General features: G+C 70.3%; 50 protein-coding genes (2 of these 50 running past the window's edge). 30 read left to right on the top strand and 20 right to left on the bottom strand.

The window, feature by feature from the left end:
* The 6 genes from FB561_RS28880 to FB561_RS28855 form a co-directional block, all read right to left on the bottom strand.
* On the bottom strand, positions 1-477 hold the 5' end (the start) of the coding sequence (locus FB561_RS28880; protein WP_145812153.1) for a family 78 glycoside hydrolase catalytic domain. It extends 2,619 nt beyond the left edge of the window; 477 of the gene's 3,096 nt are visible here — the first part of the coding sequence; its start codon is at positions 475-477; its stop codon lies off the left edge, out of view.
* Between the two features lie 67 nt (positions 478-544).
* Complete coding sequence (locus tag FB561_RS28875) at positions 545-3,514, bottom strand: DUF5722 domain-containing protein (protein ID WP_145812151.1); 2,970 nt, start codon at positions 3,512-3,514, stop codon at positions 545-547.
* 28 nt (positions 3,515-3,542) lie between these two features.
* The gene (locus tag FB561_RS28870; protein ID WP_145812149.1) at positions 3,543-5,006 is read right to left on the bottom strand and encodes an ABC transporter substrate-binding protein; all 1,464 of its coding nucleotides are present in this window, start codon (positions 5,004-5,006) and stop codon (positions 3,543-3,545) included.
* A 42-nt stretch (positions 5,007-5,048) separates the two neighbouring features.
* Complete coding sequence (locus FB561_RS28865) at positions 5,049-5,921, bottom strand: carbohydrate ABC transporter permease (protein WP_145812147.1); 873 nt, start codon at positions 5,919-5,921, stop codon at positions 5,049-5,051.
* Positions 5,922-5,923: 2 nt separating this feature from the next.
* Positions 5,924-6,853, bottom strand: coding sequence for a carbohydrate ABC transporter permease (locus tag FB561_RS28860; protein WP_145812146.1), 930 nt, complete (start codon positions 6,851-6,853; stop codon positions 5,924-5,926).
* Between the two features lie 121 nt (positions 6,854-6,974).
* On the bottom strand, positions 6,975-7,982 hold the full coding sequence (locus FB561_RS28855; RefSeq protein WP_145812144.1) for a LacI family DNA-binding transcriptional regulator: 1,008 nt from the start codon (positions 7,980-7,982) through the stop codon (positions 6,975-6,977).
* Positions 7,983-8,116: 134 nt separating this feature from the next.
* Between FB561_RS28855 and FB561_RS28850 the strand changes: the two genes are divergently transcribed.
* Together FB561_RS28850 and FB561_RS28845 are read left to right on the top strand one after the other, a co-directional pair.
* Complete coding sequence (locus tag FB561_RS28850) at positions 8,117-8,329, top strand: three-helix bundle dimerization domain-containing protein (protein WP_145812142.1); 213 nt, start codon at positions 8,117-8,119, stop codon at positions 8,327-8,329.
* A 124-nt stretch (positions 8,330-8,453) separates the two neighbouring features.
* Entirely contained in the window at positions 8,454-8,846 is a 393-nt protein-coding gene (locus FB561_RS28845; protein WP_145812140.1) for a hypothetical protein, read from the top strand.
* Between the two features lie 12 nt (positions 8,847-8,858).
* Here the strand turns inward: FB561_RS28845 and FB561_RS28840 are convergent, their stop codons facing one another.
* A complete protein-coding gene (locus FB561_RS28840; protein WP_145812138.1) occupies positions 8,859-9,602 on the bottom strand; it encodes a FadR/GntR family transcriptional regulator in 744 nt (247 codons plus the stop codon).
* A gap of 125 nt (positions 9,603-9,727) precedes the next feature.
* Between FB561_RS28840 and FB561_RS38835 the strand changes: the two genes are divergently transcribed.
* From FB561_RS38835 to FB561_RS28805, 7 genes are read left to right on the top strand one after another with little or no spacing between them, the layout of a single operon-like run.
* Positions 9,728-11,869: an ABC transporter ATP-binding protein gene (locus FB561_RS38835; protein WP_238335110.1), complete on the top strand. Its 2,142-nt coding sequence runs from the start codon at positions 9,728-9,730 to the stop codon at positions 11,867-11,869.
* Positions 11,866-12,759 carry an ABC transporter permease gene (locus FB561_RS28830; protein WP_145812136.1) on the top strand — a complete coding sequence of 298 codons (894 nt, stop codon included), beginning with the start codon at positions 11,866-11,868 and terminating at the stop codon, positions 12,757-12,759. The genes FB561_RS38835 and FB561_RS28830 overlap by 4 nt, the downstream gene beginning before the upstream one ends.
* Positions 12,760-13,707: an ABC transporter permease gene (locus FB561_RS28825; protein ID WP_145812134.1), complete on the top strand. Its 948-nt coding sequence runs from the start codon at positions 12,760-12,762 to the stop codon at positions 13,705-13,707.
* A gap of 36 nt (positions 13,708-13,743) precedes the next feature.
* Positions 13,744-15,297, top strand: coding sequence for an ABC transporter substrate-binding protein (locus tag FB561_RS28820; RefSeq protein ID WP_145812132.1), 1,554 nt, complete (start codon positions 13,744-13,746; stop codon positions 15,295-15,297).
* 12 nt (positions 15,298-15,309) lie between these two features.
* Positions 15,310-16,242, top strand: coding sequence for a dihydrodipicolinate synthase family protein (locus tag FB561_RS28815; RefSeq protein WP_145812129.1), 933 nt, complete (start codon positions 15,310-15,312; stop codon positions 16,240-16,242).
* Positions 16,242-17,687 (top strand): sulfatase-like hydrolase/transferase, encoded by a 1,446-nt coding sequence (locus FB561_RS28810; RefSeq protein WP_145812127.1) that lies wholly within the window; start codon positions 16,242-16,244, stop codon positions 17,685-17,687. The genes FB561_RS28815 and FB561_RS28810 overlap by 1 nt, the downstream gene beginning before the upstream one ends.
* A 34-nt stretch (positions 17,688-17,721) precedes the next feature.
* A complete protein-coding gene (locus FB561_RS28805) occupies positions 17,722-19,698 on the top strand; it encodes a sialidase family protein (protein WP_145812124.1) in 1,977 nt (658 codons plus the stop codon).
* A 29-nt stretch (positions 19,699-19,727) separates the two neighbouring features.
* On the opposite strand, the gene FB561_RS28800 is transcribed toward FB561_RS28805, so the two are convergent.
* Entirely contained in the window at positions 19,728-21,326 is a 1,599-nt protein-coding gene (locus tag FB561_RS28800) for a DHA2 family efflux MFS transporter permease subunit (protein WP_145812122.1), read from the bottom strand.
* A gap of 164 nt (positions 21,327-21,490) precedes the next feature.
* Here FB561_RS28800 and FB561_RS28795 point away from each other — a divergent pair, with 164 nt between their 5' ends.
* Positions 21,491-22,324 (top strand): metallophosphoesterase, encoded by an 834-nt coding sequence (locus FB561_RS28795; RefSeq protein WP_337692322.1) that lies wholly within the window; start codon positions 21,491-21,493, stop codon positions 22,322-22,324.
* A 3-nt stretch (positions 22,325-22,327) separates the two neighbouring features.
* Positions 22,328-23,281: an ArsR/SmtB family transcription factor gene (locus FB561_RS28790; RefSeq protein ID WP_145812120.1), complete on the top strand. Its 954-nt coding sequence runs from the start codon at positions 22,328-22,330 to the stop codon at positions 23,279-23,281.
* Positions 23,282-23,283: 2 nt separating this feature from the next.
* Here the strand turns inward: FB561_RS28790 and FB561_RS28785 are convergent, their stop codons facing one another.
* The 3 genes from FB561_RS28785 to FB561_RS28775 all read right to left on the bottom strand — a co-directional run bounded on the left by FB561_RS28785 (position 23,284) and on the right by FB561_RS28775 (position 26,391).
* The gene (locus FB561_RS28785; RefSeq protein ID WP_145812118.1) at positions 23,284-23,961 is read right to left on the bottom strand and encodes a response regulator transcription factor; all 678 of its coding nucleotides are present in this window, start codon (positions 23,959-23,961) and stop codon (positions 23,284-23,286) included.
* A 103-nt stretch (positions 23,962-24,064) separates the two neighbouring features.
* A complete protein-coding gene (locus FB561_RS28780; protein ID WP_170284796.1) occupies positions 24,065-25,459 on the bottom strand; it encodes a sensor histidine kinase in 1,395 nt (464 codons plus the stop codon).
* Between the two features lie 125 nt (positions 25,460-25,584).
* Positions 25,585-26,391 (bottom strand): PIG-L deacetylase family protein, encoded by an 807-nt coding sequence (locus tag FB561_RS28775; RefSeq protein WP_202880764.1) that lies wholly within the window; start codon positions 26,389-26,391, stop codon positions 25,585-25,587.
* 81 nt (positions 26,392-26,472) lie between these two features.
* Here FB561_RS28775 and FB561_RS28770 point away from each other — a divergent pair, with 81 nt between their 5' ends.
* From FB561_RS28770 to FB561_RS28745, 6 genes are read left to right on the top strand one after another with little or no spacing between them, the layout of a single operon-like run.
* Positions 26,473-27,498, top strand: a complete 1,026-nt coding sequence (locus FB561_RS28770; protein WP_170284795.1) for a lysylphosphatidylglycerol synthase transmembrane domain-containing protein — start codon at positions 26,473-26,475, stop codon at positions 27,496-27,498.
* A complete protein-coding gene (locus FB561_RS28765) occupies positions 27,495-28,574 on the top strand; it encodes a glycosyltransferase family 4 protein (protein WP_145812109.1) in 1,080 nt (359 codons plus the stop codon). The genes FB561_RS28770 and FB561_RS28765 overlap by 4 nt, the downstream gene beginning before the upstream one ends.
* A complete protein-coding gene (locus tag FB561_RS28760) occupies positions 28,571-29,944 on the top strand; it encodes an FAD-binding oxidoreductase (RefSeq protein WP_145812107.1) in 1,374 nt (457 codons plus the stop codon). The genes FB561_RS28765 and FB561_RS28760 overlap by 4 nt, the downstream gene beginning before the upstream one ends.
* Positions 29,941-30,648: an SDR family NAD(P)-dependent oxidoreductase gene (locus tag FB561_RS28755; protein WP_145812105.1), complete on the top strand. Its 708-nt coding sequence runs from the start codon at positions 29,941-29,943 to the stop codon at positions 30,646-30,648. Before FB561_RS28760 ends, FB561_RS28755 begins: the two co-directional genes overlap by 4 nt.
* Positions 30,645-31,763, top strand: coding sequence for a hypothetical protein (locus FB561_RS28750; protein ID WP_145812103.1), 1,119 nt, complete (start codon positions 30,645-30,647; stop codon positions 31,761-31,763). Before FB561_RS28755 ends, FB561_RS28750 begins: the two co-directional genes overlap by 4 nt.
* Positions 31,760-32,665 (top strand): decaprenyl-phosphate phosphoribosyltransferase, encoded by a 906-nt coding sequence (locus tag FB561_RS28745; protein ID WP_145812101.1) that lies wholly within the window; start codon positions 31,760-31,762, stop codon positions 32,663-32,665. The genes FB561_RS28750 and FB561_RS28745 overlap by 4 nt, the downstream gene beginning before the upstream one ends.
* Before the next feature lie 9 nt (positions 32,666-32,674).
* On the opposite strand, the gene FB561_RS28740 is transcribed toward FB561_RS28745, so the two are convergent.
* On the bottom strand, positions 32,675-33,727 hold the full coding sequence (locus tag FB561_RS28740) for a lysylphosphatidylglycerol synthase transmembrane domain-containing protein (protein WP_145812099.1): 1,053 nt from the start codon (positions 33,725-33,727) through the stop codon (positions 32,675-32,677).
* A 204-nt stretch (positions 33,728-33,931) separates the two neighbouring features.
* Between FB561_RS28740 and FB561_RS38350 the strand changes: the two genes are divergently transcribed.
* The 8 genes from FB561_RS38350 (at position 33,932) to FB561_RS28700 (ending at position 41,750) form a co-directional block, all read left to right on the top strand.
* Positions 33,932-34,894, top strand: a complete 963-nt coding sequence (locus FB561_RS38350; RefSeq protein WP_202880763.1) for a PEP/pyruvate-binding domain-containing protein — start codon at positions 33,932-33,934, stop codon at positions 34,892-34,894.
* Between the two features lie 5 nt (positions 34,895-34,899).
* Entirely contained in the window at positions 34,900-35,355 is a 456-nt protein-coding gene (locus FB561_RS38345) for a universal stress protein (RefSeq protein ID WP_202880762.1), read from the top strand.
* Positions 35,352-38,174, top strand: a complete 2,823-nt coding sequence (locus FB561_RS28725) for a cation-translocating P-type ATPase (protein WP_202880761.1) — start codon at positions 35,352-35,354, stop codon at positions 38,172-38,174. Before FB561_RS38345 ends, FB561_RS28725 begins: the two co-directional genes overlap by 4 nt.
* Positions 38,171-38,593, top strand: coding sequence for an Hsp20/alpha crystallin family protein (locus tag FB561_RS28720; RefSeq protein WP_145812093.1), 423 nt, complete (start codon positions 38,171-38,173; stop codon positions 38,591-38,593). The genes FB561_RS28725 and FB561_RS28720 overlap by 4 nt, the downstream gene beginning before the upstream one ends.
* Positions 38,594-38,653: 60 nt before the next feature.
* Positions 38,654-39,271, top strand: a complete 618-nt coding sequence (locus FB561_RS28715; protein WP_145812091.1) for a DedA family protein — start codon at positions 38,654-38,656, stop codon at positions 39,269-39,271.
* Positions 39,272-39,290: 19 nt separating this feature from the next.
* Positions 39,291-39,959, top strand: a complete 669-nt coding sequence (locus FB561_RS28710) for a response regulator transcription factor (protein WP_145812089.1) — start codon at positions 39,291-39,293, stop codon at positions 39,957-39,959.
* On the top strand, positions 39,956-41,188 hold the full coding sequence (locus tag FB561_RS28705) for a sensor histidine kinase (protein WP_145812087.1): 1,233 nt from the start codon (positions 39,956-39,958) through the stop codon (positions 41,186-41,188). Before FB561_RS28710 ends, FB561_RS28705 begins: the two co-directional genes overlap by 4 nt.
* Positions 41,189-41,261: 73 nt before the next feature.
* Entirely contained in the window at positions 41,262-41,750 is a 489-nt protein-coding gene (locus FB561_RS28700) for a DUF2231 domain-containing protein (protein WP_145812086.1), read from the top strand.
* Positions 41,751-41,756: 6 nt separating this feature from the next.
* Here FB561_RS28700 and FB561_RS28695 read toward each other — a convergent pair whose 3' ends face one another.
* From FB561_RS28695 to FB561_RS28675, 5 genes are all read right to left on the bottom strand, one after another.
* Entirely contained in the window at positions 41,757-42,422 is a 666-nt protein-coding gene (locus FB561_RS28695) for a helix-turn-helix domain-containing protein (protein WP_145812084.1), read from the bottom strand.
* Between the two features lie 13 nt (positions 42,423-42,435).
* Positions 42,436-42,945 carry a flavodoxin domain-containing protein gene (locus FB561_RS28690; RefSeq protein ID WP_145812081.1) on the bottom strand — a complete coding sequence of 170 codons (510 nt, stop codon included), beginning with the start codon at positions 42,943-42,945 and terminating at the stop codon, positions 42,436-42,438.
* A gap of 116 nt (positions 42,946-43,061) precedes the next feature.
* Entirely contained in the window at positions 43,062-45,734 is a 2,673-nt protein-coding gene (fdhF, locus tag FB561_RS28685) for a formate dehydrogenase subunit alpha (RefSeq protein WP_145812079.1), read from the bottom strand.
* Positions 45,731-47,386 carry an NAD(P)H-dependent oxidoreductase subunit E gene (locus FB561_RS28680; protein ID WP_145812077.1) on the bottom strand — a complete coding sequence of 552 codons (1,656 nt, stop codon included), beginning with the start codon at positions 47,384-47,386 and terminating at the stop codon, positions 45,731-45,733. Before FB561_RS28680 ends, fdhF begins: the two co-directional genes overlap by 4 nt.
* 115 nt (positions 47,387-47,501) lie before the next feature.
* On the bottom strand, positions 47,502-48,872 hold the full coding sequence (locus FB561_RS28675) for an HAD family hydrolase (RefSeq protein ID WP_170284794.1): 1,371 nt from the start codon (positions 48,870-48,872) through the stop codon (positions 47,502-47,504).
* 237 nt (positions 48,873-49,109) lie between these two features.
* On the opposite strand from FB561_RS28675, the gene FB561_RS28670 reads away from it, so the two are divergent.
* Positions 49,110-49,481, top strand: coding sequence for a hypothetical protein (locus tag FB561_RS28670; RefSeq protein WP_145812073.1), 372 nt, complete (start codon positions 49,110-49,112; stop codon positions 49,479-49,481).
* Here FB561_RS28670 and FB561_RS28665 read toward each other — a convergent pair.
* The 3 genes from FB561_RS28665 to FB561_RS28655 are packed head-to-tail and all read right to left on the bottom strand — an operon-like array spanning position 49,476 to position 53,826.
* On the bottom strand, positions 49,476-52,082 hold the full coding sequence (locus FB561_RS28665) for a cation-translocating P-type ATPase (protein ID WP_145812071.1): 2,607 nt from the start codon (positions 52,080-52,082) through the stop codon (positions 49,476-49,478). The two genes, FB561_RS28670 and FB561_RS28665, sit on opposite strands and share 6 nt — an antisense overlap.
* 52 nt (positions 52,083-52,134) lie before the next feature.
* Positions 52,135-53,010 (bottom strand): universal stress protein, encoded by an 876-nt coding sequence (locus FB561_RS28660; RefSeq protein WP_145812070.1) that lies wholly within the window; start codon positions 53,008-53,010, stop codon positions 52,135-52,137.
* Positions 53,011-53,028: 18 nt separating this feature from the next.
* Entirely contained in the window at positions 53,029-53,826 is a 798-nt protein-coding gene (locus tag FB561_RS28655) for a nitroreductase family protein (RefSeq protein WP_145812068.1), read from the bottom strand.
* A 402-nt stretch (positions 53,827-54,228) separates the two neighbouring features.
* Between FB561_RS28655 and FB561_RS28650 the strand changes: the two genes are divergently transcribed.
* The 4 genes from FB561_RS28650 to ppsA all read left to right on the top strand — a co-directional run.
* Positions 54,229-55,137 carry a universal stress protein gene (locus FB561_RS28650; protein ID WP_145812066.1) on the top strand — a complete coding sequence of 303 codons (909 nt, stop codon included), beginning with the start codon at positions 54,229-54,231 and terminating at the stop codon, positions 55,135-55,137.
* Positions 55,138-55,197: 60 nt separating this feature from the next.
* A complete protein-coding gene (locus FB561_RS28645; protein ID WP_238335108.1) occupies positions 55,198-55,758 on the top strand; it encodes a hypothetical protein in 561 nt (186 codons plus the stop codon).
* Positions 55,759-55,819: 61 nt separating this feature from the next.
* Entirely contained in the window at positions 55,820-56,830 is a 1,011-nt protein-coding gene (gene gap, locus FB561_RS28640; protein WP_145812064.1) for a type I glyceraldehyde-3-phosphate dehydrogenase, read from the top strand.
* A 12-nt stretch (positions 56,831-56,842) separates the two neighbouring features.
* Positions 56,843-57,671, top strand: partial view of a phosphoenolpyruvate synthase gene (ppsA, locus tag FB561_RS28635; RefSeq protein ID WP_145812061.1) — the start only. 1,598 nt of this gene lie beyond the right edge of the window; the window shows 829 of its 2,427 coding nt (coding positions 1-829); its start codon is at positions 56,843-56,845; its stop codon lies beyond the right edge, outside the window.

The raw sequence follows: 57,671 nt of genomic DNA, 5'->3' as shown, positions 1-57,671 counted from the left end.
GCGGACCAGGCCCTGCGCGGTGAGGTGGAGCCGGGCACGCTCGACGTCGCCCGTGCTGCGGAACCCCTGACGGAGCCGCGTCCCAGTCGGCACGCCGATCCACCGCGCGGCGGTACTCGTGGGCCCGGTCTCGAAGGACGCCTCCGCCCACTCGGACCACACCTCACCGGTGCGTACACGCACCCGCCACCGGTAGACGGCATGCGCCACGAGTTCGGTGCCGACGGCAACGAAGAACTCCACGGAGTCACGAGGACCGGAGCTCCAGACCGACCGGCCGTCCTCGGCGAGAACCACGACCTCGTACCCCTCGCGGTCGGCCGCGTCGGTACGCCACGACAGACGGGGCCGGGGACGGAAGGCAGGATTCACCGCGCGCGAACCCTCCTCGCGCGACGGCCGGCCGTCGATCCGCAGGTCGTACGGTGTGGCCCGCCGGATCTGTTCGTCCCGGCCGGTCTGCTGCTCGAGTGTCATCGTGCTCCTCTTGGTACGGCCGGCCGCGGGTGCACCGGAGTGAACCCGCGGCCGGCCGCCGTGATCGTCAGACGGTGTCGAACCAGCCGAGCGAGTCGACCTGGAAATGGGCGCCCCAGCTGGGGAAGTCGCCACCGACCGCGTGCATGGTCACTTCCACGTGATCGATCGCCGACCGCCCCGCCCAGTTCGTGACGTCGAGGCTGACCTCGTTCCACTGGTCGGGTTTGTACGCCTGGGTGATCTTCTGCTCCGACGTCCCCGATCGCAGGGTGAGCGTGACCTCGTAGCCGGTCGCGTTCGGGGCGCCGCCGTACGAGTTCACCCACACCACAACGCGTTTCGCCGCGGAGAGGTCGAGTGGCTGGGACGGGTCGACGAACATCGTCTTGGGTTGCAGGGACGACGACACCGTCGAGGCACCGTCCAGCAGGTACCGGCCGGCCTGCGGTATGCCGGGACCGTTGGCGATACCCGAGACCGCGGACACCGACGCCATCCCCGGTCCGGCCTGCCAGCCCTGCACGGTGCCGTCGTCGAAGTCGAACACCGGCTTCGCCACGGGCACCGGCTTCGGCGGCACGGTCACCGCGACCCGGTAGTCGAACCCGGCCAGCCTGAAGCACAGGCTCGGGTGGTACGGATCCGCCGGCGCCGACCTCGCCACGGTGGCGTCGAACGTCGCCGTCGTCCCCGGCGCGGTGCCCGTGCTCGGGAACTTCGCCGGGTCGAGGGTCACACCGTCGCAGGCCTTCACCTCCAACGGGTCGCTGACCGGCCGCAGATCGTCGTTGCGGACACTTACCCGTACCGGCTTGCCGGCCCCGATTCCCTCTGGCGCGTCCGCGGAGATCGCCACGTTGCCGGTCCGCTCGGCGCCAGCGAGTACGCCGGCCAACTGGATGTCGTCGAGGTCGAAGTGACCGCTCCACGTGGCCTGCGTGCTGCCGCGGACCCAAACCTTGATCCTGCTCAGCTTGCCGGTCCATCCCGACAGGTCGATGCTGGCCTGCTGCCAGTCACCACCGTCGCCGAGCCGGGTGGCGCCCTCGAACACCCGGCCGTCCGTGCCGTACGCCTTGAGCTTGACGAACCGCGTGCCCGCCGCGGCATTCGCCGGAACCCTGACCTTGAGGCTCAAACCCTGTGCCCCGCCGGTGTCGACCGGGGCCGGGAGTACGACGTCGGTCCCACGCCACAGCTGGGCGAGTTGGGCCGCGTACCCGGGCTCCCAGGTGAAGTCGGTCCGGAGTACGCCGCCCGTCGCGGTCACCCGATCGGTACCGTCGGACACCCGCCATCCCTGGACGCCGTCGGCGAAGTCCATCAACGTCCTGGCCTGCCGTGGCATCGCGGTCCGGCTCGCGCCCACCGTGGTCGGTGGCTCGCGGACCGCCAGCTTCGACGGGTCCCAGTTCGGAACCAGCTCGGACCAGTCGTCGATCCCGATCACGTCGAGCGCGAACTGCGTGGTCTCCAGCGACTTCCTGGTGTCGATGTCGCGGAACACGTCGTACACCAGCTTGCGCGTCTTCGGAGCGGCCGGGGCGTCGACGGTGTCGTCCCACCACCACAAGCCGAGCCGGAGTCCACCTTCCTGCCGATGGTCGACGTGCCGGTGCAGGATGAACGAGTCGATCCCGGGCAGGAACGCGACCTTGTAGTACGCGAGGGCGTAACAGGCAGCCTGGTCGCGTTCGGCCTCGGGCGTCGCGGCCGGGGTGTTGCAGCCTTGTTCGGACAGGATGACCCGGCGCTGCTCACCTTCGTATGTCTGCTCGGGCCGGGCCAGGTACTGCGGCAGCAGCTCGATGTTGCGCAAGGTGATCTTCGGGGTGGTGTCCGGGTCGTCGGTGGTGTTGCCGTCCCGCCAGAACCGGGGGTCGGGCAGGTTGTCCGGGTAGGGGTGATAGGCAACGTTCCACGGGTAGTCGCCGTGCGTCTTGGTGAGCGCGTTCAGCTTGTCGACGACGTCCTTGGCCGGGTAGTACTGGTTCGGGTTGTCGCCGACCGGTTTGGCCCACGAGTGCGTCAGCGAGACGTAGGTCCGGGCCTCGCTGTACGCCGCGCGGGTGGCCAGGAAGGTCAGCCGGAGCGCGCGTTCGTAGTACCGGAGGAACTCGTCGATCGGCTTCTCGCCCATGTTCTGCCAGATCCAGGGCGCGTCCACCTCGTTGCCGACGATGAACCCGGTCGCCCGGCCGAAGCGCTGGTCCGCCCGGGTGTACCGCTGGGCCAGGAACTCGACGGCGGCCGTGTAGTACGCGATGCCCTCCGCGGTCTTGGTATTGAACGCGAACACCGGGCCGCCGCGCAGGTCGGCATCCGGGTGCTTCAGCACCGACCAGCTCGAGTTCGGCCGGTCGTCGCGGTAGAGCAGCAGGATCAGGTTGACCACCGATCGGTTGTCCGACAGCGGTTTGATCTGCCGGTCGAGCCCGCCGACCTCGGTCGCGTCGAAGTAGAACGTCCGGCCCTGCGAGACGAACGGGATGGACTTCCCGGCGCCCGCGTCGGAGACCTGCATCAGTGTGTTGAACGGGACGTTGATCGCGGCATGGCCGACACCGAGGTCCTCGGCGTCCGCGGTCATCTGGACCTGCAGCCCCTTCTTCGTCGGGCTGGCCGGATGCGGGTAGGCGTTGGCCGGCGTGATCTGCAGGTCGTCGACCTGGTGCTCGGTCCCGACGAGCGCGCCGTCCGCGACCGCGACGTACTTGTCGTAGTAGAGCCGCCCGTTGTCGCCCTCGCGGGAGACCGTTGCGTCGAAGGCGCCGGTGGCGTCGGAGCGGACGGTGGCCACCGGCGTACTGCCGGACCAGGCGGACTCGTCCTGCTCCGGCCCGAGCGCGTACACGGACACCTCGGTCCCTGGTTCGGCGGTGCCCTGGACCTGGATCGCCTGGTCGGTGGCACGAACTCCCGTGATCCCCGAGGATGGTGCCGCGGCTGCGGTCGTCACCAGGCTCCCGGCGGCGAGCGCGGTGAGTACCGCCCCCGCCAGCAAGGTCCTGAGCGAGCCGATCGATCTGATCATCGCTACTCCTCGAACTCGGTGAATGCCGTCACTTGGTCTGCGCCCAGCTCTCGGTCCAGCCCGCGTCCTTCGCCGCCTCCTTGGCCGCGGTCGTCCAGTTCTCCTTCAGCTTCCGCAGCGTCTCGTCCTCGTTCTTGGTGCCGAGCAGATAGCCGTCGTAGGACGGTTTGCCGGCCCGCGCCTTCGGCTGGAGATCGAGGCCGGTGACCTGCGGCGGGTGCTTGAACCACTCACCGCTCATCAGCCCCTGCAGCCCTGGCGCGGCCTTGCCGTCCGTGGTCGCCGGGATCCCGCCGGACTTGTCCAGCCACGCCTGCCCGCCCTGGGTGCTGCTGGCGAACTGCAGGAACTTCACCGCGGCGTCGAGCTTCTCGTCCGTCGTCGTCGACGGGATCATGTAAGACGTGCCGCCGGTCTCCGCGCCGAACCGCGCGGGCGTCCCGTCGGACAACGGGCTGTCCGCCTCGGCGATCGTCGGGAACGGCATCGTGCTGTGCTTCCAGGACACCGCGTCCAGGCTGGTCTCGGCGAAGTTCGTGCCCCACGCCATCGCCGCCTTGCCACCGACGAAGTCGTTGCCGCCGACGAACGAGGCCCCGCCGGAGATGCCGGACCAGTTCGGCGTGGCGCAGGCGTCGAACAGCGCCTTGATCAACCGCAGTCCCTCGGCCACCTCCGGGATCTTGGCCGGGTCGAGATCACCGGTGAGCACGGCCTTGGCGACCGACTTGGCGGTCAGCTGGGCCGCCTTGCCCTCCTTGCCGTCGGCATCGAACTGGTTCCACCGGTCGAAGTACTTGTCCATCAACATGCCCATCACGACGGTGTAGGTCCAGCCCTGACCGAGCCAGCCGTTGTCCATCGCGAGCGGCGCGTACCCGGCGGCCTTGAGCTTCGGGCAGGCCGCGACGAAGTCGCCGTACGTCGTCAGCGGGGCCTGCACGCCGGCCTTCGCGAACGCGTCCGCGTTGTAGTAGAGGCCGATCGTCACCAGGTTGAACGGCACCCACTCGTAGTGCCCGGCGGTGTTACGCACCTTGCCGGACTTCGGCCCGAACTGGTCGGGGTTGAAGATCTCGATCCAGCGCTGGTTGCCCGGGACGTACGGGTTCGGCTGGTTCAGGTACTCGTCCAGCTCGACCACCTGGTCCGGCTGGTGCGGGGCCTGGTTGAAGACGAGCTCGGGCGCGGTGCCGGCGGTGAGCTGGGTGGACAGGGTCTGGATGAAGTCGGGGATCGGCAACACGGTGGTCTCGACCTTGATGCCCGGTTCGGCTTCCTCGAACCGCTTGACCAGGTCGTCCCAGGCCGGCCCGAAGCTCTTCGGATCGGAGTTCCACTGGTTCGGGCCCGCGATCGTGATGGTGACCTGGTCACCCTCGCCGGCCCCGGAGCCGTTGCACGCCGCGGTCAGCGACAGCACCCCGGCCAGTATGGCGCAGGACAGGACGCGGGCGACGCCAGGGCGCCGTGGACCTTGCAGTCTCGCCATCGAGTTTTCCCTTCTGGAGATGGGCTCTGGGCCCGGGGAGTTTCAGTGACTGCCGGGCAAGCCGCCCTGGACCCCGGCCAGGAAGTGCTTGGACAGCAGGACGAACAGGACCAGCAACGGCAGGCTCGCCAGCGTGTACCCGGCGAACATCGGGCCGTAGTCCGTGCCGGACTGGCCGTGGAAGAAGAGCAGGCCGACCGACACCGTGCGGTACTCGTCCTTGGTGATCGTCAGCAGCGGCCAGAAGAAGTCGTTCCAGACCCCGTTGACGGTGACCAGCGCGACCGTGCCGATCACCGGCATCGACAGCGGCAGCATGATCGAGGTGAACATCCGGACCCCGCCCGCCCCGTCGGTCCGGGCCGCGTCGAACAAGGCCTGCGGGATGCCCTCGACGAAGGTCTTCATCAGGATCGTGCCGAGCACGACGCCGCCAGCGACGTGCGGGATGATCAGCACCGCGTACGTGTTCAGCAGGCCCAGGTTGCGCATCATCACGAACAGCGGGATCAGGCTGGAGATGCTCGGCACCATCATCAGCGCCGCGATCATCGCGAACAGGAACCGCCGGCCGGGGAAGGAGTACCGGGCCAGGACGAATCCGGCCACCGCCGACAGCAGCAGGATGCCGACGATCGCCGCGGCCGCGACCAGCAGCGAGGTGAGCAGGTACGGGCTGATCTGCCGCCAGGCGGTCGCGTAGTTGCCGAGGTGCAGGGGCCAGGTCGGCAACCAGTAGCTGGTCGCGAACTGCAGGTTGTCCTTGACGGACGTGCCCAGCATGAAGACGTACGGACCGAGACTGAGCAGGACCAGGATCGTCAGGCCGATGACGATCCCGACCTGACCGCGCCGGCGATAGCGTCGCCGCGTACTGGGGGTGGTCCGGCGCCGGCCTTTGCGAGTGTCGAGCATGCTCACATCCCCTTCGCGTCGGCCGCGCTGTTCGAGCGGCGGACGAACACGACCACGCAGGACAGCGCCAGGGTGATCACGAACAACGTGGTGGACAGCGCCGCGGCGTATCCCCAGTCGCCGCCCTGATAGGCGACGTCGAGCATCCGCAGCACCGGGACCGAGGTCGCGCCGTCCGGACCGCCGGACGTGACGATGTAGGCCAGGAACCCGTACTGCAGGGTGGCGACGACGGCCAGGAAGAACAGCACCTTGATCTGCGCGGCCAGCAGCGGCAGGTCGATCGTCCAGACCCGCCGGAGCCGGCCCACTCCGTCGATCTCGGCGGCCTCGAAGATCTCCGCCGGGATGTTGCGCAGGCTGGAGTAGATGATCAGGAACGGCAGTCCGGCGACGAACGGGAACCCGATGAACAGCAGGCTGATCAGCGCCAGATCCGGATCACCGACCCAGTTCTGCCGCAGGCCGGGCAGGCCGATCGCGCTCAGTGCCTGATTGATGATGCCCTGGTTCGGGTGGTACATGAACGACCAGACCAGCGCGGTCACGACCCCGGGGAACGCCATCGGCACGATCAGCAGGGTCCGGAACAGGAACTGCAGCCGGAGGTGCCGCAGCGAGATGAGCAACTCCGCGGCGAGCAGCGGGATCGCCCACATCACCACGCCGAACACGAAGATGACGCCGAGATTGCGGAACGAGCTCCACCACAGGTCGTCGCCGAGCATCGTCCGGTAGTTGTCCAGTCCCACGAACGTCGATCGGCCGACCGGCTTCCAGTCGAAGAACGAGTGCCAGATGCCGCTCACGGCCGGGTAGTACTGGAACGCCACCAGCGTCGCCAGCACCGGCGCGAGCGTCACGTACACCGCGAGCCGCCGGCGGCGTGGTCGCCGCGGTGCGGCTGGCACCACCGTCGAGGACACCGCCATGGAGGGCTCCCTTCGTTCACCGAAACGTTTCAGCGAACTGTCTCGGAGCCCCCTGAGCGTGTCAAGGGCGAGCGGGTGCGGTGTCCGGGATCGGACTGGCGGCCGAGGTATTGAGATCGTTTCAGCGACGGCGCGAACTCGTCCGGACGATCAGCTCCGGCTGGATCTCGACGTGCCGGGGTGGTGCCGGCGTCTTGGTCCCGGCGAGCTCGCGGACGAAGTCGACCGCCACCCGGCCGAACACGTCGCGCGGGCGCCGGACCGTCGAGAGCGGCACGATCGTGGACGAGGCGAAGTCGATGTCGTCATACCCGACCAGCGCGACCTGCTCCGGGATCCGCCAGCCGCGGGAGATCACCAGCGAGTCCACCAGACCGATCGCGACCAGGTCGTTGATCGCGAAGATCCCGTCGGGCCGTTGCCTGGCCGGCCGTTGCGCCAGCTCCTCGCCGGCCGCTCGCCCCGCTTCCACGGTGCGTTCCTTCGTGGGGACGACTTCCAGGCGTACACCACGGTGGGCGGCGGCCTGCTGGGCGCCGAGGACGCGCTCCTGGATCTGCGGCAGTACCGGCTCGCCGCCGACCACGGCGATCCGGCGGCAGCCCTGCTCGATCAGGTGTTCCACGGCGCGTCGTGCGCCGGTGACGTCGTCGATGGCGACCGACGCGAACCCGTCGCGATCGGCGTGCGCGTCCATCAGCACGGTCGGTACCCGGTGCCGGGCGAGCAGGTCGAGCACGTCCGGCGTCGCGCTGCCGGACGCCAGGATCATCCCGTACACCTGCTTCTGCACCGCGAGATCGACGTACTCACGGTCGCGGTCGACGTCGCCGTGGCCGTACAGCAGCATCATGAACAGGCCGAAGTCGGCGGCGCGCTTCTCGATCACCTCGGCGACCGCGCCGAAGAACGGGTTCTGCAACTCCATGCTGAGCATCGCGAGCATCCGGCTGTGCCCCGCGCGCAACTGCCGGGCCGCCTCGTTGCGGACGTAGCCGAGGTCGTCGATCGCCTTCCGGATCCGCCGGGCGGTCTGCGGACCGACGCGCTCGGGGTTGTTCAGGTACGTCGACGCGGTGCCGAGTGAGACGCCGGCTTCGCGCGCGACGTCCTTGATGCTGACAGGCACTGCCGACCTCCTCGGACGCGTCGCGGAGACCACATCGTACGTTCGGCGACCCCGCGGTGACGGCAGGACGCCCCCGCTGCGCTGCTCGCGGAGGGGCGTTGTCCGGTGCGATCGGATTGGTGATCCTGAGGGCTATGGACAGGTCAGAGGAGAACCGCGCGATCGACGAGGTCGTCGAGCGGCTGGCCCAGCAGTTTCCCGAACTGCCGGCCGCCGACATCGCCAGTACCGTCGCGCAGACGCGTCCCGAGTTCGAAGAAGCACCGATCCGCGACTTCGTACCGCTGTTCGTCGAACGATCAGCCAAGAACCGGCTCCGCGACCGCCGGGAGACCGCCTCGTCCTGAGTACCCGCACACCCCGGTCCTGGTAGGTCCACCGGCCTTCGGAAGATGGCTGGTCGCACCCATACGTTCCAGAGCCTCCGCCCGGCAGAGTTGATGGTACGAACGCTGCGAGGTGGAGGCGAGGATGAGGACGTACCGGGTTGCCTGGTGGGGGTTCAGCGGTGTCGTCGGCACGGCCGGCGCGATGGCCGCGCTGACACTGCCGCGACCGACGGTTCTCGTCCTCTTCGGCCTCGCCGCGGTGACCGGCGGCGTCCTGGCCCTGATCGTGCTGACCCCGGGGGACAACCGGCCGATCCGCCGGGACCAGTGGCCCGCGGTCTTCCTGAGCGCGGGTCTGGCCGGCGGGGGAGCGGTCGCCTTCGTCGGACTGGGAACGTTGCTCGGGGCCCCGATCGCGCTGTTGCTCCTGGCCGGGGCCGTCGGCGGCTCCCCGTACCTCGCCCGTCACTGGTTGCGGATCCTCGGTGGCCGGCGGCAACTGCCGAGGTCCGGAGCGCGGCGCCTCGCCGACTGACGGCGCGGTCGGTCAGTCGGTCTCGGCGGGATCGGCCGGGGCTTCGGCGAGCTTGGACTCGATCCCGATGTAGTGATCCCGGATCGCGGCCCTGGCCTGGTCCGGGTCACCGGTGAGAATCGCGTCCAACACGGTCGCATGACCGTGGTACGCATCCATCGGTGTGCGTCCGCGTGCGGGTGGGACGGCGGCGTGGAAAGCCAGCCAGAACAGGTCGAACAGCCGCAGCAGCATCGTGTTGCCGAGGTCGCGGAACAGCAACTGATGGAACATCCGGTCCTGCTCGGCGAAGCCCTCGCCCTGCTCCGCCAGCGCCCGCATCTCCTCCAGGGTCTCGCGGAGCGCGCTGACACTGGCTGGCGTCATCGCGTCCATCGCGTCCGTGATGAGCGCGGTCTCCAGCGTCTTGCGCAGCGCGGCCAGCTCGCGTAAAGCCTGCTTGCCCTGCATCAGGCCGTACGGCAGGTGGTCGAGCAACGGGTCGAAGGAGAAGTCGCGGACGTAGACGCCACTGCCTCGCCGCGTCTCGAGCACGCCGGTGGACTCCAGCGCCTTGACCGCCTCGCGGACCGAGTTGCGGCTGACACCGAAGAGGCGGGCCAGTTCGGCCTCCGACTTGAGCGGGTCGCCGGGGCGGAGCCGCTCCTTGATGATGAAGTTCCTGATCTCGTGCTGCACGACCTGGTGCAGCGGAGCCCTGGCGTCGAGCCGCCGGAACTCCTGGTCCTGCTGGTGAGTGGCCACCTTGTCGATCATCCTCCCGCTCGGCGCTGATTTGTAGGATATCTGATGGATCTTGACACTCTCGTGCCGGGGACATTACGTTCGCAACCTGTAGGACATCTTGCAGAAATCATGCATCGTTCCCCGGGAGGTCGTCGGTGTTTGGAGCCCTCAACGGCGTGACCGAGGACGGGATCGCCGATCGCGGCGCCCCGTCCGCCGGTCCAGAACGCACGGGGGACGGGTCCGTGTTCAGCCTGCGCGACCTGGTGGTCGAGTTCGCGACGCCCGCGGGCCTGGTCCGCGCGGTGAACGGGATGAGCTACGACGTCGCCGGCGGCGAGACGTTCGGCGTGCTGGGGGAGACCGGCTCGGGCAAGAGCGTGTCGGTACTCGCCGCGCTGGGACTGCTCAGCGCGCCGAACCTGCGAAAGGTGTCGGGACAGGCCGTGCTCGGTGACGTCGACCTCCTCGCGCTGCCCGAGGCGGAGCTGCGGCGCCGGCTCGGCAAGGACGTGGCGATGGTCTTCCAGGACGCGATCTCGGCGCTGAACCCGGTGCAACGGGTCGGCGACCAGATCGCGGAGACGCTCCGGGTGCACGACCGCGCCCTGTCCGCCGCCGGGGCGCGAGCGAGATGTGTCGAGTTGCTCGGCATGGTCGGCGTTCCGCATCCGGCGACCCGCTACGACCAGTACCCGCATCAGTTCTCGGGCGGCATGTGCCAGCGGGTGATGATCGCGATGGCGATCGCCAACCGGCCGAAGGTACTGATCGCGGACGAGCCGACCACCGCGCTGGACGTCAGCGTGCAGGCGCAGATCCTGGACCTGCTGCGGGTGGCGCGGGAGGAGACCGGTGCCGGCGTCGTCCTGATCACGCACGACCTCGGGGTGGTCGCGGAGACCGCGGACCGGGTCGGCGTGACGTACGGCGGCCGGATCGTGGAGTCCGGCGACGTCACCCAGATCTTCACCCGGCCACGACACCCGTACACCGCGGCGTTGCTCGGCGCGCTGCCTCGACTCGACGCGGCCGCGGACCGCCTGCGCCCGATCCCGGGCCAGCCGCCGGATCCGAGCGAACTGCCGGCCGGCTGCGCCTTCGCGCCGCGCTGCCCGATCTCCCGCGGTCGCTCGGTGTGTACCGAGGTGCGTCCGGAGCCAGTCCCCGAGGCCGAGGAGCTCGGCGGCGGACTGAGTGCCTGCCACTTCCCCGACGAGGCGGCGAGCCTGCTCACCATCGAACCCGCCGACGACCAGCCCGCGCCCGCCAGTCGAACGGACGGCGCAGAGGAGTCGGGTGGGGCGGTGCTCGAAGTGCAGGAGGCCGTTGCGCGGTTCCCCGTACGCTCTGGGCTGTTCGCCCGGGCTTCGGCCTGGGTGCATGCGGTCGACGGCGTCTCCCTGCAGGTGCCGGCCGGCCGGACGCTGGGACTGGTCGGCGAATCGGGGTGTGGCAAGACCACGCTCGCGCGGCTCGTCCTCCGCCTGGTCGAACCGACCGACGGCCGGATCCTCGTCGAGGGCGACGACGTCCGTACCGCGGGCCGCTCGCAGCTGCGGAAGATCCGGCGGCGTGCGCAGATGGTCTTCCAGGATCCGTATGCCTCACTGAATCCGCGGCTGAGCGTCGGCGACAACGTCGCGGAACCGCTACGCCTGCAGGGCTTGTCGTACGGCCAGCGCCGGCGCGAGGTGGCCGACCTGTTCAGCCGGGTGGGCCTGCGCAGCGAGCACATCGATCGGCTGCCGTCGGAGTTCTCCGGTGGGCAGCGGCAACGGGTCGCGATCGCGCGGGCGCTGGCGTCGAAGCCCGGGCTGCTGATCCTCGACGAACCGGTGTCCGCGCTCGACGTCTCGGTCCAGGCCCAGGTCCTGAACCTGCTCGCCGACCTCCAGCGCGAGTCCGGGATGGGGTATCTGTTCGTGAGCCACGATCTCGCCGTCGTCCGGCAGGTCGCGGACGAGGTCGCGGTGATGTACCTCGGCCGGATCGTCGAGTCCGGGCCGGCCCAGCGGGTCTACGACGATCCGCGGCATCCGTACACGCGGGCGTTGCTGGCCTCGGTGCCGGTCCCCGATCCCGTCGGCCGGGCGGACCGGCGACGCGTACCGCTCGGTGGTGACGTTCCCAGTCCGGTGGACCCGCCGTCCGGCTGCCGGTTCCGGACCCGGTGCCCGATCGCGGCCGACGTCTGTGCGGAGAAGGAACCACCGTTGCGGCCGATCGCCGGCGGCCATACGGCCTGCCATTTCGCCGACCAACCCGTCGGCCCGGCAGTGGGGGTGCGCGGATGAGCAACACCTCTGGTTCTCAGGCCCATCGACGACTGGAGCCGTTGCGCCGGTTCGCGCAGTCCAAGTCGGCCGTCGTCGGTGCGACCGGACTGCTGATCCTCATCGTGGTCGCGGTGTTCGCCCCGCTGATCGCGCCGTTCGACCCGAACGCGCAGAGCGGCGGGTCCCTGCTCGGCCCGTCCGGCGGACATCTGCTCGGTACCGATCAGCTCGGTCGCGACATCCTGTCCCGGATGATCCACGGCGCCCGCGCGTCCCTGATCGCGGCCGCCGGTGCGGTCGTCGTCGGCGCCGGCATCGGGGTACCCCTCGGGCTGCTCGCGGGGTACCTCGGGCGCTGGGTGGACGCGATCGCGATGCGCTTCGTCGATCTGCTGCTCGCCGTGCCGGGGATCCTGCTCGCGCTGGTGATGATCGTGGCGCTCGGGTCCGGCCGGCTCAACCTGGTGCTCGCGATCGGGATCGGCGCGGTCCCGGAGTTCGCCCGGCTGACCAGGGTGGCCACACTCGAGATCCGCGACCGCGACTTCGTCCTGGCCGCCCGTGGGATGGGTGCGAGTACGCCGGACACGCTGGTCCGCACCGTGCTGCCGAACGTGCTCGGCCCGATCGTCATCCAGGTGGTCGTGACCGCGTCGATGGCGGTCGTGGTCGAGGCCGGCCTGGCGTTCCTCGGACTCGGGACGCCACCACCGGCGCCGTCGTGGGGCGGCATGCTCCAGGACGCGCGCTCGTACCTCTACCAGAGTCCCAGTTACGGGTTGTTCCCCGGCCTCTGCCTGGTCGCCACCGTCTTCTGTCTCGACCGGATCGGCCGCGGACTGCGGCTCGCGGTGAGCGGCGCCGGCCGGCAAGCAGCCGCCAACGTCACCACGGGAGGTGCGGTCTAGATGTACGCCCATCTGATTCGCCGGCTACTGCAGTTCGCCGTGGTCCTGGTGCTCGGCTCGATCGCGGTGTGGGCCTTCACCTTCGCGCTGCCCGGCGATCCCGCGTCGGTCCTGCTCGGCCCGGACGCGAGCCCGGCCGAACTGGAGGCGACCCGGCAGCGGCTCGGCCTGGACGGGACCGTCGTGGAGCAGTACCTGTCCTGGATCGGTCACGCCCTCGCGGGTGACCTCGGGTCCTCGTACTACTCGGGCCAGCCGGTGGTCGCCGAGTTGCTCGACCGGATCCCGGCGACGGTCCAGCTGGCCGGGTTCGCGATGGTGCTGACCCTGGTCATCGCCGTACCGGTCGGCATCGTGGTCGCGTTGCGGCCGCGGTCGGTGGCCGGCCGGCTGTTCCAGGGGTACCTCACCGCGGGTCTCGCGGTCCCGACCTTCTGGCTGGGGCTGCTGCTGATCATCGTGCTCGCCGTCCAACTGCGGTGGCTGCCCGCGTCGAGCGACTACGTGCCGTTCTGGGGCGATCCAGGCGGCGCGCTGACGGCGACGATCCTGCCCGCGCTCGCCATCGCCGTGCACACCTCCAGTGTCACCGCCCGGTTCCTCGCCACGTCGCTCGGCGACGTGATGGGCAAGGACTACATCCGGACCGCCCGCGCCAAGGGCGTCCCGGAACGGGACGTGATCCGCCGCCACGCGCTGCGGAACGCGTCGTTGCCCACGATCACCATCGTCGGCCTCCAACTCGGCGGCTTCCTCGGCGGCACCGTCGTCATCGAGGCCGTCTTCAACTACCCCGGACTGGGCCGCCTGCTCTACACCGCGATCGGCGAACGCGACTACGCGCTGGTCCAGGGCGGGGTGCTGTTCGTCGTCGCCACCTTCCTGCTGCTCAACCTGCTGGTGGACCTCGGGTACGCCGTGCTGGATCCGCGGATCCGGCTGACCTGAGACCACCCCGGACCTCCGAAGTCAGGAGTCATCACCATGACCGATTCACCGATCCAGTCCCGACTGCTGGCCCGTCGCGCGTTCCTCCGCAACGGCCTGCTCGCGGCCGGTGCGCTCGCCGGCACCCCGCTGCTCAGTGCCTGTGGCACCGGCGGCTCCGAGAGCGGTGGCGGCGCCGCGACCGGCAAGATCACCCTCGGGACGACGAAGATCATGCAGTTCGACCCGTACCTGACCAACACCGACATCCACATCCACGCCTTCTACACCTATCTGCTCGACTACCCGTCCGACGGCAAGTACGAGCCGATCCCGGCGGGTGCCGAGAAGTGGGAGTTCGCGGCCGACCGCAAGTCGGTCACGATCACCCTGCGGGAGGCGAAGTTCCACTCGGGCGCCCCGGTGGTCGCCGAGGACGTGGTCACCGGGGTCAAGCGGGCCCAGGACCCGGACGCCGGGTTCACGCTGGCCCAGCCGACCGCGTTCATCGCCTCGGCGACGGCGGTCGACCCGCGAACCGTGCGGCTGACCTTCAAGGCGCCGACGCCCGAACCGCTGGTGCTCGACTGGATGTTCGCCTTCCCGCTGATCCCGTCGGCCTCGAACACGCCGGCGAAGCTGGAACGCGAGCCGGCCGGGTCCGGGCCGTTCCAGCTCGCCGAGTTCCGCCGGGACCAGCGGCTGGTCCTGAAGAAGAACCCGGACTTCTACGCCAAGGACAGGCCGTACCTGGACCAGGTGGAGTACCGCTTCTTCACCGACGAGGACGCGCTGGTCGCCGGGCTCGAGTCGGGATCGGTCGACGGCGCGGCGTACCTCGGGTTCCGGCACGCGGAGCGGCTGCGGCAGCGGTTCACCCTGGTCGAGGGCAGTGGCCGGATGTCGCTGTTCTTCATGAACGCCACCATCGCGCCGTTCGACAACAAGCTGCTCCGGCAGGCGATCGCCCGCGCGATCGACCGCAAGCGGATCCTCGACCAGGTCAGCTTCGGCATCGGCGACCCGGTGTACACGGCGTTCATGCCGTCGTCGCCGGCGTTCGAGAAGGGGTACCTGGACTCGCACGGGTTCGACCTGGACGCGGCCGGGGAGTTGCTCGAGCGGTCGGGCGGTGCCCGCAAGGCCGTGGCCGGGGTGTCGTCCGGCAGCCCGTCCGTCGCGACCCTGGAGATCATCCAGGCGGACCTGAAGAAGATCGGGTTCCAGCTGGACATCGCCCCGCAGGAGGAAGCGGCGTACCTCGACGCGCTGTTCGCCAGCAAGCTGCAGTGCACCGTGGCGATGCAGCCGAACAACATGCAGAGCCCGTCGCTGATCGCCCGCGGCCGGCAGATGCTGACCACCAAGGCGAACACCACGTTCCACGCGAACGTCCCGCCCGCGTACGTGGCGGCGGTTGCCGCGGCGGCCGCGGCCATCACCCCCGAGGCCCAGAAGACCGCGTACGCCGAGCTGAACAAGGTGCTCGTCGACGAGGCCTGGGCGATCGGCATCAGTACGGTGCCGTCCCTCTTCGCGCTGGACAAGCGCATCACCGGACTGGTCACGGACGTCCGCGACTTCGTCGACCTCTCCAACACCAAGGGCTGAGAAAGGAACTGTATGACCGCGTTGCGTTATTCGGCCGACGAGGCGGACATGGCACTGCTCACCGCCGTGTTCACCCCCTTCACCGACACCGGTGAGGTCGACCTCGACCTCGTCGCGAAGCAGGCCGACGACCTGCTCGCGTGGGGATCGGTGGCGGCGTACGTCGGGGGGACCGCCGGCGAGGGCGCGTCGCTGTCGACCGAGGAGCGGATGGCGCTCGTCGACCGGTGGTGCGAGGTGGCGGCGGACCGGCTGGACGTCATCGTCCACGTCGGGCACGCCAGCCTCACCGAGGCCCGCAAACTGGCCGCGCACGCCGAGTCCGCCGGGGTCCGGGCGATCTCCGCGGTCCCGCCGTACTTCCACCGTCCGGACACGGTCGACGCGGTGGTCGACAGCTGCGCCGCCATCGCGGACGCCGCGCCCAGCCTGCCGTTCACGTATTACCACATCCCCGGGATGACCGGTGTCGGCGTGCGGGCGAGCGACGTCCTGCTGGCCGGCCGGGAACGGATCCCGTCGTTCGCCGGGGTCAAGTTCGCCCACAACGACATGGTCGACCTGCAACGGTGCCTCCAGCTCGCGGGCGAGGAGCACGAGGTCTTCGTCGGGGTCGCCAAGTTGGTGCTCGCCGCGCGGCAGTGGGGTGCGCGGGCCGCGATCGGCTCGGTGTACAACTTCGCGGGTCCGCTGTTCAAGCGGTTGCTCGGCGAGGTGGATCGAGGTGACCTGGCCGCGGCGCGGGAGTCCCAGTTGCTCGCCCAGCAGGTCATCGACGTGGCCGGGCGGTACGGCGGGGAGCTGGCCGGGTTCAAGGCGCTGGGCTCGTTGTCCGGGGTCGACTGTGGACCGTGCCGGCCGCCGCTGGTGTCACCCGGTCCGGATCAGGTGGCGGCGTTGCACGCCGAGGTGACGAAGCTCGGGTTCACCGACCGGAACCGTTGATGGCCACCAACGTCCTGGTCATCCAGGCCGACCAGTTCCGCGCGGACTGTCTCGGCCTGGCCGGGAACCCCGACGTCCGGACCCCGCACCTGGACCAGCTCGCGCGCGACGGCGTGCACTACCGGAACGCCTACGCGCCGTTCCCGGTCTGTACCCCGTCCCGGTACTCGTTGCTGTCCGGGCTGCACGTTCGCCAGCACGGTGGCTGGTCGAACCACTGCACGCTCGCTCCCGGGATCGAGACCTTTCCGAGGGCGTTGCGCGCGGCCGGGTACCGGACGGCCGCGGTCGGCAAGATGCACTTCACGCCGACCTACCTCGACGTCGGGTACGACCACCTGATGCTGGCCGAGCAGCACGGGCCCGGCCGGTACGACGACGACTACCACCGTGACCTCGCGGCCGCCGGGCTGGCGCCGGTGACCGATCTGCTCGACCAGGAGCAGGAGTTCCGGGCGAAGGCTCCGCTGACCTACTGGGACAGCTACGGCGCGGGCCGGTCGAACCTGCCGGTGGAGTGGCACTCGACCACCTGGATCGGCGAGCAGGCCCGGAAGGTGCTCGAGTCCTGGTCCGACGAGGGCGGCCAGTTGCTGCACGTGTCGTTCATCAAGCCGCACCACCCCTTCGATCCACCGGCCGGCTGGGACGACACGTACGACCCGGAGGCGCTGACGCCGTTGCCCGGGTGGACAGACTCGATTCCTGCCGCCGACCTGCCGCACCAGCGGGAGTACTTCGACTACGAGCCGCTGGACCTGCCGAGGTTGCGGCAGGTGATGGCCCATTACTACGCCACGATCGCCCACCTGGACGAGGAGATCGGCAGCCTGCTCGATCTGCTGCGGGAGCGGCGGCTTTACGACGACACGCTCATCGTCTTCACGTCCGACCACGGCGAGTACCTCGGCTTCCATCACCTGTTGCTGAAGGACGGGCCGATGTACGACCCGGTGGTGAAGGTGCCGTTCCTGATCAAGTTCCCCGGGCAGGGACGAGCAGGTGAGACCTCGGACGCCCTGGTCTCGCTGATCGACATCGCACCGACCGTCTTGTCCGCGTGTGAGCTGGAGCCGGCGACACCGCTGCCGGGTGTGGACCTGGGTGAGCCGGCAGCCGGGCACGAGTACGTGTTCGCCGAGGACCGACGGCACGGCAGTGCGGGGATGGCTCGCACCGACCGGTACAAGCTGCTGTGGTCGGACGTCGCGGGGCAGGCCCTCTTCGACCTGGGCGCCGATCCGTACGAGCTCACGAATCTCGCCGGCGATCCGGCGCACGCGGACGTGCTGCAGCGAATCCGTGCAGCCGCGGCGCACTGGGCTCTGTACGAAGCGACTCCGCCTACCTATCTCGATCCTGCCGCCCCACAGTCCCGCGAGGGCAACGGCGGCGGCGCGGCTCGGCACGACCAGTTCGCCGAGTCCGTGGCCAGGCACTCGTAGTTCCCCCGCCCGTCGAGGAGAGGACCGACCGCCCGTGACCACTCATCGTTCGACCCGCCATCGCGCGGTGCTGGCCGTAGCCCTGGTGAGCGCGATGCTCGTACCGGTGCAGAGCGCGCCCGCGCTCGCCGACACCGCGACGGTGGACCCGTTCCCCGACCAGACGACCGTGCTGTACTCGAGTCCGAACGTGCCGTCCGGGTGTTACCGGATCCCGGCGCTGGTCCGGGCGGCGGACGGGTCGCTGCTGGCCTTCGCCGAGCACCGGTTCCACACCTGCGCCGACAAGTCCAACATCGAGACCGTGGTTCGCCGGCTCCCGGCCGGCGCGACCGAATGGCTGCCGCCACAGACCGTGGTCCGCGGCGAACCCGATGATCCGCAGGCGCCCGCGACCCGGGGCAACCCCGGCCCGGTCGTGTACCGGAAGTTGCCGGGGGCACCGGTCACGGACGCGCCGGACGGGCGGATCGTGGTGCTGGGTACGCACAATCCGGTGAACCCGGAAACCCCCGGCTCGAACCACCGGACCGCACCGCGGACCCCGTACGTGGTGCACAGCGACGACAACGGGGTGACCTGGACCCGGCCGAACACCCTGACCGCGTTGGACGATCCGGCCTGGGGTCACTACGCGACCGGGCCGGTGCACGCCATCCAGCTGACGCGCGGCGCGCACGTCGGCCGGATCATTGCCGGGGTCAACTACGACGCGGGTGGCCGGTACGGGGCGATGCTCGTGTACAGCGACGACGCGGGCGCCAGTTGGCAGCGCGGCGCCCAGGTGGAGTACCCGGCCGACCGGCAGCTGGTGCCGCAGGAGCTGAGCCTGGTGGAACTGGCCAACGGCGACGTGTACGTGTGGGGCCGGCAGAACTTCGGCGGCGGGACCCCCGAGCAGGAGGCCGATCCGGACGTCCGGCCGCATCGCGCGGTCGCGATCAGCAAGGACGGCGGCGCGACCTACCACAGTGACTTCAAGCTGCGGCCGGGATTCGAGGTGCCGACCATCCAGTCGTCGGCGCTGCGCCTGCGGGCCACCGACGAAGGGGACGCGTACAACCAGCTGATCACCCTGGCGCCGTCGGTGAACGTGGAGCCGCGGATCCGGCCGACACTGCGATCGTCTTTCGACGAGGGGACGACCTGGCAGTCGGTCGACACCCCGGCCGACTCGACCGACGAGGGCACCCAGGTCTGGGGGTCCAACGACCGGGCCGCCTCGGTGGAGGAGTGCGCCTGCTACGGCGGGTACTCCGACCTGGTGGAGCTACCAGGTGGTGGGCTCGGGATGCTCTACGAACGCGGGACCACCGACTACCGCTCGGAGATCGCGTTCGTCCGCTTGACTGCCCGGGACCTGAACACCCCAGGCCGGACCCCCGATCTCCGCGGTCGGTCCGCGCTGGCCTTCGACGGCGTCACGGCGACCAAGGGCCGCTTCGGTGGTGGACTCAGCTTCGACGGACAGCGGGGCCGGGTCCAGTTGCCGTACCGATCCACGCCGGCGATCGGTGCGGGCGACTTCACCGTGTCGACCTGGATGAGGTACGACGACACCAGCCGTGACCAGGCGATCTTCTGGGCGTACGGGATGAACGGCGCCCCGCAGGTCTGGCTGCGCGCCGAACCCGGCAGCAACCGTCTCCGGGGCACCGTCACCACCTCGTCGGGCTCGGCGACGGTCACCTCGTCCGGGGCGCACGCCGACGGCAAGTGGCATCACGTGGTGCTGCGCAGGCAGGGCGGCACGGTCACTCTGCTCGTCGACGGTGCCACGGCCGGGTCCGCCGCCGGCGCTGCGGGGCCTGTTACGTCGAGCGATCCCACGCCGATCACTGTCGGCCAGCGGCTCGACGGGGCGAACCGATTCCACGGCGAGATGGACGAGTTCCGGATCTACGACCGCGCCCTGTCCAACGCCGAGCTCTGGCTGATGCGGGTCGGCGGCGTCGGCAGCAACTCGGGTCTCACGGCGTACCTGCCCATGAACGCTGTCACGAAGCACTGACAAGCCCGGGGATAGGCCGCCGGTGGTGGTCAGTCGACCACCGCCGGTGGGGCCTTGTCGTCGAGGAGGTGGGAGACCTCGCGTTTGCGGGGGAGCATCAGGGCCGGGATCAGCGTGAGGATGACCAGGATCCAGGCGACCCAGAAGGTGTTCGCGAACGCCTCGGCGGCCTCGACCAGGCCGCGGGCGATCGCAACGGGGTCGAGGTGCAGCGGGATGAGGCTCTCCGGGCGAGTGTTCGCCAGGATGGCCGCCTGGGTCTCGTGCAGGCCTCCGTCGAGCCCGGGGATGTTCTCCGTACCGGGGATGATCGGCGAGTTGTTCAGCTGGTTGGTCAGGATCACCGACATGGTCGCCACGCCGCAGGACGAGGCGATCTGCTGGGTGATGTTGAGCAACGTGGACCCGCGGGCGACCTGCGGACCGGCGAGCGTCTTCAGCGCCGAGGTGAACAGCGGCATCATCGTGGCGCCCATCCCGAAGCCCATCACGATCAGCATGCCGATGATCAGCGGGTACGGCGTGGTCGCCGTGAGCTGGGTCAGGCCGAACATGCCGATGACGATCAGCGCGAGCCCGACCGGCACGATCCGCCCCACCGGCACCTTGTCCACGAGGCGGCCGGCGATCGGCATCGTCACCATGGCACCGAGTCCCTGCGGAGCCACCAGCAGACCCGCCTGCAGGGTGGACTCGCCGCGGACCTGCTGGAAGTACGTCGGGACCAGGAGGAGTCCGCCGAAGAACGCCGCGGCGAACAGGAACATCGTGATGATCGAGACGGTCAGGTTGCGGTTGCGGAACAGCCGGAGATCGAGCAGCGGGTGCTCCGGCCGGAACGAGTGCCAGACGAACGCCCCCATCAGCAGCAGCCCGACCAGCATCGAGGCCCACACCCGGGGCGCGCCGAAGTCCCCGTTCTCGGCGGGCAGCGACGACACTCCGAACAGGAACAACGCGAGACCGGGCGACATCAGCGCGACGCCGACGACGTCGAGCGACTCGGAGCGGTGCGGGGTGTCCTTGGCCAGCGCGAACCAGGCGTACACCAGCGCGACCACGCCGAGCGGCACGTTGATGAGGAAGATCCAGTGCCAGCTGGCGACCTGGATCAGCCAGCCGCCCAGGATCGGTCCCAGGATCGGGCCGAGCAGCATCGGCACCCCGAGGATGGCCATCAGCCGCCCCATCCGGTGCGGTCCCGCGGCCCGGGTCATGATCGTCATCCCCAACGGCATCAGCATGCCGCCGCCGAGGCCCTGCAGGACCCGGAACGCGATCAGCATGTCGATGCTCTGTGCGGTCGCGCACAGCGCGGAGCCGGCCGTGAAGAGGAAGATCGCCATCATGTACAGCCGCTTGGTCCCGAACCGGTCGGCTGCCCACCCGGTCAGCGGGATCACGGTCGCCAGCGCCAGCGTGTACGCGGTGACCGTCCAGGCGACATGCGAGTACGAGACCGGATTCTCGGGCGATCCGAACTCGACCTGGAACGTCGGCAGCGCGACGTTGACCACGGTGATGTCGAGGATCGACATGACGGCGCCGAGCACCACGACGCCGGCGATCTTCAGGACCGCGGCGTCGATCGTGTCGGGGTACTCGGGCTGGGTCGTCGGTTGGCTCATCTTCTGCTCCCCCTGAGCACGGAACACATCGCTGCTGACACTACGCGCGAATCCCTGCCCTGGCAGCAGAATCCTGGCCCGACCGCGGATGAAGGCGAGGGCTACATCAGTAACGGTCCGGCGGGATCGGCAGCAGGCTGGATCCCTGGTGTCGGACACGGAGGGTGAGAGTTGTGAGCGGTTCTGGTGCGCGGTCGGGACCTGGTCGAACGTTCGCTCTGTCGGACGTCCATGGCCACCTGGATCGGCTCGAGGCCGTCTTGGCGAGGGCGGGGCTGGTCAACGGCCCGGGGTCCTGGACCGGCGGGGACGCGACCTTGTGGTTCCTCGGCGACTACGTCGATCGGGGACCGGACGGGCTCGCCGTGGTCGACCGCGTCCGGGCGCTTCAGGCCGAGGCGGCGGCCGCCGGTGGCCGGGTCGGCGCGCTGCTCGGGAATCACGAGGTGCAGCTCCTCGCCGCGTATCACTTCGGCGACCTCCCGGTTCCGGCACTCGCTCCGTACCCGGACTGGCTCAGTGGTTGGCAGGCGTTCGGCGGCCGGCCGGCGGATCTGAACGGACTCCGTGAGGAACACCTCCGGTGGTTGTCGGACCTGCCGGCCGTTGCTGTGGACGGGGACCTGCTGCTCCTTCATTCCGACACGGACCACTACCTGGAGCTCGGGGCGACGGTGTCCGCCGTCAACACCCGGACGGCGGAACTGCTGGCCTCGACGCAGGTCGACGACTGGGTGACGCTGTGCGAGGTCCTCGGGTCACGGGGCGCCTTCCGCGATCCAACGGCTCGGCGGTTGGATCGCGTGCTGGCGGCGTACGGTGCGCGACGTCTGGTCCACGGCCACAGCACCCTCGGGAAGCACTTCGGGTTGCGAGGACGGGCCGCCGTGGCGCCGTTCGAGTACGCTGCTGGACGGGCCACGGCCATCGACGGCGGCGTCTTCGAGGGCGGGGAGTTGCTGCTGGCAACCATCAGGACAGGGCGCGATCGGCGGTGAGCGGTGATCGAGTACGAGCTGGCCCACGGTGACCTGACCGCGACCCGGTTCGCGATCTCGCCGTTGAACGAGACGGTACTGAGCCTGCGCGCGGTCCAGAACCCAGCGAGGTACCCGTTGCACCGCGCGTGGTTGCGGACCCTGCCCGACCTCGGCGACCTCCCGGACCTGGCCCTGCTGCTGTCACTGCTGACCCGGCGCGGCTGGTCCCCGGACTTCCTGACCCCGGTACCACCGGACCCGACCGTGACCTTCGCCGACGAGCTGGCACGGATGGCGGCGACCCCGGCCGAGCAGGTTCGCGCCGACCTCGCGAGGCTGCCGGGGATCGTGCTCTCCGAAGAGCCTGGCGTCTTGCTCCGACGCGTGGCCACGGCGCTGGACGCATATTGGGCGGTCGCGGTCGAGCCGTCCTGGCCCCGGATGCGGATGCTGCTCGAAGCCGACATCAGCTACCGGAGCCGGGTCAGCTCGGCAGCAGGTCTCCAGGCGATGCTCACCGGACTGTCGGACCGGATCACCTTCGAGCCGCCGGTGATCAGGATCGCGATCCCGCAGGCGCCGGCCCGTTACGTCCGGACGGACGGCCGCGGCCTGGCCCTGATGCCGAGCCTCTTCGCGCTGCACACCGCGGCCCCGGTCGATCCCGCCGGCCCACCGATGATCGTGTACGCGGCCCGCGGGGTGGCGACCTTGTGGGAGCGACGCCCCGCGGTACCACCGGACGCCCTGGCCGCCGTTCTCGGCACCGTCCGCGCCGGCCTGCTGGCCCGCCTGGCCGAGCCGGCCAGCTCGACGGAACTCGCGCTCGACCTGGGCGTCACCACCTCGGCCGTCAACCAACACCTCCGGGCACTCAGGAACGTCGGCCTGCTGGAGTCGGCCAGATCCGGCCGATCCGTGCGCTACCGCCGCACCGCGCTCGCCGACCAGCTGCTCCAACACGCCGGCGAGTGACGTCAGCCGCCGTCGGCGTCGATGCGGTAGCCCAGGCCGCGGACGGTCTCGATGGCGTGGCGGTGGAAGGGGATGTCGAGCTTGAGGCGGAGGTACCGGATGTAGACCTCGACCACGTTCGGGTCGCCCTCGAAGGCCGAGTCCCAGACGTTCTCGAGGATCTCGCTCTTGCTCACGGTCTCGCCGCGGTGCCGCATCAGGAAGGCGAGCAGACCGTACTCGCGGCGCGTCACCGTGATCTCCCGGCCCGCCCGCTCCACCCGCCGCCGGACCGGATCCAGGACGAGATCGCCGGCCGCCATCACCACCGGCCGTTCAGGCGCACCGCGCCGGATCAGGGCCCGCAACCGGGCGATCAGGACGATGAAGCCGAACGGCTTGGTCAGGTAGTCGTCCGCCCCGAGATCGAAGGCGTCCGTCTGGTCGTAGTCACCGTCCTTCGCGGTCAGCATCAGGACCGGGGTCCAGACGCCGCGGGCGCGGAGCTGTTCGAGGACCTTGTAGCCGTTCAGCTTGGGCAACATGATGTCGAGCACGATCACGTCGTGCTGGTGCTCGGTCGCCGCCCAGAGACCGTCCTCGCCGGTGTGGGCGACCTCGACCACGAAGCCGTCCTCGGCGAGGCCGTGCCGGATCGTCTCGGCCAAGGGGACCTCGTCCTCGACTATCAGCACCCGCATGGTCCCAGTGTCCGTCGCCGCACCTGAGCGCCGGCTGAGTGAGGCGACTGGGTGAGTCGGCTGGGTGAATCGGCGTGGTCGATCGGTGACGCCCGGTCAAGGCTCACGGCAGCGGCAGGGTGACCGTCGCGACGGTCCCGCCGGTCGCCGCGGCGGTCAGGGTGACCGTCCCGTCGTGCGCCTTGGCGATCTCCTGGACGATCGACAGGCCCAGGCCCGATCCGCCGCTGGCCCGGTCCCGGCTCGTGTCCAGGCGGACGAACCGCTCGAAGACACGGAGCCGGTCCTGTTCCGGGATGCCGTTCCCGTCGTCCTCGATCGTGACGATCGCCTGCCCGGCACGCTGGCTGGTACTCAGCCGGACGGTACTGTGCGCGGCTCGCGCGGCGTTGTCGACCAGGTTGCGGATCAGCTGGCTGAGCCGCAGCGAGTCGCCCAGGACGCGGACCGGGTGCACGTCGGTCACGACCTTGACCTCGCCGCCGGCCTCGCGCAGGCGGCGGACCTCGGTGTCGACGAGATCGTCGAGATCCACCTCCGCACGCTGCAGCGGCAAGGCGGCCTCGTCGGCCTTCGCCAGGATCAGCAGGTTCTCGATCAGGCGCCGCATCCGGTCGGACTCCCCGAGCATCAGCCGGTGCAGGTCCTGCCAGGACTGACCGCGAGCGGCCGGCCCGATCACCTCCAGGCCCGCGTTGACCGTGGCCAGCGGAGACCTGAGCTCGTGGCCGGCGTCGGCGACGAACCGGCGCTGGGTGGCCTGGCCGGCTTCGAGCCGGTCGAGCATCTCGTTCATCGTCAGGGCCAGCCGGGCCACCTCGTCGTCCGTCGCCGGCACCGGGACCCGCTCGGTCAGGTCGGTGGACCCGATGCCCTGCACCCGTCGGCGGATCCGTTCGACCGGGCGCAGCGCCTGACCCGCCAGCAGCCAGGCCGCGACCCCGACCACGACCAGCAGGACGGGGAAGCCGATCGCGAGGTACCTCGTGACGGTGGCCACGGTCGACCGCTGGGTCCCGACGGAGGTCGCGACCACCACGGTGTACGTCCGGCCGTCGTGCTCGGCGCCCTGGGCGACGAGCAGATAGTCCTGGTCGTCCTCGAACAACTCCAGGTCCCCGGCCTCGGTTCGCTGGACCGTCCCCGCGACGGGACGCAGATCGGTCAGCGCCGTGGTGTCCGCCTGAGCCGACGACGCCGCGACGACGCGCCCCGAACTGTCCAGGACCTGGATCACCTGGCCGGGCCGGGTGGTCTCGGGCAGATCCTGAGCGAGGGACGTGACCCCTTCGTCGCTGATCTGGTTCGCGACCTCCGCCGCGCGTTCGTCGGCAGCGTCCGAGACGCCGGTGATGAGGGCTCGTTGCAGGAGGAGCAGCAGGACCGCGGCGCCCAGGGCCATCGCGACCGCGACCACGACGACCGCGGCTGCGGTCGATCGGCTGCGGACGGTCGCAGGCCGCAGTCTGGAGATCGCCTTGCGTACTGCGGACACCATGCGCCCCCTCTCCTCCGGGCCAGGGCCGGTCGGCCGCGGATGATCGATCACCACCATCGTCGCGCACCGCCGTGCGGCCTCCCAGCGAACGCCTTCGGAGCACCCACCGCGTCCTGGCAACGACGTCAGCGAAGCGTGGCGAACAGGTCGTCCAGCGGCTCGGCCGGGATCCTTCCGTGCTCGACGAACCACTCCCGCCCGAGCATCCGCCGGAACAACCAGGGCGGCAGCCTCAGCAGGAGACCGAGGGTCCGGGCGCCCTCGTCGGAACTGGCCTGGCTGGCGTGGGCCTCGAAGGCGCGCCGCTTGGCGTCGGTGTAGCGGCGTATGTCGACCCGGTGGGTGATCGCCGTACTCGGCGTGTAGGCGTCGTCGAAGTCGCCGGCCCGGACGTCGGGCAGGATGCCCGGGATCGCCTCGACCACGCTGACCAGTCGCTGGATCAGCCGACGGTCGATCGTTGCCTCCAGCACCAACGGGGTACCGGCCCTGGTCGCGGCGTACGTCCCGGCGAAGTGGACCTGGCGATGGTCGGGATGGCCGTACCCGCCGGCGGGGTCGTAGATCGTCAGCGCGTCGGCCCGTTCGGCGCGCAACAACTCGATCAAAGGCCGGGCAGCCTCGTCGGTCGACAGGGTGCTGAAGCCGCCGGGAACCGGCGAGCCGGTGGAGCCGGAGTCCTTGAAGCCGAAGTGGACGACCCGGGCGCAGCCCAGTTCGGCCGCGGCCCGGTCGAGCTCCTGCCGGCGCCGGACGGCGAGCCGGCCGTCGGCGCGGTAGGACGTCGCCGCGGCACCGGCCTCACCGTCGGTCGCGACCGCGAGGACGACGCGATGTCCTTCCGCGGCGAGCCGGGCGAGGGTTCCGCCGGTCAGCAGAGCCTCGTCGTCCGGGTGCGCGTGGAAGGCCACGAGCGTGAAGCTTTGCGTCACTTGGCCAGCATTGCACGGCTCAAGCGCCGGACCTCGTTGCTCTCAGCTCCCTCTCAGCGCCTCCTGCCCAGGCTGGGTGCGATGACGAAGAACGACGACCGACCGGGAACCGGCAGGACCCGCACCCGACGCCGCCGGGTGGTGACGTCCGTCCTGACCGGGGTGCTGTCGGCCGCCCTGGTGGCATTCCTGCCGCGGGCGGTCGGCGCGACCTGGAGCCAGGTCGGCGGGGTCCTCGGCCGGGTGTCGGTGGGATCGCTGCTCTTGCTCGCGGTCGTGTGGATCGCGGGTCTGTGGGCGCACTCCTACGTCCTGGCGGCCTCCCTGCCAGGACTGTCGAAGCGACGCGGCCTGACACTGAGCCTGACCGGGAGCGCGGTGGCGAACGTCCTGCCGCTCGGCGGCGCCGCCGGGACCGCCCTGAATTTTGCGATGGTCCGACGCTGGGGTTTCAGCTCGGCGGCCTTCGCCGGGTTCATCGCCGTGACGACCTTGCTGAACGTCGGTTCGAAGCTGGGCGTGGTCGCGCTGGCCCTCGGACTGGTCCCGATCCTGCACAGTGCTTCGGCGTTCGCGTCGGCCGGCCTGCTGCTCGCACCGGTTCCGGTCGCGGTCGGGCTCAGCGTCTGGATTCTCGCGGACGAGCGAGTGGCCGTCATGGTCGGGGGAATCCTCGATCGAGTGATTCGCCGGACCCGGCTCCGCGAGCAACTGCCGGCGCTGCGGCGCTCGATCCTGCACCTGATGGAGGCCGGCTGGCGCACGATGAGTGCCGGGATGATCGCGTACGTGGCGCTCCAGTTGGCGCTGCTGTGGTTGTGCTTCCAGGTGCTGCACGTGCCGCTCGCGCTGCCGGTACTGTTCACCGCGCTCGCCGTCGAACGGCTGCTCACGCTGGTACCGATCACCCCAGGCAGCGCAGGGGTCGTCGAGGTGGGCACGACAGCGGCCCTGGTCGCGCTCGGGGGAGACCCGGCCGGTGTGACCGCGGGGCTGTTGCTGTTCCGGGGCTTCACCTATCTGATGGAGATCCCGGTCGGCGGTGTGACCCTGGCGGCCTGGTCGTGGCTCCAGCATCGGACCCGGCAGGCGGCGCTGGCCGGATGAGGATCGCGCTGGTCTCCGACTGCTACCTGCCGAGGCTGGGCGGCATCGAGCTGCAGGTCCACGACCTCGGCGCGCAGCTGACCCAGGCGGGGCACGAGGTCACGGTCTTCACCCTGACTGACGGGCCGTCAGCGGCCGGTGATGTTCCCGTGGTCCGGCTGCCGAGGCTGGCCGGTCTCCCATCTCCGTCGGCTGTCGAGACGTTGCGGGCGGAGCTGCCGCGCTACGACGTTGTGCATTGTCACTCGTCGTTGCTGTCGCCCTTGGCATGGCGAGCCGCGCGCCTGGTGGAAGGCGCGATCGTCACCCTGCACTCCCTGCCCAGCCCGTCGACCCCCTGGCCCGTCGAGTCCATCGATCGGTACGTCGGCAGCGTTCGGTGGACCGCGGTCAGTCAGGCAGTGGCCGGTGCACTCCACAGGTTGTTGCCATACCGGTCGGTCGAGGTGCTGCACAACGGCGTCGACCCGGCCCAGTGGCGTACTCCGCGGCTCCTTGATCATCCGCCGACGATCGTGAGCACGATGCGGCTGACGCGGCGCAAACGGCCGATGGCCTTGCTGCGGGTCCTGCGGAGCGTCCGCGATCTCATGCCGTCCGAGACGCAGCTCAGGGCGGTACTCGTCGGGACCGGGCCCCTGGCCGACGACGTGGCTCGGGCGGTTCGGCGGTGGGGACTCGGTGACCGGGTCGACCTGCCCGGGCGGCTGACCCGGTTCGAGATCCAGCAGCTGTACGCGACGGCGGACGTCTACGTCGCTCCCGCGGAGCTGGAGTCGTTCGGTGTGGCGGCGCTCGAAGCACGCTGCGCGGGACTGCCGGTGGTAGCGATGGCGTCCGGCGGGGTCGGTGAGTTCGTCCGGCCCGGAATCGAGGGCTACCTCGTCGGGACCGACGCACAGCTCGCGTCCACGGTCGCCGCGTTGCTGACCGACCACGAGCGGCTCGTCCGGATCCAGGAACGCAACCGGGCAACGGATCCGGTGATGACCTGGCCGCACGTGGTCGATCAGCATCTCGCGGTGTACCGGACTCAGCGTCCGCTCAGCCCGCAGTTCCTAACGTCGGCGTCATGATGCTCGACGCACCGAGGACGCAGGACCTGGCCGGCTGGGGCAGAACGGTCCACCGGACCACCCAGGTACGACGACCCACCTTCGACACCGCCTTGGTCGAGGCGGTCCTGGCCGAGCCGAAGATCACGGTCCGGGGAGCCGGCCGGAGCTACGGCGACGCGGCCCTGCCCGGTGCCGGGATCGTGCTGGACATGACGTGCCGCGACCGGATCGTCTCCTTCGACGAGGGGACCGGAGTCCTGGTCGTCGAGGCCGGCGCGCTGCTCAAGGACGTGATCGACCTGACCTTGCCGTCGGGCTGGAAGCTCCCGGTGGTCCCAGGAACCGAACGCGTCACGGTCGGCGGCGCGATCGCGAGTGATGTCCACGGCAAGAACCACCCGGGGGCCGGGTCGTTCGGGCAGCACGTCCACTGGCTGGCGTTGCTGCGGTCGGACGCGGCGATCGTCCAGCTGTCCGCCGGGCTGGACGCCGACGCCTTCTGGGCCACGGTCGGCGGGATGGGCCTGACCGGGGTCATCCTCCGGGCGGCCCTCCAGTTGGAACGGGTCGACACCGGCTGGGTGATCCGGAACCGGCGCCGGACCCGGTCACTCGACGAGACGCTCGAGGCGATGCGAGCGATCTCGGTCCGGCAGGAGCTCGATCCCGACCGGCACGCGATCGCCTGGCTGGACGGGCACGCGCACGGCCGGACGCTCGGACGGGGGATCGTCGACGAGTTCTACGGCGCGTCCACCTTGGATCTGCCGACCGCGGTCCCGCCCTTCCCGGAGACTCGGATCACCGGAACGCGCCGGCGCCGCTCCCTGCCCGGACCCGGCATCGTTTCGAGGGCCACCATCGCCGCCGCGTCGACGGCCCGCTGGCACGCCGGCCGCTCGATGAACTCGCAGGTCCTGCCGCTGCGGACGGCGCTGTCCCCGCTGGATCGCGTCGAGGCGTGGCCGGCCGCCTTTGGGCGCAGGGGTCTCGTCCAGTACCAGTTCGCCGTGCCGCCGGAAGGCTCCGGAGTACTGCGGGAGGTGCTCGTGTACCTCGGGACGCACGGGATGACGCCTGCCCTGACGACGCTGAAGAACCTCGGCTTCGGTACCGCCGGGCCGCTGTCGTTCTCGATCCCGGGCTGGACCCTGGCCGTGGACCTACCGGCCCGCTGGCTCCATCGCCTGGACGCCCTGCGCCCTCTCGACAAGCTGGTGGCAAGCGCCGGCGGTCGCGTCTACCTGGCCAAGGATTCGGTCACCGATCCGGAGCTGGTCCCCAGGATGTACCCGCGCATCTGGTCCTGGCAGCACACCCAGCAACGCCTGGACCCGATCGGCCGCTGGACCTCCGGCCTGGCCGAACGCCTCGGACTGCTGCCATGACACCGGGCTCCGCCCTTCTCGTCGGTGGCTCGTCCGAGATCGGTATGGCGGTGCTGCTGCGGCTCCTCGGACCCGCTCCCCGCCGGGTCGTCCTCGCCGGCCGGCCGAGCGACGAACTCTGGCGGAACGCGGAGCGGCTGCGGACCGTCGGGTACTCGGTGTCGACCACGGAGTACGACGCCGGACTGACCGTCGAGGAGATCGACGGAAGGCTCGATCACCTGGCCGCGGAAGATCCGCTGGACCTCGTGATCGTGGCCGTCGGATCCCTCGCGTCGAAGTCGTTCGCGGAGGGCGTCGTCGTCAACGGTCTGGGCGTCTCGTTGTTGCTGCGCGCCTTGGTCCACCGCGGCACTGAGCAGATCGTGCTGCTCTCCTCGGCGGCCGCGGTCCGCCCGAGGCAGGCGATCGCGGCGTACTCGTTGGGCAAGCAGCTGGCCGATTCGACGGCCAGGCTGCTCGCGCGGCAGACCGCCGAGACCGGAGTCCGCGTCCTCGTCGTCCGGCCGGGCTTCGTCTCGACGCGGATGACGGCAGGCCTCCCGGTACCTGCCTTGTCGACGAGCCCGGAGCACGTGGCGAGGCGGGTGGCGTCCGCCGTCGACGGCCGGAGGACGGTGGTGTGGGTGCCGTGGATTCTCGGGATCGCCGTGCGCGTACTGAACCTCGTACCGCGTCGTCTTCTCCCGGTCGACCTGCGATGATCACCCACCGGAGGCGCTGGATCGCGTTGATCTGCTGCATCGCGCTCGCCATCCCCGTGACCTCGTACGTGCGGGCACTGCTGTACCCGGGCCAGGCGAGCTTCTCGGTGCGGACCGTCGAATGGATCCGGGACCACGGCGGCGGAGGGATCATCGACGCGATCGAGACCTGGCGGTACTCCCATCAGCAGCCGCCCGCGACCGGTGCACCGACCGACACCACGGCTCCGAGTACCCTCCCGCTTCCCCGCGCGGGCCGGTCCGGTCTCCGTACTGGTGGGGCCGGGCTGCCGGCGGTTCGGCTTCTCCCCGGCGTGACGCCCTTGCCACGCGAGGGCAGCTGGTCCGTCGCCAGACTGTCGAGCACGGGCGTGCCGCTGTTGTGGACAAGCTGGTTCCGAGTGGACCCGGGACACCTCCCGGTATCGGTCGCGGCCGCGTTGCTGCCACGCGACAGCTACTGCCTGCACCTGATGCCGGGGACTCGGGAACCGCTCGTCGGGATGGCGTCGAGGAACGGGTACTCCGTTCCGGTCCGGGACCGGCGCGCGCTGGTCGCGACGTTCAACGCGGGCTTCAAGATGAGGGACTCCCACGGAGGATGGTGGACCACCGAGTCGTCCGCGGTACCGCTGGTCGCCGGTCGCGCGTCGGTCGTGATCCTGCGTGACGGAACCGCCCGCATCGGTACCTGGGACCAGACCGTCCGGATGATGCCGGATGTGGTCGCCGTCCGGCAGAACCTCGATCCGGTCGTCGTCCAGGGCAAGGTCGTCCCCGGCCTGACCGTGAATGCGAACGGCCGCTGGGGATCCGTTCGCAGCCAGTTCCAGTACACCTGGCGCTCCGGGCTCGGAACGGATGCCCACGGCAACTTGATCTACGTCGCGGGCAGCAAGCTGACGCTGGCGACCCTCGCGGCAGCGATGGCGCAGGCCGGCATCGTGCAGGGTCTGGAGCTCGACATCCACCCCGCCATGGTCAGCTTCGACATCGAGCAACCGAGCGGGTCCGGCGGCGTGACCGGCCGGCGGTTGCTCGGCTCGATGAGCTCGCCGTCCGATCGCTACCTGGTCGCCGACCAGCGCGACTTCTTCTACGTGACGAGCCGATGACCGAGCTGCGGACCAGCAAGCCGCGTGCCGCGCAGGTCGGTACGGCGGGCGGCCTGCTGCGCCTGAGTCGTCCGCGGCAGTGGCACAAGGCCGCGATCGTCTTCGCGGCGCCGGCGGCCGCGGGCGCGCTCACGGTACCGGCGGTCGTGCTGCGGGCCACCCTGGCCGGGATCGGCTTCGTCCTGCTCGCGGCGTCGATCTACGCCGTCAACGACCTCCGCGACGCGCCGGACGACCGACGGCATCCGCGGAAGTGGTCACGCCCGGTCGCGGCCGGAGCGATCAGTCCGCCGGTCGCCCTGGCGTTCGGGGTGTCCGCCGCTGTCGCCGGGCTGATCATCGCCGGCGCACTCGGCTGGGCGACGTTCGGCCTCGCCGTCGCCTATCTGCTGGCCCAGGGTCTTTACGTCCTCGGCCTCAAACACGTGGCCGTGGTCGATCTGATGATCGTTGCCCTGGGCTTCGTTCTCCGCGCGGCCGCCGGCGCCACCGCCACCGGACTTCCGGTCTCGCAGTGGTTCCTGCTGGTCTCGCTCTTCGGCGCGATGTTCCTCGTCACCGGCAAGCGCAAGGCGGAGTACGTCGCGGCCGGCAACGCGATCACCAGGCCGGTGCTGGCGGCGTACTCGGTGGCGTGGCTGGACCAGGTGCTGACGGTCTCCCTCGTCGGCACGGCGTTCGTGTATGGCCTGTGGGCGTTCCAGTACATCCACCACGACACCTACCGCGAGCTCCTCGCCGTCTCCTTCCTGCCGTTCCTCACCGGCCTTCTCCGCTACGCCCTCCTCGTCTCCACCGGCCGAGGCGAGGAACCCGAACGCGAACTCTTCCGCGACCGCGTCCTCCTCGCAGCAGGCCTGACCTGGGTCACCCTCCTCACCATCGGCCTGTACCTCGCCTGACCCTGGCAGTCAGCCCAGGGAGTCGTTGGAGGTGGAGCTGTGGGTGTCGGGCGTGAGGCTGAGTTGGGCGCGGAGGGTCAGGTAGCAGGCTCCGGCGACGGGGACGGGGAGCCAGAACTGGACGAGGCGCCAGGAGAGGACGGCGAGGACCGCGGTCTCGGTGTCGACGCCGAATCCGGCCAGGGAGGAGATCGCGACCGCTTCGACGATGCCGAGGCCGCCGGGGGTGAGCGGGATGATGCCGGCGAGGTTGGCGAGGCAGTAGCTCAGGAGCAGGGTGACCGGGTCGACCCAGTCTCCGTACGCGGCGAGGAAGACGCCGAGGACGGCCGCGTCGAAGAGCCAGTTCAGGGTGGCCCAGAGCAGGAACGCCTTTCGGACCTTGGGGTCGGCGAGGAAATCGCGGAGCCGGACCGCGACGGCTTTGATGCCGCTGCGCGCCCGTCGGGGGAGCCGTTGGGTCGACGACCTCAGCAGGCGGGCCGACAGTCGTTCGAGGGCGGTTCGTTCACGGGCGGCGAAGATCCCGCCGACACCGAGGACCAGGCCGATCCCGAAGACGACCAGATAGGCCCCGGCGGCGTCGTGGAACACGATCGCGGGGATCGTGGTGAGCCAGGCGATCAGGACGAGCGCCAGCCACGTCCCGACCCCCTCGGCAGCGATCGTCGCCGTGACGTCCGTGGGGCGCGCACCGCCCACAGTGAGCAGGCGGAAACGGATCGCGGCCGCCGTCGCGCCGCCTCCGGGGACGACGTGGCTGACACCGTATCCGGTGAGGTCGGAGCGGAGGATCCAGGAGAACCGGGGGTCGCGGGGACGGAGCAGGGCGCGGGTGAAGAGCGAGTAGCAGACCAGGCTGCAGGCTTCCAGGACGATCGCCAGCGCGACCCAGGCGGGCTGCATCGTGCCGACGCGGTGCAGGGCGGCGCGTGCCTCCGCGAACCGGGACGGGCCGAAGTACGCGATCAGGGCCAGCAGGGTGAGCAGGGCCAGGACGGACCACAGGCGCAGCTGGGAACGTCGGCCCCAGGGGGCGGCTGCGGCGTCCCGGCGACCCATGGGTTCACCTCCTCCTCCGAGCTTCGATCGCCGCCCGCCCGGGACGCACGGGCCGATGGGTCCTCCGGCACGGGACCTTCGGCTCCCCGCCGCCGGATCCGCGGGCCGTCCGGCGAGCGACGGCGGGACCTTCGTCGCTGCCCGGAGCGCCGCCCGGCTGGTCGGATGGAAGAGAGGTACAGCGGCGGAAGGCGAGGACGGGACATGACTGGCGAGAAGGTCGTTCGGCTCACCGGCGAGGTCGACCCGGCCCAGGTGGGGGTGAAATGCGCCCAGCTGGCCGAGCTGACCGGAGCGGGCCTCCGGGTCCCCGAAGGATTCGCGGTCACCGCGGCTGCGTACCAGGAGTTCGTCCGGTCGGCGCGACTGCGGCCGGTGATCGCGCAGGAGATCCGGCGTTACCGGCACGGGCGGGACGTGCAGGTGGTCGCGGCGGCGATCCGGACCGCGTTCCACGACGCGTCCGTCCCTGACGATCTCGCCGACGCGATCCTGGAGGCATACGCGGGTCTCGGCGGGGAGGGTACTGAGGTCGCTGTCCGGTGCAGCCCGGTCGTGGTCGACGAGGGCGTGCGGGACGAGGTGTTCCTGCATCTGCACACCGGCGCGGACGTCGTGGGCGCTTGCCGGCGCTGCTTCGCGTCGTTGTTCAGCGCGGTGGCGGTAGCTGGACGGGAGCTCGACGGCGTGGACCACCTTGCCGCGGTCATGCCGGTGACGGTCGAGCGGATGGTCCGTTCGGATCTCGGCGCCTCCGGAACCGCACGTGGCGAGAACACCCTGGTCCGCATCCGCGCCGCCTGGGGCCTTGGCGATCCACCTCCGGAACGCACCGACCAGTACTCGGTGCGTGCCGGCACGGGCCAGTTGCTCGTCAAGCACCACGGCTCTCAGCGATCCAAGATCGTGTACGCCGACCCGCGCGGTACCCGAGAGGTACCGACCACGCGAACGGAACGGTCCGCCCTGGTCCTGACGGACGAGGAGATCCGCGAGCTCGCGCAATGGTCGGTCGCGGCCGATCGGTACTTCCACCGGCCCACGGAACTCGAATGGGCCAAGGACGGCCGCACCGGCGCCCTGTACGTGATCGAGGTCCGCCCCGGCCTGCGCTCCGCGATCGCGGTCGGCGCTCCTGGCGACGCGGTCCGCAAGCCGGTGCGGTGATGGCCATGCGGAAGCAGGTGGTCGTGGGGGTCGACAGCACGCCCGAAAGCCAGGTCGCCCTGCACCAGCGAGAGCTCGACGCCGCGGTGCAGTTCGTTCGGGACCGGCTCGGGTACGACCAGAGCTCGCCGTGTCCGGTGGTCGTCGTCCGGGGTGACCGCCGTAGCGGCCCGGTGGTGGTGGGGACGGATGGTTCATCGGATTCCGACGGTGCGTTGACGATGGCGTTCGAAGAGGCGGCCCGCACCGGGCAGCAGCTGACCGCGGTGTACTGCTGGCATCCACAGGAACACCACGGGGCCCCGATCGCGGATGTTCATCGGCTCCTGGCCCAGTGGCTGGCGGAGAGCCTGGAGCCATATCAGGCGAAGGACCCGGCGGTCGCGGGGCTGTTGCTGGGGTCGGTCAGCCAGAACCTGCTGCACCACGCGGCCTCGCCGGTGGCGATCGTACGGACGTGACCGCGACGCCACGCCCGGTGGAGGATCTGGAAACAGCGGATCCTCGCGAACCGGCCGACCGGCTGTTCCGGGATTTGCGGACCTCGGTGGACGGGTTGACGGCCCGGGAGGCGGAGCGCCGGCTGGTGGCCTACGGTCCGAACGAGCTGACCCGCCGGCAGGGATCGGGGTGGCTGGGGGAGCTGGTTCGGCAGCTGACCCACCCACTCGCGTTGCTGCTCTGGCTCGCCGCGGTCCTGGCGGCTGCCGGAGGTACGCCGGTGCTTGCGGTGGCCATCGTGGTCGTGATCCTGCTCAACGCCGGTCTCGCGTTCGTCCAGGAACGGCAGGCGGAACGCGCGGTCGAAGCGCTCGCCGCGTACCTGCCGGTGTTGACCACCGTGGTCCGCGACGGGGTGGCCGGCAGCGTCGAAGCCAGGACGCTCGTCCCGGGGGATGTCGTCGTTCTCTCCGAGGGCAACCGGGTCTCGGCCGACGTACGGCTGGTCTCCGGGGCGGTGGAGATCGACAACTCGACCCTCACCGGTGAATCCGTGCCCGTCGTCCGGTCCGCCGACCTGACCGATCCTTCGGGTGGACTGCTGGACGCGGGCGACCTGGTGTTCAGCGGGACGAGCTGTACGGCGGGAGAGGCTCGCGGGATCGTGTTCGCGACCGGGATGCACACCGAGCTCGGCCGGATCGCGGGGATGTCGCAGCGGGTGACGCGTGCGGACAGCCCGCTGGAACGGCAGGTCAAGCGGGTCGCCTGGCTGATCGCGGCGGTCGCGATCGGCGCCGGGCTGCTGTTCCTGCTGCTCGGGACGACGGTGGCCGGGCTGTCGTTGCCGGAGGCCCTCAATTTCGCGATCGGCCTGCTGGTGGCGAACGTACCGGAAGGCCTGCTGCCGACGATCACCCTGGCCCTGGCGGTCGGGGTACGGATCCTGGCCAGGGCCGGTGGAGTGGTGAAGCGGCTCTCGGCGGTCGAGACGCTCGGGTCGACGACGGTGATCTGCACCGACAAGACCGGGACGCTGACCCAGAACCGGATGCACGTGACCGACGTGTGGACACCATCGGGTCCGATCCCGCTGGACCGGTCGGACCAGGTGACCGTCCGGCGGTTGGCCGATGCGCTCGCGCTGTGTTCCAACGCCGATGCGGACACCGGTGACCCCACCGAGGTCGCCCTGGTGCGGGCCGCGGTGGAGCTGGGAACCGGCGTCGACGCCGCCGAGCGAGCGCGCCGCCGGACCGCACAGTTCGCATTCGATCCGTCGGTGCGGATGATGTCGACGATCGACAGGGAACTGGACGGCCGCGGCAAGATCGTGCACGCGAAAGGGGCGCCCGAGGAGATCCTGGCTCGGTCTACCCACTTCCTGACGGCCGCGGGGAGCCAGGTACTGACTGATCCCGACCGGGCCTGGTTCGCGCGGACCTTCACCGAGTTCGCCGGGCGTGGCCTGCGCCTGATCGGCGTGGCGGACCGGGTGATCGAGCCGGGATCGGGGCCGGCCGCGCGGACCGAGGTGGAGCGGGAGCTGACGTTCCTCGGCGTCGTAGCGATGCTCGATCCGCCCCGACCGGAGGTGGCCGACGCGGTCCGGCGGTGCCAGGCGGCGGGGATCCGGCTCATCGTGGTGACCGGCGACAACGGACTCACCGCGGCGGAGATCGCGCGGCAGGTCGGGATCGCCACCGACGACACGGCCGTCGTCACCGGGACCGAGCTGGATCGGATGAGCGAGTCCGACCTGGACCAGTTGCTCGCGACGCGGCGGAGCCTCGTCTTCGCCCGGAGCTCGCCGGAGTCGAAGCTGCGGATCGCGGACGCGCTGCGGGCCGAGGGGCACGTGGTCGCGATGACCGGGGACGGGGTGAACGACGCGCCCGCGCTGCGCCGGGCCGACATCGGGGTCGCGATGGGGGCCTCGGGCACCGATGTGGCCCGGGAGGCGGCCACGATGGTGCTCACCGACGACAACTTCGCGGACATCGTCACCGCGGTCGAGGCCGGCCGCCGGGTCTACGACAACGTTCGCAAGTTCATCGTGTACATCTTCGCCCACGCGACCCCCGAGGTCGTCCCGTTCCTCGTGTACGCGCTGTCGGGCGGGCGGATCCCGCTGCCGTTGACGGTGCTGCAGATCCTCGCGATCGACCTCGGGACCGAGACACTGCCGGCCCTCGCACTCGGCCGCGAACCCGCCGAACCCGGACTCATGGATCGGCCGCCCCGACATCGGTCCGACAGCGTGATCGACGGGCCGATGCTGGCTCGTGCCTGGGGTCTGCTCGGTGGGGTGTCCGCGGTCCTGGTCGTCGGCGTGTACTTCTGGACCCTGCTGGCGGGCGGCTGGCGCCCGGGCGATCCCACCGGGAGCGGGGAGGCACTGCATCACCTGTGGCTGCAGGCGACCACGATGACCTTCCTCGGGATCGTGGCCTGCCAGATCGGTACCGCCTTCTCCGCCCGGACCCAGTACGCCTCACTGCGCTCGATCGGCGTCCTGTCGAACCGGCTGCTGTTGTGGGGCGTCCTCTTCGAGCTCGTCTTCGCCGCCGCGGTCGTCACCGTTGCACCCCTGCAGGACCTCTTCGGTACGGCGGTCCCGCCTCTTGCGCAGTTGTCGATCCTGCTCACGTTCCCGGTCCTGGTGTGGGGTGCCGACGAGACCTGGCGCCTGATCCGGCGTCGTCGCGGCCGCTCGGCGGTCCGCGTTGCCCGAGGGGCTGACGGTCCGGTGACTGGGGCCGCAAGTCCCTTTTCTGGACCGGACGCGCGAGGTGCGCTGGAGGTGGAAGGACGGACGCAGGAGAGGAGTACGCGATGACGACAGTGGAGCGCAGGGACAACCGGCGGCAGCTGGCCGAACTGTTCGACTGGGCCGAGGGCCTGCCGAGCATGCTGGCGTGGCCGCCGATGATGCGGGGCATGCGGATCGAGGAGTACGCCGACAGCGACCGCTACGTGGTGAAGGCGGAGCTGCCGGGTCTCGATCCCGCCAAGGACATCGAGGTCGAGGTGGCGCAGGGGATGCTGACCATCTCGGCGACTCGTCAGCAGGAGGAGCACGACGGTGGCCGGACGGAGTTCCACTACGGCGCGCTGACCCGCCGGGTGATGCTGCCCGACGGTGCGGACGACACGGCCGTCACCGCGAAGTACGAGTCCGGGATCCTCGAGGTCACCGTGCCGATCTCGGCGAAGTCCGCCGAGACCCGGACCGTGCCGATCGAGCACACCACGTGATCGGCCGAGTAGGTGGCGGTGCCGTCGGGAGACGGCATCGCCGCCCGAGCTGAGGTTCGGATGACGACGATCTTCGACTGGTTGGCGGGGCTGCCCGGGTGGCTGGTGATCTCGGTGGTGGCGCTGCTGCCGGCCCTGGAGGCGTCGACCTTCCTCGGCCTGGTCGTGCCAGGTGAGACCGCGGTGATCGTCGGGGGAGTGGTGGCGCACGCCGGTGCGTTGCCGCTGTGGGCGGTGATGGTCGCCGCGGCGCTCGGGGCGATCGTCGGGGATCAGGTCGGCTTCGTCGTCGGCCGCCGGTACGGTCCCGCGGCGCTGGCCCGGTTGCCGCGGAAGCTGCGGGCACCCGAGCAGGTCGACCGGACGTTGGGCCTGATCGCGCGGAGGGGTGCGATCGCGGTGGTGATCGGCCGGTGGACAGCGGCGTTCCGTGCGTTGATGCCCGGGATCGCGGGGATGAGCCGGATGGGCCGTGGCGTGTTCACGGTCGCGAACGTGTTCGGTGGCGTGGTCTGGGCCATCCTGGTGGCGGGCGGCGGCTACCTGGCCGGTGCGTCGTACCACGCGCTCGAACAGCGTCTCGGCCTTGTCAGCGGTGCCCTGCTCGTCGTGCTCGTCTGCGGAGTGGCGGTCGCCGTTCTGGTGCACCGGCGACGCAAACGCCGCTCCGTCCGGTGACGCGGCGTACGGTGGGCGCATGACGCCAGGGCGCTTTCGGATCCTGCTCGTCGAGGACGACGCCGACCTGGCCGGTCTGCTGCGACGAGTGCTTGCCGAAGAGGAGTACGAGGTGACCCTCGCGGCGGACGGGCAGACCGGACTTCACCTGGCCCTGACCCGTCCGTTCGACGTGATGGTCGTCGATCGGGGGCTGCCGGCGGTCGAAGGCCTGGATCTCATCGCCCGGTTACGCAGCCGCGGGGTCGGTACGCCGATCCTGGTGCTGTCGGCGCGCAGCCGGACGGAGGATCGGGTGGAAGGCCTGGACGCGGGGGCCGAGGACTACCTGGCCAAGCCGTTCGAACTCACCGAACTGCTCGCGCGGCTGCGAGCGCTACTGCGCAGGCATCTCGATCACGCCGGCCAGCTGAGCGTGCCAGGTGGCTCCCTCGATCTCGCGACCCGGAGCGTCCGGCGTTCCGATGGCGCGTTGGTCGCGTTGTCCGAGCGTGAGGCCGCCCTGGTGGGAGTGTTGGCAGCGCGGCCGGGGATCGTCTTCAGCCGTGGTGAGCTGTTGGATCGCATCTTCGGCGAAGCGGAGTCCGAGACGGTGGTCGACACCTACGTCCACTACTGCCGGCGGAAGCTGGGGCGCGGGGTGATCAGTACCGTCCGCGGGCTCGGCTACCGGTTGGGTGGCGGATGAGCGGGCGCCCGATCGGCGACGAGGCGCTGGTTCGCAAGGCCGCTCGCAGTGTGGCCGCGCAGGTCACCGTCCTCGTCGCGGTGGCGATGGTCGTGCTGGTCGCCCTGGTCACGCTCGTCGTCGTCCGTGCGCAGGCGGGAGCGGCCGACGACCTGCTCCGGTCGGCGATCGCGACCGCCGACGACGTCGGTGATCCGCCGGCCGGAACCTGGTTGGTGATGGCTGGCCGCCATGGCTCGTCGTCGTCGCCCGGTCTGCCGGCCGAGTTGGTGGCCGAGCTGGCGAAACTGCGCGGTGGCGCCACCGGCGAGGTCCGGCTGACGACCTTGGAGCGCGGCGACGGCGAGTACCGCGTCGCCACCGAACTCGTCGGCGCCGGTCAGGTGCAGGCGGTGCTCGATCTCACCACCACCCGCGAGGCCCGGACGAGGATGCTGCAGACGATGGCGGTCGCGTCGGCGCTGGGGTTGGTGTTCGCGGGTCTGCTGGGCCTCTTCATCGGACGACGCGCGGTGGCGCCGCTGGCCCAGGCACTGACCTTGCAGCGGGCGTTCGTGGCCGACGCCGGTCATGAACTACGGACGCCGCTCACGCTGCTGAGTACGCGAGCCCAGATGCTCGATCGGACCTTGCGCCGGCACGGCTCGAGTGACGAGGTCCTCCGGGACGCGCACGGCGTCGTCGAGGACTCGAAGCGACTGGGTGACGTGATCGACGATCTGCTCGTCGCCGCCGATCCCCGCGGTACCGAAGAGCACGAACCGGTCGATCTCGCCGCGATCGCCGAGGAGGTCGCCGACAGCGCGCAGGCGCACGCCGAACAAGCCGGTGTGCGGGTGCGACGGACCGCGGACGAGGAGGGCCTGTGGATCCTCGGGTCGGTGAGCGCGGTCCGGCGGGCGACGATGGCACTGGTGGACAACGCGATCGATCACACCCCGCGGGGAGGCGAGGTGCGGATCATCGTCCGGCGGCAGCGGCGAGAAGTGATCCTGGCGGTGAGTGACGCGGGGCCCGGCATCGCGCCCGAGGCGGCGCAGCGCGTACTCCGCCGGTTCGACTCCAGCGGCCGTCGAGGCGGCCGGGCCCACTACGGACTCGGTCTGGCCCTCACCCATGACGTGGCCAACCGGCTCGGGGGTCAGCTCCGGCTGGTCCCCGGTGGTCCAGGTGCGACGTTCGAGCTGGTACTCCCCGGTCTCGACGGCCGGCGGCCTTCGGTGCGCTGAGAAGTTCCAAGAATCTGCCAAGAAACGTCTGCCAGCGTGAGTCGTACGCATCGGCACGACCCGAAGGATCTTCATGCAGACCATCAACGGCCTTCCCGCTCATGTCCTCCTGGTACACGCTGTCGTCGTGTTGCTCCCGTTGGCCGCGGTACTGCTGGTCCTGACCGCCGTTTGGCCGGCGGCGCGGCGCCGGCTGTCCGGTCCGAACGCCGTACTGGCGCTCCTGGTCGTGATTCTCGTGCCGATCACGACCAGCGCGGGGGAGTGGCTGGAAGGACGAGTCGCCGACAACTCGCTCGTCCGCCGGCACGCCGAACTCGGGGACACCGCGATCTACGCCGCGATCGCGATCGCGGCCCTGGCGGTGATCGTGTGGTGGCGGGAGCGGCACCTCGACAGCACGCCGGCGCGCGGCAGAGACCTCGCCCCAAGGTCCAGTGCGGTCACCGCGGTCGTGGCCGTGGTCGCCTGCCTGGTGTCCTCGATGGCCGTGGTCGACGTCGTCAAGATCGGTGACTCCGGCGCTCAGGCGAGCTGGAGCACCTGGTCCTCGCACCAGTGACGACCGTCAGTCGGTCCTGACGGCGGTGGTACGGATCCGGCGTCCGGTGATCTCCTGCGGCTCGATCGCCAGGTAGGTCTCGCGCTCGCCGCCGGCCCAGGGCTCGATCAGGCCCCGGGTGGCCGCGACCTCTTCAGCGGTGGCTGAGCGGAGGAGACCGTCGATCAGGATGCTCCAGCCTTGCCGCATCGCGTCGTCGAGGAAGTCCACCTCGAAGGCGACCGCCCCCTCGCCCAGTCGCGCGATCGGGCCGTCGGCCGCGGTCCGGAAGACGACGACCTCCTCGGGACAGCCGAAGTTGACCGGTACCACCAGGAACTTCTCGTCGGCGCGGAAGGCGATCCGCCCGATGCCTCCGTTCTTCAGCAGGCCGGCGCATTCCTGCCGCTCCATCGCTTCGAACCTCGGGCGGAGTCCGGCTCGGCCGTGCCCGGGGGCCCGGTCGCCGGACGCGCCGAGGAGATCCGTCACGGTGGTGTCGAGTGCGTCGGCGAGTCGGATCAGGTCACCACTGGTCAGGGTGGCCGGTGCGGTCTCGACGCGCTCGACGTAGTTGGGACTCATCCCGCTGCGTTCGGCGACCTGCGCCCTGGTCAGTCCGAGAGCGGACCGTCGGTGATGGACCCGGACCCCCAGGTCACCAGGGGAAGCCCCGCGTGATCCGGCACTCATCTCGCCCACCTCGTCACCGAGAGGTCCGGGCGGCGCCGAGGGCCGACTCGATCTCGTCGGCCCAGGCGCGGACCGCGTCCCAGTCCCTCGCGTCGCCGACCAGGTCCTCCATGCCCGCACGCCTCGCTGCCCGGGTTTCGATGATGTCCTCCTGGAGCTCGCCCGGGAAGGTCTTCACGGTCCGGACGCCGATCTCCGCGGCCAGGCGCGCCACATCGGGTGGTACCTCTTCCGGCTGGTCGCTCGACGGGCCGACGGGTCCGCTGTGGAAGAGCCAGACCTTACGTCCTCGCAGCGCCTTGGCGTGGAACTGGAGGAACTCCACGGCCTCCGGACGCCAGCGACCTTCGTAGATCGCGCTGCCGAGGATGACCACGTCGTACTCGCTCGCCGCCTTCACGTCGCTGATCTCGTGCACGTCTACGGTGTGCCCAGCTCGCCGGAGTTCGGCCCCGACGCCCGCGGCGATGGAGGCGGTCGCACCCATTTTGGTCGCGTAGGTCACCAGTACGTTTTCGGACATCACGTCCTCCTCCCGTTCGACAGGGACCCTCCTCTTCACCACACCGCGGCCGCAAGGACCGGTGCAGAGCCGAAGTGCCCGGTCGTACCCATCGAAAGACCCTCGTCGGGCCGGCGTCAGCTCCGTCCCGGCGGAGCGATCCGCCGGACCCGGACGGCGGTCAGCTTGTACTCCGGGCAGCTGGTGGGGTCGTCAGTGACGGACGAGGTCAGTTCGTTCACACCGGCGCCGGGGAAATGGAACCCGGCGAACATCTCGCCGGCGGTGACCTCGTCCGTGATGGTGACCGGCAGCACCGTCGAGCCCGACGCACTCGTGACCTCCACGAAGGCGCCCTCCTCGAGACCGAGGCAGGCAGCGTCGCCGGGAGCGACGTCCAGGGACTCCTTGGTCCGCAGGCCGACGCTGGGTGTGCGGCGCGTCATCCCACCGGCGTTGTAGTGCTCGGCCCGCCGGCCGGTCACGAGCAGGAAGGGGTACTCGGGACTGGGTTCGGTCTCGGTCGGCAGATAGGGTCTGGCCGCCAGATGGGCCCTGCGGTCCGGGGTGGCGAAGCCGTCGCGGTACAGGGTCGGTGTGCCGTCGCCGCCCGGTGCGACCGGCCAATGCAGGGCGCCGGCCTCGAGCCGCCGGTGCGAGAGGCCGGCGAAATGCGGTGCGAGCGAGGCGCATTCGTCGAGTGCCGCAGCCGAGGTCTCGCAGCCGAGATCCCGGCCGAGGCGTCGGGCGACCTCGGCGAAGACCGCGAAGTCGGTGCGCACCCCGTCCGGTGGCACCAGTACCTGCCGGACCCGCTGGAACCGCCGATCGAAGTTCACGAAGGTACCGTCCTTCTCCAGCCAGGACGCGACCGGCAGGACGACGTCCGCGGCCGCCGCCGTGGAGGAGAGGAAGAGGTCGTTGCAGATGACCAGCGGGCACGCGTCGAGTGCACCTCGGACGGCCGCCGTGTTCGGATCGGTCGCCAGGACGTCTTCGCCGACCACCCAGAGCACGTCCAGTTCGCCGGCGCGCGCGGCGTCGAACATCTGCGGGATCCGCAGGCCGGGGGTACTCGGCAGCCGCGCCTGCCAGCTCGTGTCGAAGCGGTCGCGAGCCTCGTCGTCGGTGACCTTCTGATACCCCGGCAGGAGGTCGGGGAGTGCGCCCATGTCGGAGGCACCTTGGACATTGTTCTGTCCTCGCAGCGGGTTCACCCCACCACCGGTCTCGGTACCGACCGCGCCACACAGGACGGCCAGGTTCGCCAAGGTGCGGACGCCGTCCGTGCCGTATCGGTGTTCGGTGATCCCGAGACCGTAGAAGATCGCCGGTGTGTTGGCTTCTCCGTACAGGTGCGCGGCTGCGGTCAGGTCCGCCGCCGGTACTCCACTGAGCTTCTCGACCTGTTCAGGCGGATAGGCGTCGGCCAGCTCGCGCAGCGCCTCGTAGCCGGTCGCCCGGGTCCGCAGGAAGTCCGGGTCGATCAGGTCGTCCCGGATGAGCAGGTGCGCCAAGCCGTTGAACACCGCGACATTGGTGCCGGGTCGCGGGGCGAGGTGGACGTCGGCATGCCTGGCGAGGCTGGTCCGGCGGGGGTCGACGACGATGAGCCGCGCACCGTCCAGCGTCCGTTGGAGCAGCCGCGAACCGACGACGGGGTGAGCGTCGGTGGGGTTGGCTCCGGCGAGCAGGATCGCGTCGCAGTCATCGAGGTCCTCGAAGGAGTTCGTCCCCCCGCCGAGGCCGAAGGTCGCCGCCAGACCGGCCGCCGACGGCGCGTGGCAGAGCCGGGCGCAGTTGTCGACGTTGTTGGTCCCCAGCACCACCCGGGCGAACTTCTGGATCAGGTAGTTCTCCTCGTTGGTCGCGCGGGCGGACGAGATGACCGCGAACCGGTCCGGGTCCGGAATGCGCCGCAGGTGGTCCGCGACGAGGTCCAGGGCCTCGTCCCAGGTGCTCTCGGCGAGCCGGCCGTTGCGGCGGACCAGGGGCGTACGGAGCCGGTCAGGTGAGTGGACGAAACCGTGCGCGAACCGGCCCTTGGCGCAGGCGTGGCCACGATTCACCGAGCCGTCCATCGCCGGCCGGACCGTGACGACGTCCTGGCCCCTGGTCGCGACGTCCAGCGTGCAGCCGACACCGCAGTACCCGCAGGTCGTTCGGGTCCAGCGTTCGATCGGGCCGAGGTCGAGCAGGCCCGGTTCGGAGAGTGCTCCGGTCGGGCAGGTGTCGACGCACGCCCCACAGCTGACACAGTCCGAACCGGCCCAGAGCCCGCCGGTCCCGGGTGCGACGACGGTGTCGGGGCCGCGCCCGGTCAAGGTGATGGCGAAGGTGCCCTGGATCTCGGCGCAGGCCCGGACACAGCGATCGCAGGCGATGCAGAGATCGCGGTCGAGTTTGACGTACGGGTGGGACAGATCCGTCCCGCGGGACTCCGCGAGCACCTCGGCTGAATCCGCCGAGACGGCGAGCTCTTGGCAGAGCCGGACGAGTTCGCTGCGGTCGGCGGGCAGCTCCAGCGCTCGCGATGGAAGTCCGGCGACGATCGCCTGCAGGGCATCCCGGCGCCACTGATCGCCCACCTGGACCCCGATCCGCAGACCTTCCCGGACCGGCGTACTGCAGGACGCCACCGGACCGTTGCCGTCAGCATCTACCAGGCACACCCGGCACGAGGCGGAGGGGGTCAGGCGCTCGTCGTGACAGAGCGTGGGAACGGATTTCCCGGCGGCCCGGATCGCGTCGAGGAGCGTGGCCGACGCGGGAACGTCGACGGGGATCTGATCGACCGACACGCGGGTCATGTCCACCCCTCCAGGCCGTAGACCTGGGCGGCACTGCGGATCGCGGCCGGAACCCGGCGGCCGAAGGCGCAGAGACTGGCGGTTTCCAGGGAGCGGAGGACCTGTTCGCGACCGGCGATCACGGCGGTGCCCGGCGCCCTTGCGGCCAGACCCGCCCCACGCCGGGTACCGACACGGCACGGCGAGCAGCGTCCGCAGCTCTCGGCCGCCGCGAAGCGCCAGATGTGCCGAACGACGTCCGTGCCGCTCAATCGGTCGTCGAAGGCAACGATCCCCGCGTGGCCGAGGGCCGCACCGCGCGCGGACAGTGCCGCTTCGCTGAGCGGCAGGTCGAGGTCGCCGGGACCGAGGAACCCGCCGAGCGGTCCGCCGACCTGGAAGGCTCGCAGCACGGCACCGTCGCGGGGACCACCCCCGAGCTCTTCGACGACCCGGCGGATCGGCGTACCGAGCTCGACCTCGTACGCCCCCGGCCGGGCGAAACGCTCGGACAGGCTCACCACGATCGTGCCGTTCTCCCCGGCCGTCCCGAAGCGGGCGAAGGCGTCGCCTCCCCGGCCGACGATCCAGGGGACGGCGGCCAGTGTCTCGACGTTGTTCACCACGGTCGGACGGCCGTGCAGGCCACTCTCGGCCGGATACGGCGGCCGCGGCCGGACGACGCCCCGCTGTCCCTCGATCGCGTTGATCAGCGCGGTCTCCTCGCCCGACACGTAGGAGCCGGCGCCGGACTCGACGAGTACCTCGACCGTGTGGCCGCTTCCGTGCACGTCGCGGCCGAAGTGGCCGTCGCGGTAGGCGTGCCGGATCGCTTCCTGGAGGCGCTCGTGGGCGCGCGGGTACTCGGAGCGGACGAAGACGATCGCCTGCTCGGCGCCGACGGCGAAGCAGGCCAGGGCGAGTCCCTCGAGGACGCGATCCGGATCACGCTCCATCAGCAGCCGGTCGACGTACGAACCAGGGTCGCCCTCGTCACCGTTGGCGATCACGACACGGGGACCGGGTCGCGCCTGCGCGGTGGCCCACTTCCGGGCGGTGGAGAAGCCCGCGCCGCCACGACCACGGAGTCCGGCCGACGCCACCGCGGCGGTGATTTCGGCGGGATCGTGGCGGTTGACGGCCTCCGGCCAGACTGCCCAGGCCGGCTCGGCGGCGACGAGTCCGGCGGTGACGACGGGCGACGGGCAGGCGGCTCGCACCGGGATCGGTGGATCGTGCGGCGGCGCTTCGCCGACGAGCTGCGCGGCCAGATCGGCCCCGGCGAGCGGCTGGTCGCCGTCCAGGGCCGCGGGACCGCTGTAGCAGTACCCCAGGCAGCGAACCTCCTGGAGTGACACCGCGCCGGCCGGATCACAGGAATCGACGGGCAGGCCGAGGCGGGCCGAGATCGCCTCGAGGTGGGTACCACCGCTGGCCGCGGTACAAGCCGCGGCACCGCACGCGCGGACATGCCGAGATCCGCGCGGTACGGAGAAGTTGGGGTAGAACGTCGCGGGCCCGGTGCCCGCGACCGCGGGCAGCCCGCTCTGCTGCGCTATCCCCGCGGCGGGGGTCCGGTCGCCGGCGAGCAGACGGGCTCGTACGGAGCCGAGGTCCCGGCCGAAGCGATCGGCGTAGGTGCGGAGCGCGTCCGTTCCCTGCGATCGAGACATGCTTCCTCCCCGAGCGGTCTGTCCACCTTCGACGGTCTCCCGGTCCACCCGGCCGGGACAGGGCAGGAGGTCCCGGATCAACCAGGCCACTCGCCCTCCTGCTGCGAGGGTGAGATCAGACCGCGGCCGGCTGTGCGGGCGCGGGTTGCAAGGCCGCCAGGTGAACGTCCGCGAGCCCGGGCACCACCGTGTCGGCCGGGCTCTGGTCGAGGTCGGTGACCCGATGCTCCGGGTCGAGCCCGACCACCAGCCCGAAGCTGGCCGCGCGGCCGGCGTGGAGCCCGGCGGATGCACCGCTGATCAGGGCGGTCCGGCGGGGTGAGGCCCCCAACCGGTGGGCCGCGAGGAGGTACAGCGTGGGATCCGGCGGGACCACTGCCTGATGCTCCTGCGCGACGCCCGAGTCGATCCGGAGGTCGCCGATGTCCAAGCCGGCCGCGGTGAGCATTGACGTGGTGTCGTGGCCCGCCGAGATCACCGCGACGAGGAGATCAGAGTCCGCGAGCCGGGCGGCCAGAGCGACGGCGCCGGTCGCCGGGTGCGGCCCGTCGACGCTGTCGACGACAAGATCGTCGAGGTCGAACAGGACCGCGTCGTACGAGCTGGTGTCGATGACGGGCTGCGGGCGGTCGGTGACCTCGCCGCTGCGGCGGGCGAGCAGGATGGCGGCACCGACCAGGCCTGTACCGCCGACGAGGAGTGCGACCGGCACGGCGAGCCTGCCCGGTAACCAGTGGGTGACGGCGATCGGAATCATCTGTAGCTCACCGAGGGCGCCGATGAGGACCAGCGACAGGCTGCGGTCCCGGATCGCATGAGCCAGCAGTGCGGTGGCCGTCAGGAGGCCGAGGGCGATCCCGCCCGTGGACGGTACCGTCATGCCGGCACCGACGAGCATGCCGATCGCTGTCACGGCGCGGGTCAGTTCCCGCGCGGGCAGTTGGTCCCGGTCGGCCAGCACGAACCACAGGAAGGCTGTGGCCCATACCGCCAGACCAGGCCAGCGCGGATGATCGAGCCGTCCAGCCAGTGATCCCGCGGCGACGATCGTCGCCGCCACCAGAACGAGCTGCAACGCTGTCGATCGCCCGGTCCACAACCAGAGGCCGGTCGCGTACACCGCGACGCCGCTCGCCGTGAGCAGGACGACGTCGATCGCTTGCCAGCCGAGGATCTCACCGCCGAGAAGGCCCAGGAACAGGCTGACTGCCGCGGTCGACAGAACACAGAGCGCCTCACGGAGTCGGCGTCCGGACGGTCCTCGCGCAGGTACCGCGGCGGCGCCGAGCAGCAGGACGGTGGCGGCGACGCCGACGACAACCAGCCGGGACAACTCGGAGAGCTCCGGCCAGTAGCGCGCGGCAACCAGGCCAGTGCCGACCAGCAGCACGGCCCCGCCGACCGCGGCGAGCGTCTCGCTGACGACGGTACTGCGCGTGGTCCCCGGATCAGGCGACGACTGTTCCCTGGGGATCGCTCCCTTCATACCTCCATGCTGCTGCTTGACCCGTGCGACACCAGGGGCGGATGTCACCCGTCCAGTGGGTCGATCAGCTCCCTTCTCCGCTTCACAATCCCACGGGCGCGCTCGTGCGGTGCCGGCGCCCCGGGACATTGCTGACGAACGCCTGCGAGGAAGGGGCCGAAGTGCTCCTGCTGTCTCCTGGCACCCCTGCCCAGGCTGGACAGAGGAGCTGACCTCGAGAGACGGGAGGGGATCACCATGTCTCGGCAGTCCCAGGAGACCGGGCCCACGGGGCGGTCCGGCGAAGCGAACGCGGCCCGCGTCACCGCAGGGTCGGTCATCTGGTTCCTGTTCATGGCCGGACTGTGGGTGGTGTTCTTCGTCTACCTGCGGTCCGGACGACTCGAGGATGTCGCGCAGACGATCAAGGACCTTCCGCTCCCGGTCGAACTCCTCGTCTGGATCCTGTTCTTCCCGTGGGTGCTCGGCACCGCGGTCTGGACCAGCGGCTGGTCGGAGACCGTCCGGATGGTGCTCGTCATCCTGTTCGCCGTCGCCTGGACAGTCGTCTCGATCCCGAGGCCACGCACACCCAAGGCGGCCAAGGTGTCCGAGCCGCCGCGCTCATGACCTCTCGCCGGCGGCCGGCGATTCCTTCGGCACGTGTCGGCCAGTTCCGCGGAGCAGCCGGCGAACAGCGACCGCGAGTCCGGGAACCGAGGCGGCCAGAACGGCCACCGCGAGTTCACCAGGGGACAGAAGCGTCAACCCGAGCAGGTCGCGCAAGGCCGGGACGTAGACGGGAGCGACCTGCGCGACGAGGGCGCCCGCGACGGCGTAGTCGAGGAAGCGCGGCTGACGGCTCCCTCGGGGGCGCGGGCGTCGGAGGGCGAGGGCGACGCCGAGCTGCGCCAGACCCAGGACCAGATAGGTCATCGTCTGCCAGGGCGATCCGATGGCCCGGGCCCCGACCGCCACGGCGAGGGTGATGACGGCGATGAGAGCCCCTGTCCAGGCGACTCGTTGCCACAGGCCCGCGCCGAGGACCTGCTCGGCGGGCGGGCGTGGCGGACGCCGCATGGCTTTCGGATCGGCGGGTTCGGCGCCGATGGCGACACCTGGCAGACCGTGGGTGAGCATATTGATCCAGAGGATCTGGGCCGGCAGCAACGGGACGGTCAGCCCGGCCGCCGGTCCGGCCAGCATGACCAGGACCTCCGCGAGTCCTCCGCTCAGGGCGTAGCGCAGGAAGGTGCGGATGTTGCTGTAGATCCGCCGGCCCTCTTCAATGGCTGAGACCACCGTGCCCAGATCGTCGTCGGTCAGGATCAGGTCAGCGGCCTGACGAGCGACCTCGGTCCCGTCCCTGCCCATGGCGACGCCGATGTCGGCCCGCCGCAGAGCGGGTGCGTCGTTGACCCCGTCGCCGGTCATGGCGACGACCTCACCGCGGTCCTGCCAGGCGCGGATGATGTCGAGCTTGTGTTCTGGACGGATCCGCGCGAAAACGCGAGCTGCGGCCGGGTCGGCGCCGGCGTCGAGGTCGGCGCTGGTGAGCACCTCGCCCGCGGGCAGCCCGATCTGGCGGGCGACGGTCGTCGCGGTACCGGCCGCATCCCCCGTGATCAGCAGCATCTGCACGCCGGCGGTCGCCAGAGCCGACGTGACGGTCGCCGCGTTGGCGCGGATCGGATCGGTGATCGCGACCAACCCGGCGAGTCGCAGACCGTCCTCGGTCCGGGCCGCTGCCGGCTCGAGCTCCCGGTCCGCGACGGCCAGTACCCGGTAACCCGCACGGGCGAGCTTGCCGGCGGCGACGCGGGCCGGCTCGACTTCGCCGGAGGTCGTGACACCAGGTGCGAGGAGCACCTCCGGCGCACCCTTGACGACGACGAGCTCGCCGCTCCGACCAGGTTGTCGGTGAAAGGTGGCCATCCGCTTGCGACTGCTGTCGAAGGGGATCTCGAAGGTCCGTGGGTAGGCCGAAGTGATCATGTCCGGGTCGAGGTGACCACGATGGGCGAGGGCCAGCAGGGCCGCCTCGGTCGGATCGCCGAGCGGCTGCCAACCGGTCCGCCCTGGCTCGGGTGGGCGCAGGCCCGCATCGTTGCACAGCACCACATCCCGAAGCAGTCGGTGCAGCTCGGTGGACGTCCCCAGGCCGTTCGGTGGATCGCGGTCGTCGTCCGGCATCCTCCGGGCTTCGGGATCGGCTACCGGGAGGAGGCGGCCCTCCGGGTTGTAGCCATGGCCGGTCGCCAGGACCTGGCCGGTCGCTGTCCAGACCCGCTCGGCCTCCATGATGCCCTCGGTCAAGGTTCCGGTCTTGTCGGTCGCGACGACGGTGACGGAGCCCAGCGTCTCCACAGCGGGGAGACGCCGGACGACAGCCGCCCGATGCGCCATCCGGTGCGCGCCGATCGCGAGTGCCAGTGTCACGACCGCGGGGAGCGACTCCGGAACAGCCGCGACGGTGAGGCTGACCGCGGTCACGGTGACCCTGGACAGGGACAGACCGTTGAGCAGGGCAACGACGGCGACGACCACCGACAGGCTGAGCGCGACGACACTGAGGATCCGGCTCAGCGCGGCGAGCCTGATCTGCAACGGTGTCGGCCGCGGACGTTGCGTCGAGATCAGTTCGGCGATCCGGCCGAGCGCACTCTCGTGGCCGACCCTGAGCACGGTGCCGGAGCCGCGCCCCCGAGTGATCACCGTCCCGGCCAGCACCTCGCCGTCGACCTCCTTCTCGACCGGTACGGATTCTCCTGTGAGCGCCGCCTCGTCGACCTGCAGGCGGACAGCTTCGAACAACTTGATGTCGGCGGGGACGATGTCGCCGGCCGCCAGCAGGGTGACGTCCTGCCGAACGAGATCTTCGGCGGGCACGATGAGCCTTCGCCCGGAGCGCAGGACGCAAGCTCGGGGAGCGGCCAATCGCCCCAGGGCCGCCAAGGCGTGTTCCGCACGGACCTCCTGCACGACGCCGACCGTGGTGTTGAGAACGATGACCACGAGAATCACCGTCAGGTCGGTGAAGTCCCGCAGCGCCACGGTCAGCAGCGCGGCACCGATCAGCAGCAAGATCATCGGATCCCGCAGTTGCACTCCGACGCGGTGCCAGACCGTCGGTGGCTTCGGTGCGGGAACGCTGTTCGGCCCGGAGGCAAGCAGCGCCTCCGCCGCCTGAGCGTCGGTCAGGCCCGACGGAACGACCCCTTGATCGGTCATCACGTGGCCGCCGCGGAAGTCGATCGTGGGTGAGCTCCTGCTCCGACGCCCGTCACCGGACGATGGCGACCGGGCAGTGGGCGTGGTGCAGCACGCTCTGGCTGACCGAGCCGAGCAGCAGACCGGCGAATCCACCACGTCCTCTCGAGCCGACCACGACCAGATTCGCGGACTGCGCAGCGACCAGGATGGCGCGGCCAGCCTGGCCACTGATCAGCCGGGTCTGCCACCGCACCTCCGGGTGGTCGGCCGCAGCGCCCGCGACGGACTCGGCGACCAGAAGGCGGCAGGACTCCTTCTCGGCTTCCTCGTCGAAGGCGATCATCGACTCGCCGTCGGCGTAGGTGAGGTAGGGACTGGTCCAGGCATGGACCGCGACCAGGTCGGCGTGCAGCGCTTCGGCCTGGTCGAACGCGAAGTCGATCGCCTTCGCGGAGATCTTGGAACCGTCGACGCCGACGATCACGCTGGCAGGGTCGTTGATCCGCGAGTGCAGGTCCGACGGCACCACGACGACCGGACAGGCCGCATGGGTGCTGACCTGGACCGCCACGGATCCGACCATCAAACCGGTCCAGCCGCCCAGTCCCCGGGATCCGAGAACGAGTAGCTTCGCCTGATCGGTCTCCTGGAGCAGTTGTTCGGCGGGCCGACCCTCGAGCACTCGCGTGTCGACGGAAAGGTGCGGCTGGTGCAGCCCGATGCCTGTGGCCAAGGCGTCGAGCGCCTGCTGACGCGCGGCGCGATGCGCGGCCGAAGGCACCACCTGGCCCGGGGCTGACCGGCTCGTGACGATCGGGTCGAGGACCTGCACGAGTCGGAGTGGAACGTGCAGCCGAACGGCTTCGGCGGTGGCCCACTCCACGGCGGCCCGACTGGCCGGCGAACCGTCGTACCCGACGACGATCGAACCCTGCGGTGACGACATTGCTGCCTCCTGGAGAGCTCAAAGACTTTGATCGAGGGTTTCCTGCCGGTCGCGACGCAGTGACTGGTGAGGAGTACGCGCCGGGTATCCGAGCCGAAGGATCACCTGTGGCCAGCGGCGGCCTCCGATCAGCGCACGGGTGACGGCGCGATGGGCGGTCCGTTCGAGCGGCTGGTTGAGGAACGAGGCCGCGAGGTCGTAAGAAGTTGCCAGGAGCAACAGCTTCTCGAGAGCCATCCCGGCCCAGAGCCAGGCGTGCTCGTCCTCGTCCTTTGTCGAGAGGACCGCGAGCAGGGTGGCGTCGGGCGCGGCCTGGAGCGTCTGGGCGAGCTGGGTGCGCTGGAGGTTGTCGAGCACGTGAAGTTCTGCGCGTTCGGACCGGGCGACGTCAGCGAGTTGGGCGACGACCCCAGCGGGAACCTGGTTCGGCAGGAACTGTCCGCGACAGGTGTGCCGGCGGTGGAGTTCGCAGTACAGGTGACCGAGTTCGGTGACCGGCCCTCGGTGCTGGGACAGGAAGATCCGGGCCGCGACCTCGGGCCGGCCGGGATCGGGCTGGATGGCGAACGTCGTCTCGTGGCCGAGCATGCCCGCGGCCACCCGGACGTTCATTGCGGCGGCGCCGAGACCGATACGGACCAGCCGTCCGGCGGGGTCTTGGACCGGAAACGGGCGGCCGGGATCCAGCAGGAAGTCGACGACCGGTCCTTCGAGCTCGATCCGCCAAGACTGGCTGAGGTGTATCGAGGGCGCGTGAACCGCGGCGGACAACAGGATCTCCACCTCGTCCTCCGTCAAGGCGTGCGGGGTAATCATGACTCCTGAGTCCTCGAAGGTGGCTCATCGTGACCGACGCGGATCACCATGTGCGCGAAGCCGGGTCTGCCGGTGTCAGCCAGGTCATGCTCGGTGCGGCCACGGCGGCGTCCAGCAGTTCATCGATCTGTTCCGGTGTCAGCTGCTCGTCCAGCATCGTGCCCTCCTCATGCGCCTACAGCCTGATCCGCGATCGGGTCGGCTGCACCGGGCATCGGTCCTGTGGAGCAGGGTCGTTCGACACCCGCGCGAGGGATCCGGGCACAAAGGCCCGGGCCGGCCGGGCCGACCGGCCCGCGCGTTCAGGCACCGAGGCTCTGCCGCGCACACGACACCGCGCGGAACGATCGATCGAGAAGAGAGCGGAGGTGCGGCGTGAGTACTGGGCTGCCCACCGGGCCCGTGGTCGTCGAGGTCGACAGCGGCGTCGAAGGTTTGCCGGCGGTCGATTACGCCTGCATCGAGGCCCTTCGGACAGACACCGAACTTCTCATGATCGCCCCGTACCAGGTGCACGGATCGTACTCGCCGACGGTGGCGGCCTACCGGCCGAAAACCCCTGCGGAGCTGGCCGACGACGCTCTGCGCAGGGCGGTATCCCACGTTCGGCACCATTACGGCGAGGGGATGTCGCTGGTCGCGATATCCGGGGAGGGGGCTCGTCCCCGGGTCCTCGCGCGAACAGCCCGGCGGGCACGCATGGTGATCGTCGGACAGCAACGGGCGACTGGCTCCCAGAGATCGAGGGCTGCCCGGGCGAACCTTGCGCTGGCCGGCCGGACTGGTCGTCCCGTCGTGGTGGTGCCGGACGACTGGCAGCCGTCGGCCGAAGACCGGAAGATCGCGGTGGGGATCGACGGGGCTCCGCTGTCGAGCGCTGCGCTGGAGTTCGCTCTGCGCACCGCTTCCGAGCGGCAGGCCACACTGGTCGTCGTGTATGCGGGCCTGCCCGACCACCGGGACGACAACGCCGAGCTGCACCCTTGGCTGAGTCGCGCCGAGTTCGTCTGCTCCGAAGCGTTGGCCGCCGCGACCGGCAAGTACCCGGGGGTCGAGGTGACGACGTTGCTGAGCAACCGTCCAGCCGCGGAGGCGCTGGTCCATGAGAGCCGGCAGGTGGGCCTGGTCGTGGTCGGTTGCCATGCCGGACATCAGCAGTCCGATCCGGTGGCGCGTCGTTGTCTCGCGGTGATGACGTGCCCGGTCGCGATCGTCCCGGAGCGCGGCACCTTCACCGACGATGAACCGCAGGCAAGGGTCCCGGTGGAGCAGGGCCGAACGGCAGCCCGGATCGGTGTCGACCGGCTCTGACCGCAGGTCACTGCCGGTCGGACGATCAGGCTGTCGGATCGAGATCGAAGGGGGAACATCATGACCACCACACCGCACCGGAAGGATCTTCCGAGACCCGCGATGGGACCCGATGGTGATCGGCGTCCCGTCATCAGCATCATGGCCGGGCGGGCGCTGGGTGTTTTGCGGATCGCCTTTGGTCTGACTTTCTTGTGGGCGTTCGTGGACAAGCTGTTCGGCTTCGGGTATGCGACTCCGTCGGGTAAGGGCTGGGTCGATGGTGGGGATCCGACCGCGGGGTTCCTCGGGAAGGGGACGAGTGGGTGGTTCGCGGATTTCTACCAGTCGCTGGTGGGTGACTGGTGGGTGAACCCGTTGTTCATGGTGGGTCTGGCCGGGATCGGTCTGGCTCTTACGCTGGGGATCGGGATGCGGATTGCCGCGGTGTCCGGGGCGTTGCTGTACCTGTTCATGTGGACGGCGAACTTCCCGCCGGAGAACAACCCGGTTCTGGACGAGCATGTTCTCGGTGCGATCAGTTTGGTGGCTCTGGGTCTGTTGGCTGCCGGCAACTTCTGGGGCTTCGGCCGGCAGTGGGGCAGTCTCGACATCGTCAACCGGTACCCCTGGCTGCGGTGAGCGCGTAATCACCGGAGCGTGCTCCACAGAAGACCGAAGTGATCGGGGGAGTGGTTCGGCAATGACTGTGAAGGTCGGTATCAACGGGTTCGGGCGGATCGGGCGTGACTACCTGCGCTGCGTACTGGAGCGTGGCTCGTCCTCGGAGGTGGTGGTGGCGGCGATCAACGACATCGCGCCACCGGCAACGCTCGCGCATCTGCTGCGGTACGACTCGACCTACGGGCCACTGAAGCAGGAGGTCGCCGTCGCCGGTGCCGGGCTCGTGGTCGGTGCGAACGGGGTCCGGGCAACGTCGGAGCGTGATCCGCTGCACCTGGACTGGCGGGACGTCGGGGTCGACATCGTGATCGAGGCGACCGGCAAGTTCCGGACCCGGGCGGCGGCCGGTACGCATCTGCTCGGGGGTGCGCGGAAGGTGATCCTGTCCGTCCCGGGCAAGGACGTCGACGCCACCGTCGTGCTGGGGGTGAACGAATCCGACTACGACCCGGCCGTCCACGACGTGATCTCCAACGCATCCTGCACGACCAACTGCGTCGCCCCGATGGTCTCCGTCCTGCACCGCGCGTTCGGTGTCGAGCGCGGGCTGATGACCACGATTCACAGCTACACGAACGACCAGGTACTCCTGGACTCGCCGCACAAGGATCTGCGGCGCGGCCGGTCCGGCGCGGCGAACCTCATCCCCACCAGTACCGGTGCGGCGCGTGCTGTCGGGCTGGTGATTCCGGAGCTCGCCGGGAAGATCGACGGCGTCGCGGTCCGGGTACCGGTGGAGGACGGCTCGCTGACGGACCTGTCGGTCGAGGTCCGCGGGCCGGTGACCGTGGAGCAGGTCAATCAGGTCTTCGCCGAGGCCGCGGCCGGCCCGTTGAAGGGCCTGCTGCGGTACACCGAAGATCCGATCGTTTCCCGCGACATCATCGGCGATCCCGCGTCCTGCATCTTCGACGCCCAGCTCACCCAGGTCCAGGGCCGGCTCGTGAAGGTCTTCGGCTGGTACGACAACGAGTGGGGCTACACCAGCCGCCTCCTCGACCTGACCGAACTCGTCGCCCGGTCGATGTGAGGGGAGCCGAGCATGCGTGACGCGAGAATCGCGTGGCTGACCGACGAGGCCGGGACCGAGCTCGCCCAGGTCGGCGGGAAGAACGCGTCGCTGGGGATCATGCTTCGCGACCTGGCGGCGGAGGGGATCCAGGTGCCGGACGGATTCGCCCTGACCGCGGCGGCGTACGCCGAGTTCGTCGAGTCGGCGGGCCTGCGGCCGGTGATCGAGGCGGAGATCGGACGCTACCGGTCGGGCGCCGAGCTGAGCCGGGTCGGCTCGACGATCAGATCGGCCTTCACCGCTGCTGACCTGCCCTCGGACCTGGTCGGGGAGGTGCTCGACGCCTATCGCCGGCTCGGCGGGGAGGGCACCGCCGTGGCCGTGCGAAGCAGCGCGACCGCCGAGGACCTGCCGGACGCCAGCTTTGCCGGCCAGCAGGAGACGTACCTGAACGTGACGACCTCCGACGACCTGGTGATCGCCTGTCGCCGGTGCTTCGCGTCCTTGTTCACCGATCGGGCCATCAGCTATCGCGAGGAGCGAGGCTACGACCATTTGGGCGTTCAGCTTTCGGTCGGCGTCCAGCAGATGGTCCGATCCGACCTCGGCGCCGCCGGGGTGATGTTCACACTGGACACCGACACAGGGTTCCCCGGTGTGGTGCAGATCAGCGCGGCCTGGGGGCTGGGCGAGGCGGTCGTCAGTGGTGAGGTGGATCCCGACGAGTACCTGGTGTTCAAGCCGCTGCTGGACGACCGCGGGGTGCGGCCGATTCTCTCGCGTCGGCGTGGGGCCAAGGAGGTGAAGGTCACCAACGCCGAGCCCTCCGGCACCCATGTCGTCCCGACCGACGCGAAGG

Source organism: Kribbella amoyensis (genome assembly GCF_007828865.1).
GTDB lineage: Bacteria > Actinomycetota > Actinomycetes > Propionibacteriales > Kribbellaceae > Kribbella > Kribbella amoyensis.
Note: the sequence above shows the minus strand (reverse complement) of the source record. Positions and strands in the feature narration are given on the sequence as shown.

Bases quoted from the DNA above. Each gene is read 5' to 3' on its own strand.
- FB561_RS28810 (WP_145812127.1), top strand. From the start codon at position 16,242: ATGGCCACCAACGTCCTGGTCATCCAGGCCGACCAGTTCCGCGCGGAC.
- FB561_RS28700 (WP_145812086.1), top strand. From the start codon at position 41,262: ATGCAGACCATCAACGGCCTTCCCGCTCATGTCCTCCTGGTACACGCT.
- FB561_RS28860 (WP_145812146.1), bottom strand. From the start codon at position 6,853: ATGGCGGTGTCCTCGACGGTGGTGCCAGCCGCACCGCGGCGACCACGC.
- FB561_RS28830 (WP_145812136.1), top strand. From the start codon at position 11,866: ATGAGCAACACCTCTGGTTCTCAGGCCCATCGACGACTGGAGCCGTTG.
- FB561_RS28845 (WP_145812140.1), top strand. From the start codon at position 8,454: ATGAGGACGTACCGGGTTGCCTGGTGGGGGTTCAGCGGTGTCGTCGGC.
- FB561_RS28820 (WP_145812132.1), top strand. From the start codon at position 13,744: ATGACCGATTCACCGATCCAGTCCCGACTGCTGGCCCGTCGCGCGTTC.
- gap (WP_145812064.1), top strand. From the start codon at position 55,820: ATGACTGTGAAGGTCGGTATCAACGGGTTCGGGCGGATCGGGCGTGAC.
- FB561_RS28665 (WP_145812071.1), bottom strand. From the start codon at position 52,082: ATGACCGATCAAGGGGTCGTTCCGTCGGGCCTGACCGACGCTCAGGCG.
- FB561_RS28660 (WP_145812070.1), bottom strand. From the start codon at position 53,010: ATGTCGTCACCGCAGGGTTCGATCGTCGTCGGGTACGACGGTTCGCCG.
- FB561_RS28770 (WP_170284795.1), top strand. From the start codon at position 26,473: ATGACGAAGAACGACGACCGACCGGGAACCGGCAGGACCCGCACCCGA.
- FB561_RS28750 (WP_145812103.1), top strand. From the start codon at position 30,645: ATGATCACCCACCGGAGGCGCTGGATCGCGTTGATCTGCTGCATCGCG.
- FB561_RS28785 (WP_145812118.1), bottom strand. From the start codon at position 23,961: ATGCGGGTGCTGATAGTCGAGGACGAGGTCCCCTTGGCCGAGACGATC.
- FB561_RS28745 (WP_145812101.1), top strand. From the start codon at position 31,760: ATGACCGAGCTGCGGACCAGCAAGCCGCGTGCCGCGCAGGTCGGTACG.
- FB561_RS28800 (WP_145812122.1), bottom strand. From the start codon at position 21,326: ATGAGCCAACCGACGACCCAGCCCGAGTACCCCGACACGATCGACGCC.
- FB561_RS28760 (WP_145812107.1), top strand. From the start codon at position 28,571: ATGATGCTCGACGCACCGAGGACGCAGGACCTGGCCGGCTGGGGCAGA.
- FB561_RS28690 (WP_145812081.1), bottom strand. From the start codon at position 42,945: ATGTCCGAAAACGTACTGGTGACCTACGCGACCAAAATGGGTGCGACC.
- FB561_RS28755 (WP_145812105.1), top strand. From the start codon at position 29,941: ATGACACCGGGCTCCGCCCTTCTCGTCGGTGGCTCGTCCGAGATCGGT.
- FB561_RS28645 (WP_238335108.1), top strand. From the start codon at position 55,198: ATGACCACCACACCGCACCGGAAGGATCTTCCGAGACCCGCGATGGGA.
- FB561_RS28695 (WP_145812084.1), bottom strand. From the start codon at position 42,422: ATGAGTGCCGGATCACGCGGGGCTTCCCCTGGTGACCTGGGGGTCCGG.
- FB561_RS28715 (WP_145812091.1), top strand. From the start codon at position 38,654: ATGACGACGATCTTCGACTGGTTGGCGGGGCTGCCCGGGTGGCTGGTG.
- FB561_RS28720 (WP_145812093.1), top strand. From the start codon at position 38,171: ATGACGACAGTGGAGCGCAGGGACAACCGGCGGCAGCTGGCCGAACTG.
- FB561_RS28825 (WP_145812134.1), top strand. From the start codon at position 12,760: ATGTACGCCCATCTGATTCGCCGGCTACTGCAGTTCGCCGTGGTCCTG.
- FB561_RS28675 (WP_170284794.1), bottom strand. From the start codon at position 48,872: ATGAAGGGAGCGATCCCCAGGGAACAGTCGTCGCCTGATCCGGGGACC.
- FB561_RS28870 (WP_145812149.1), bottom strand. From the start codon at position 5,006: ATGGCGAGACTGCAAGGTCCACGGCGCCCTGGCGTCGCCCGCGTCCTG.
- FB561_RS28840 (WP_145812138.1), bottom strand. From the start codon at position 9,602: ATGATCGACAAGGTGGCCACTCACCAGCAGGACCAGGAGTTCCGGCGG.
- FB561_RS28875 (WP_145812151.1), bottom strand. From the start codon at position 3,514: ATGATCAGATCGATCGGCTCGCTCAGGACCTTGCTGGCGGGGGCGGTA.
- FB561_RS28865 (WP_145812147.1), bottom strand. From the start codon at position 5,921: ATGCTCGACACTCGCAAAGGCCGGCGCCGGACCACCCCCAGTACGCGG.
- FB561_RS28740 (WP_145812099.1), bottom strand. From the start codon at position 33,727: ATGGGTCGCCGGGACGCCGCAGCCGCCCCCTGGGGCCGACGTTCCCAG.
- FB561_RS28765 (WP_145812109.1), top strand. From the start codon at position 27,495: ATGAGGATCGCGCTGGTCTCCGACTGCTACCTGCCGAGGCTGGGCGGC.
- FB561_RS28655 (WP_145812068.1), bottom strand. From the start codon at position 53,826: ATGATTACCCCGCACGCCTTGACGGAGGACGAGGTGGAGATCCTGTTG.
- FB561_RS28670 (WP_145812073.1), top strand. From the start codon at position 49,110: ATGTCTCGGCAGTCCCAGGAGACCGGGCCCACGGGGCGGTCCGGCGAA.
- FB561_RS38345 (WP_202880762.1), top strand. From the start codon at position 34,900: ATGCGGAAGCAGGTGGTCGTGGGGGTCGACAGCACGCCCGAAAGCCAG.
- FB561_RS28710 (WP_145812089.1), top strand. From the start codon at position 39,291: ATGACGCCAGGGCGCTTTCGGATCCTGCTCGTCGAGGACGACGCCGAC.
- FB561_RS28780 (WP_170284796.1), bottom strand. From the start codon at position 25,459: ATGGTGTCCGCAGTACGCAAGGCGATCTCCAGACTGCGGCCTGCGACC.
- FB561_RS38350 (WP_202880763.1), top strand. From the start codon at position 33,932: ATGACTGGCGAGAAGGTCGTTCGGCTCACCGGCGAGGTCGACCCGGCC.
- FB561_RS28705 (WP_145812087.1), top strand. From the start codon at position 39,956: ATGAGCGGGCGCCCGATCGGCGACGAGGCGCTGGTTCGCAAGGCCGCT.
- FB561_RS28815 (WP_145812129.1), top strand. From the start codon at position 15,310: ATGACCGCGTTGCGTTATTCGGCCGACGAGGCGGACATGGCACTGCTC.
- fdhF (WP_145812079.1), bottom strand. From the start codon at position 45,734: ATGACCCGCGTGTCGGTCGATCAGATCCCCGTCGACGTTCCCGCGTCG.
- FB561_RS28850 (WP_145812142.1), top strand. From the start codon at position 8,117: ATGGACAGGTCAGAGGAGAACCGCGCGATCGACGAGGTCGTCGAGCGG.
- FB561_RS28680 (WP_145812077.1), bottom strand. From the start codon at position 47,386: ATGTCTCGATCGCAGGGAACGGACGCGCTCCGCACCTACGCCGATCGC.